Source organism: Acinetobacter sp. CIP 101966 (assembly GCF_000369725.1).
GTDB classification, from domain to species: domain Bacteria; phylum Pseudomonadota; class Gammaproteobacteria; order Pseudomonadales; family Moraxellaceae; genus Acinetobacter; species Acinetobacter lwoffii_Q.
Window position 1 is genome coordinate 414,676 of sequence record NZ_KB850158.1, and the last position, 57,671, is coordinate 472,346.

49 protein-coding genes (1 of these 49 running past the window's edge) are annotated in these 57,671 nt (G+C 43.3%); 31 read left to right on the plus strand and 18 right to left on the minus strand.

What is annotated here, in order from left to right:
- Window positions 1–274: 274 nt before the first annotated feature.
- A complete protein-coding gene (locus F891_RS02005; RefSeq protein WP_004729548.1) occupies window positions 275–514 on the plus strand; it encodes a DUF2171 domain-containing protein in 240 nt (79 codons plus the stop codon).
- 231 nt (window positions 515–745) lie between these two features.
- On the opposite strand, the gene pta is transcribed toward F891_RS02005, so the two are convergent.
- The 3 genes from pta to F891_RS02020 all read right to left on the minus strand — a co-directional run bounded on the left by pta (window position 746) and on the right by F891_RS02020 (window position 5,875).
- Entirely contained in the window at window positions 746–2,884 is a 2,139-nt protein-coding gene (gene pta, locus F891_RS02010) for a phosphate acetyltransferase (RefSeq protein ID WP_005261785.1), read from the minus strand.
- A gap of 54 nt (window positions 2,885–2,938) precedes the next feature.
- Window positions 2,939–4,159, minus strand: coding sequence for an acetate/propionate family kinase (locus F891_RS02015; protein ID WP_005261787.1), 1,221 nt, complete (start codon window positions 4,157–4,159; stop codon window positions 2,939–2,941).
- A 450-nt stretch (window positions 4,160–4,609) separates the two neighbouring features.
- On the minus strand, window positions 4,610–5,875 hold the full coding sequence (locus F891_RS02020; RefSeq protein WP_034439104.1) for a glutamate-5-semialdehyde dehydrogenase: 1,266 nt from the start codon (window positions 5,873–5,875) through the stop codon (window positions 4,610–4,612).
- Window positions 5,876–6,197: 322 nt separating this feature from the next.
- Here F891_RS02020 and F891_RS02025 point away from each other — a divergent pair, with 322 nt between their 5' ends.
- Window positions 6,198–7,535: an alpha/beta fold hydrolase gene (locus F891_RS02025; protein WP_005261790.1), complete on the plus strand. Its 1,338-nt coding sequence runs from the start codon at window positions 6,198–6,200 to the stop codon at window positions 7,533–7,535.
- Between the two features lie 27 nt (window positions 7,536–7,562).
- Here the strand turns inward: F891_RS02025 and F891_RS02030 are convergent, their stop codons facing one another.
- Window positions 7,563–8,426 carry a class I SAM-dependent methyltransferase gene (locus tag F891_RS02030; protein WP_005261792.1) on the minus strand — a complete coding sequence of 288 codons (864 nt, stop codon included), beginning with the start codon at window positions 8,424–8,426 and terminating at the stop codon, window positions 7,563–7,565.
- 145 nt (window positions 8,427–8,571) lie between these two features.
- Here F891_RS02030 and F891_RS17140 point away from each other — a divergent pair.
- Window positions 8,572–9,385, plus strand: a protein-coding gene (locus F891_RS17140) for an IS5 family transposase (RefSeq protein ID WP_100222412.1) whose coding sequence is annotated in 2 segments (ribosomal slippage) — window positions 8,572–8,958 and window positions 8,960–9,385 — 813 coding nt in all. Because the reading frame shifts where the segments join, the coding sequence is not laid out codon by codon here.
- A 37-nt stretch (window positions 9,386–9,422) separates the two neighbouring features.
- On the opposite strand, the gene nagZ is transcribed toward F891_RS17140, so the two are convergent.
- Window positions 9,423–10,445 carry a beta-N-acetylhexosaminidase gene (gene nagZ / locus F891_RS02045; RefSeq protein ID WP_005261793.1) on the minus strand — a complete coding sequence of 341 codons (1,023 nt, stop codon included), beginning with the start codon at window positions 10,443–10,445 and terminating at the stop codon, window positions 9,423–9,425.
- 200 nt (window positions 10,446–10,645) lie between these two features.
- Here nagZ and F891_RS02050 point away from each other — a divergent pair, with 200 nt between their 5' ends.
- The 7 genes from F891_RS02050 (at window position 10,646) to F891_RS02080 (ending at window position 20,556) form a co-directional block, all read left to right on the plus strand.
- Window positions 10,646–12,832 carry a carboxy terminal-processing peptidase gene (locus F891_RS02050; protein WP_005261794.1) on the plus strand — a complete coding sequence of 729 codons (2,187 nt, stop codon included), beginning with the start codon at window positions 10,646–10,648 and terminating at the stop codon, window positions 12,830–12,832.
- 435 nt (window positions 12,833–13,267) lie between these two features.
- Window positions 13,268–15,124, plus strand: a complete 1,857-nt coding sequence (locus F891_RS02055; RefSeq protein ID WP_005261795.1) for a putative bifunctional diguanylate cyclase/phosphodiesterase — start codon at window positions 13,268–13,270, stop codon at window positions 15,122–15,124.
- A 144-nt stretch (window positions 15,125–15,268) separates the two neighbouring features.
- Window positions 15,269–16,861, plus strand: a complete 1,593-nt coding sequence (locus tag F891_RS02060; RefSeq protein WP_004647433.1) for a peptide chain release factor 3 — start codon at window positions 15,269–15,271, stop codon at window positions 16,859–16,861.
- Window positions 16,862–16,972: 111 nt separating this feature from the next.
- The gene (locus F891_RS02065) at window positions 16,973–17,797 is read left to right on the plus strand and encodes a hypothetical protein (protein WP_005261797.1); all 825 of its coding nucleotides are present in this window, start codon (window positions 16,973–16,975) and stop codon (window positions 17,795–17,797) included.
- Window positions 17,798–17,841: 44 nt separating this feature from the next.
- A complete protein-coding gene (locus F891_RS02070; RefSeq protein ID WP_004647436.1) occupies window positions 17,842–18,804 on the plus strand; it encodes an RsiV family protein in 963 nt (320 codons plus the stop codon).
- The gene (locus tag F891_RS02075) at window positions 18,801–19,622 is read left to right on the plus strand and encodes a TatD family hydrolase (RefSeq protein ID WP_005261799.1); all 822 of its coding nucleotides are present in this window, start codon (window positions 18,801–18,803) and stop codon (window positions 19,620–19,622) included. The genes F891_RS02070 and F891_RS02075 overlap by 4 nt, the downstream gene beginning before the upstream one ends.
- Before the next feature lie 127 nt (window positions 19,623–19,749).
- A complete protein-coding gene (locus F891_RS02080; RefSeq protein WP_004647438.1) occupies window positions 19,750–20,556 on the plus strand; it encodes an enoyl-ACP reductase FabI in 807 nt (268 codons plus the stop codon).
- Between the two features lie 114 nt (window positions 20,557–20,670).
- Here the strand turns inward: F891_RS02080 and F891_RS02085 are convergent, their stop codons facing one another.
- The 5 genes from F891_RS02085 to rsgA form a co-directional block, all read right to left on the minus strand.
- On the minus strand, window positions 20,671–21,903 hold the full coding sequence (locus F891_RS02085; protein WP_004730312.1) for a transposase: 1,233 nt from the start codon (window positions 21,901–21,903) through the stop codon (window positions 20,671–20,673).
- A 193-nt stretch (window positions 21,904–22,096) separates the two neighbouring features.
- Entirely contained in the window at window positions 22,097–22,555 is a 459-nt protein-coding gene (secB, locus tag F891_RS02090) for a protein-export chaperone SecB (protein WP_004647439.1), read from the minus strand.
- Between the two features lie 39 nt (window positions 22,556–22,594).
- Entirely contained in the window at window positions 22,595–22,849 is a 255-nt protein-coding gene (gene grxC, locus F891_RS02095) for a glutaredoxin 3 (protein WP_005261807.1), read from the minus strand.
- A 21-nt stretch (window positions 22,850–22,870) separates the two neighbouring features.
- Window positions 22,871–23,278, minus strand: coding sequence for a rhodanese-like domain-containing protein (locus F891_RS02100; protein WP_004278386.1), 408 nt, complete (start codon window positions 23,276–23,278; stop codon window positions 22,871–22,873).
- Window positions 23,279–23,371: 93 nt separating this feature from the next.
- Window positions 23,372–24,430, minus strand: a complete 1,059-nt coding sequence (gene rsgA / locus F891_RS02105) for a ribosome small subunit-dependent GTPase A (protein ID WP_005103207.1) — start codon at window positions 24,428–24,430, stop codon at window positions 23,372–23,374.
- Window positions 24,431–24,555: 125 nt separating this feature from the next.
- On the opposite strand from rsgA, the gene orn reads away from it, so the two are divergent.
- Window positions 24,556–25,113, plus strand: a complete 558-nt coding sequence (gene orn, locus F891_RS02110) for an oligoribonuclease (RefSeq protein ID WP_005107901.1) — start codon at window positions 24,556–24,558, stop codon at window positions 25,111–25,113.
- A gap of 41 nt (window positions 25,114–25,154) precedes the next feature.
- Here orn and F891_RS02115 read toward each other — a convergent pair whose 3' ends face one another.
- On the minus strand, window positions 25,155–25,400 hold the full coding sequence (locus F891_RS02115; RefSeq protein WP_005103211.1) for a hypothetical protein: 246 nt from the start codon (window positions 25,398–25,400) through the stop codon (window positions 25,155–25,157).
- A gap of 182 nt (window positions 25,401–25,582) precedes the next feature.
- Between F891_RS02115 and F891_RS02120 the strand changes: the two genes are divergently transcribed.
- From F891_RS02120 to F891_RS02135, 3 genes are all read left to right on the plus strand, one after another.
- Window positions 25,583–26,353, plus strand: coding sequence for a tRNA threonylcarbamoyladenosine dehydratase (locus F891_RS02120; protein WP_005103214.1), 771 nt, complete (start codon window positions 25,583–25,585; stop codon window positions 26,351–26,353).
- 91 nt (window positions 26,354–26,444) lie between these two features.
- A protein-coding gene (locus F891_RS17145) for an IS3 family transposase (RefSeq protein WP_148335412.1) occupies window positions 26,445–27,667 on the plus strand; the annotation gives its coding sequence in 2 pieces (ribosomal slippage) (window positions 26,445–26,781 and window positions 26,781–27,667; 1,224 coding nt in all).
- Between the two features lie 98 nt (window positions 27,668–27,765).
- Window positions 27,766–29,598 carry a tetratricopeptide repeat protein gene (locus F891_RS02135; RefSeq protein ID WP_005261812.1) on the plus strand — a complete coding sequence of 611 codons (1,833 nt, stop codon included), beginning with the start codon at window positions 27,766–27,768 and terminating at the stop codon, window positions 29,596–29,598.
- Window positions 29,599–29,664: 66 nt separating this feature from the next.
- On the opposite strand, the gene F891_RS02140 is transcribed toward F891_RS02135, so the two are convergent.
- From F891_RS02140 to F891_RS02170, 7 genes are all read right to left on the minus strand, one after another.
- Window positions 29,665–31,080 (minus strand): efflux transporter outer membrane subunit, encoded by a 1,416-nt coding sequence (locus tag F891_RS02140; RefSeq protein WP_005261814.1) that lies wholly within the window; start codon window positions 31,078–31,080, stop codon window positions 29,665–29,667.
- Between the two features lie 10 nt (window positions 31,081–31,090).
- Complete coding sequence (locus F891_RS02145) at window positions 31,091–33,067, minus strand: MacB family efflux pump subunit (protein WP_005261816.1); 1,977 nt, start codon at window positions 33,065–33,067, stop codon at window positions 31,091–31,093.
- Between the two features lie 2 nt (window positions 33,068–33,069).
- Complete coding sequence (locus tag F891_RS02150; protein ID WP_005103219.1) at window positions 33,070–34,431, minus strand: MacA family efflux pump subunit; 1,362 nt, start codon at window positions 34,429–34,431, stop codon at window positions 33,070–33,072.
- A gap of 124 nt (window positions 34,432–34,555) precedes the next feature.
- Window positions 34,556–35,542 (minus strand): DNA polymerase III subunit delta, encoded by a 987-nt coding sequence (gene holA, locus F891_RS02155; protein WP_004733070.1) that lies wholly within the window; start codon window positions 35,540–35,542, stop codon window positions 34,556–34,558.
- A 9-nt stretch (window positions 35,543–35,551) separates the two neighbouring features.
- Window positions 35,552–36,085: an LPS-assembly lipoprotein LptE gene (locus tag F891_RS02160; RefSeq protein WP_005103222.1), complete on the minus strand. Its 534-nt coding sequence runs from the start codon at window positions 36,083–36,085 to the stop codon at window positions 35,552–35,554.
- A gap of 207 nt (window positions 36,086–36,292) precedes the next feature.
- Window positions 36,293–38,914 carry a leucine--tRNA ligase gene (leuS, locus tag F891_RS02165; protein ID WP_005103225.1) on the minus strand — a complete coding sequence of 874 codons (2,622 nt, stop codon included), beginning with the start codon at window positions 38,912–38,914 and terminating at the stop codon, window positions 36,293–36,295.
- 123 nt (window positions 38,915–39,037) lie between these two features.
- Window positions 39,038–39,391, minus strand: a complete 354-nt coding sequence (locus F891_RS02170; RefSeq protein ID WP_005103228.1) for a DUF4124 domain-containing protein — start codon at window positions 39,389–39,391, stop codon at window positions 39,038–39,040.
- 687 nt (window positions 39,392–40,078) lie between these two features.
- Here F891_RS02170 and F891_RS02175 point away from each other — a divergent pair.
- The 17 genes from F891_RS02175 to F891_RS02255 all read left to right on the plus strand — a co-directional run.
- Complete coding sequence (locus F891_RS02175) at window positions 40,079–41,806, plus strand: acetolactate synthase 3 large subunit (protein ID WP_004278370.1); 1,728 nt, start codon at window positions 40,079–40,081, stop codon at window positions 41,804–41,806.
- Complete coding sequence (ilvN, locus tag F891_RS02180) at window positions 41,803–42,294, plus strand: acetolactate synthase small subunit (RefSeq protein ID WP_004278369.1); 492 nt, start codon at window positions 41,803–41,805, stop codon at window positions 42,292–42,294. Before F891_RS02175 ends, ilvN begins: the two co-directional genes overlap by 4 nt.
- A 106-nt stretch (window positions 42,295–42,400) precedes the next feature.
- Window positions 42,401–43,417 (plus strand): ketol-acid reductoisomerase, encoded by a 1,017-nt coding sequence (gene ilvC / locus F891_RS02185; protein WP_004278368.1) that lies wholly within the window; start codon window positions 42,401–42,403, stop codon window positions 43,415–43,417.
- 1,140 nt (window positions 43,418–44,557) lie between these two features.
- Window positions 44,558–45,082: a hypothetical protein gene (locus F891_RS02190; RefSeq protein WP_005103231.1), complete on the plus strand. Its 525-nt coding sequence runs from the start codon at window positions 44,558–44,560 to the stop codon at window positions 45,080–45,082.
- 98 nt (window positions 45,083–45,180) lie between these two features.
- Complete coding sequence (locus tag F891_RS02195; protein WP_005261817.1) at window positions 45,181–45,882, plus strand: fimbrial biogenesis chaperone; 702 nt, start codon at window positions 45,181–45,183, stop codon at window positions 45,880–45,882.
- Between the two features lie 33 nt (window positions 45,883–45,915).
- Complete coding sequence (locus tag F891_RS02200; RefSeq protein WP_005261818.1) at window positions 45,916–48,243, plus strand: fimbria/pilus outer membrane usher protein; 2,328 nt, start codon at window positions 45,916–45,918, stop codon at window positions 48,241–48,243.
- Window positions 48,244–48,255: 12 nt separating this feature from the next.
- Entirely contained in the window at window positions 48,256–48,666 is a 411-nt protein-coding gene (locus F891_RS02205) for a hypothetical protein (RefSeq protein ID WP_005103244.1), read from the plus strand.
- A gap of 241 nt (window positions 48,667–48,907) precedes the next feature.
- On the plus strand, window positions 48,908–50,188 hold the full coding sequence (locus F891_RS02210) for a glycosyltransferase family 4 protein (RefSeq protein WP_005261819.1): 1,281 nt from the start codon (window positions 48,908–48,910) through the stop codon (window positions 50,186–50,188).
- 20 nt (window positions 50,189–50,208) lie between these two features.
- Window positions 50,209–50,760 carry a phosphatase PAP2 family protein gene (locus tag F891_RS02215; protein ID WP_004278361.1) on the plus strand — a complete coding sequence of 184 codons (552 nt, stop codon included), beginning with the start codon at window positions 50,209–50,211 and terminating at the stop codon, window positions 50,758–50,760.
- A gap of 87 nt (window positions 50,761–50,847) precedes the next feature.
- Window positions 50,848–51,048, plus strand: coding sequence for a Fe-S cluster assembly protein IscX (gene iscX, locus F891_RS02220; protein WP_004278360.1), 201 nt, complete (start codon window positions 50,848–50,850; stop codon window positions 51,046–51,048).
- A 110-nt stretch (window positions 51,049–51,158) separates the two neighbouring features.
- A complete protein-coding gene (ndk, locus tag F891_RS02225) occupies window positions 51,159–51,590 on the plus strand; it encodes a nucleoside-diphosphate kinase (protein WP_004647460.1) in 432 nt (143 codons plus the stop codon).
- Window positions 51,591–51,712: 122 nt separating this feature from the next.
- Window positions 51,713–52,948 (plus strand): dual-specificity RNA methyltransferase RlmN, encoded by a 1,236-nt coding sequence (rlmN, locus tag F891_RS02230; protein ID WP_004278358.1) that lies wholly within the window; start codon window positions 51,713–51,715, stop codon window positions 52,946–52,948.
- Between the two features lie 14 nt (window positions 52,949–52,962).
- Window positions 52,963–53,763: a type IV pilus biogenesis/stability protein PilW gene (gene pilW / locus F891_RS02235; protein ID WP_005261820.1), complete on the plus strand. Its 801-nt coding sequence runs from the start codon at window positions 52,963–52,965 to the stop codon at window positions 53,761–53,763.
- Window positions 53,754–54,545, plus strand: coding sequence for a helix-turn-helix domain-containing protein (locus tag F891_RS02240; RefSeq protein ID WP_005261821.1), 792 nt, complete (start codon window positions 53,754–53,756; stop codon window positions 54,543–54,545). Before pilW ends, F891_RS02240 begins: the two co-directional genes overlap by 10 nt.
- A gap of 23 nt (window positions 54,546–54,568) precedes the next feature.
- Window positions 54,569–55,690 (plus strand): flavodoxin-dependent (E)-4-hydroxy-3-methylbut-2-enyl-diphosphate synthase, encoded by a 1,122-nt coding sequence (gene ispG / locus F891_RS02245; protein WP_005261823.1) that lies wholly within the window; start codon window positions 54,569–54,571, stop codon window positions 55,688–55,690.
- Between the two features lie 3 nt (window positions 55,691–55,693).
- A complete protein-coding gene (gene hisS / locus F891_RS02250) occupies window positions 55,694–56,989 on the plus strand; it encodes a histidine--tRNA ligase (protein ID WP_005261825.1) in 1,296 nt (431 codons plus the stop codon).
- A gap of 30 nt (window positions 56,990–57,019) precedes the next feature.
- Window positions 57,020–57,671, plus strand: partial view of a YfgM family protein gene (locus F891_RS02255; protein WP_005261827.1) — the 5' portion only. 47 nt of this gene lie beyond the right edge of the window; 652 of the gene's 699 nt are visible here — the first part of the coding sequence; its start codon is at window positions 57,020–57,022; its stop codon lies beyond the right edge, outside the window.

Genomic DNA, 57,671 nt, shown 5'->3' on the forward strand with positions numbered 1-57,671 from the left:
TCAAATCTTCAAATCTTCAAATCTTCAAATCTTCAAATCTTCAAATCTTCAAATCTTCAAATCTTCAAATCTTCAAATCTTCAAATCTTCAAATCCAGTTATAAAAATATTTGAAAACTCAAATTTAAAAAGCATCTCTCCTATAGCTTACTCAAGCCATGTTGACCAATTACATTTTTAACCCAGAAAAACTCAAAGCCTGAAAACCCTTACACATGCGGCATTTTTTATTGCTTAGACTGTTTCTCTCAACTTCTAGAAACAGGCAAGTAGAATGAACAATTTTAATGCAAGTGATATTAAAGAACATGCTTCAGTCATTGCTTCATGTGGTACTCAAGTCGGGAAGGTGGACCATTTAGAAGGTCAGGATTCAATTAAATTAACAAGAAGTGATGATGAAAATAATGAGCATCATCTGATTCCCTTGAGTTGGGTAAGTGAAATCAAAGACGATAGCGTCGTGCTCAATAAAACTGCGGAAGAGGTACGTAAAGAGTGGACTACCTTATAAGAAATTAAAGTTAGTGGACTGAAAAGCAGGGCTGCTTCAGCTTAATTTTTTATGTCACAGACTTTATGAGTAACCGTTGAAAATGCCAGTTCGAAAGACTGGCATTTTTATTGTTTATTGAAACGAGATAATGATCGCGTGCTGAATTTATTGAAGCTATGAGTGTTTTTTTATAAAAAAACCACCTGATTTTTCAATCAGATGGTTTGGAAAACTTAAATTCAAGAAGTATTAAGCTTCTTGCTGCTCAGCCTGAATCGCAGTTAAGGCAATGGTAAACACGATGTCATCGACCAAGGCACCACGCGACAGGTCATTCACAGGCTTATTCAAGCCTTGCAGCATTGGCCCGACACTAACTACATTGGCAGCGCGTTGAACCGCTTTATAAGTAGTGTTACCGGTGTTCAGATCCGGGAAAATAAATACATTGGCACGTCCAGCCACTTGTGAATCAGGTGCCTTTTGGCGACCTACACTTTCTACAGATGCTGCATCATATTGTAATGGACCATCAATCAGCAGGTCAGGGCGGCGTTCTTTGGCAATCCGTGTGGCTTCAGCGACTTTTTCCACATCTGCGCCGGTACCGGAAGTTCCCGTCGAATAGGAAATCATGGCAATGCGTGGGTCTATACCAAAGGCTTTGGCAGAATCGGCGGACTGGATTGCAATTTCGGCCAGCTGTTCTGCATCAGGGTCCGGATTAATCGCACAGTCACCATACACATAGACTTCATCTGGCAATAGCATAAAGAATACGGAAGATACCAGAGAATAATCCGGAGCAGTCTTGATCAGCTGGAAGGCAGGGCGCACCGTATTTGCGGTGGTATGTACTGCGCCCGACACCAAACCGTCAACCTGATCCAGCGCCAGCATCATGGTGCCAAGTACTACCGTATCTTGCAGTTGTTCACGGGCTTGCAGTTCGTTGAGCTTGCCTTTACGCAGTTCGACCATCTTGTCGATGTAATTTTCATGTACCAGATCTGGGTCAAGAATTTCCAGATCTTCAGGCAATTCAATGCCGCGAGCTTTGGCTACTTCTAGCACAGCTTCAGGCTTGGCCAGCAAAATACATTGTGCAATGCCACGAGACTGACAGATCGCTGCTGCTTGTACAGTGCGCGGTTCATCACCCTCTGGCAGTACAATACGTTTTTTCGCGGCAATCGATTTTTGTACCAGTTCATGACGGAAAGCGGAAGGTGACAGACGTGGTTTATAAGAACCATTTAATATTTGATTCAGCCATTCCGGATTGATATGGCTTGAAACAAAACGCGTCACCTGATCTGCACGTTCGGTATCATCTACCGGAATTTCATTGCTGAGATTTGCCAGTTTTTGTGCGGTTTCAAAAGTGCTAAGTGGCGTATGTAAAATCGGTAAACCTTGCTTGATAGCAGCTTGACAGAATTCCAGTACATGATCATTTGGTTGTTGATGTTCAGTCAGCACCAGACCGGCCAAAGGAATCCCGTTACTGCTAGCCAGACTACTTGCCAGTAACACATCAATTCGGTCAGATGCACTGATGATCAGTTCACCCGCTACAAACTTATGCAATTCATGTTCAATATTGGCTGAAATCAGGCTGCTGTGTTGTACACGGCGCTGCTTGGCTTCGCCTTCATTAATCCAGTAAGCAGAAATATGGGCAGCCAGATCAGACATGCGTGGCACACTTAAGGTTTTACTGAAAGGCACCAAGCCAATCACTGGCAATTTTTCAGAACCAATATGCGGATGCGTCTGCCGAATGGCGGTGATAAATTCGGCGGTTTCAGCTTTAAGGCGTAAATCTGGATTCAGCGTGACAGGAATCTGCGCAGATTCTTCAGGCAGGCCTTTGGTGCGCATTAACATGATACCTGCCAGACGGGTAGAGCTAGCGCCACCAAAATTACGCAGCTGATGTTCAACTTTGTCTGCGGTTTGGCTTGGCTGTTGAATATTGGCATTGCTGACCACAATAACTTTGGCATCCAGTGCTTGTGCCAGTGAAGCATTCAAATCATCGGCAAAACTGTCCTGAGTATTTGGCAGCAGACCTTCGACAATAATCAGGTCATGCTGTTTGGCGATTTGACGATGCAGACGTACCGCTTCTTCAAGCAATTCATCCTGTTCACCCAGATTGATCTGCTGCAAGACTTTGCTATAACGGATGGGTTCAACAGTTTCACTTTGAGAAATATGACGATACAAAGCCGTGGTTCGGTCTTCGATTTCATTCAATTCCTGGGCAAAAGGTTTCAGGAAACCAGCTTTTACCCCTTGGCATTCCAGTGCATAAATCAGGCCCAAACATGCAGAAGTTAAGCCTACGCCTTCCCCAGTGGGAACCAATAAAATTGTTTTCATAAGTTATGTCAGTCGCAGAATAATAAAAATCAGTTAAAAAGTGGCTAAGCCTGCTTATGCAGGCGTTACCTCAGCTTTAGACTTTTTTGCAGTATTGCGCTCCCCCTCAAGTTCAACCACACTTTGAACTTCTTGTGCGATACGGCCTTCTTCATCTGTTGGCACTACCCAGATTTGTGGGCCTGTACCTGAATCGATCCGACCTTCAGTACCGCGTTTCAATTCATTGTTGGCGTTTTTATCCAGATTGAAGCCGAAGTGGGGCAGGTAAGTCATGGTCTTTTCGCGGATATAGGCTGAATTTTCGCCAATACCGCCAGTGAAGAACAGACCATTAAGACGTGGCAGACCACAGCTCAACGCTGCCAGAGATTTAGCTAAACGGTAGCAGAATACTTCAATCGCCAGTGCGGCATCTTCATTGCCTTGCTCTGAAGCTTCAATCAGGGTACGCATGTCATTCGACAGGTCAGACAGACCCAAAAGACCACTTTGGCTATTCAGCATCTTGTCAATTTTATAAATGTCCCAACCCAGGTTTTTCGCCAAGAAACTATGCAGGCTTGGATCGACATCACCACTGCGTGTGCCCATAACAATGCCTTCAAGCGGAGTTAAGCCCATTGAAGTATCTACACTTTGCCCATTCCAAACGGCACAGGTCGAGCTACCATTACCTAAATGCGCAGTTAACCAGCCACCTTGTTTGAAACTACCTGCCAGTTCAGAACCACGTTCTGAAACATAGGCATGACTAGTCCCGTGGAAGCCATAGCGACGCACACCATGAGCAGTATATAAAAATTTCGGCAGGGCATAACGATAAGCATGCGCTGGCATGGTTTGATGGAAGGCAGTATCAAATACTGCAACTTGTGGTAATTCCGGGAATAAGCGTTTGGTTGCTTCAATACCAATTAAGTGTGCCGGATTGTGTAATGGCGCAAGCGGCGTTGCTTCACGAATTTTTTCAATAATCTCGTCATTGATCAGTTCAGCCTTGGTCAGGCTGCCACCATGTACGACACGGTGACCGATCGCGTCCGGACGGTAATTGGCCAGACGTTCAAGACCCACTTCAAGTGCTTTTTTGTGGTCAGCAAATGGAATATGGATATCGACCGGCTCATTGCCAACCGTCACACCTTTAATGCGAGCATTCTCTGTGCCTAAGTTCTCAGCTAAACCATGAATACGGAAATTCTGCTCCTCAAGAAGTAATGCAAACTTGATTGAAGAAGAGCCACAATTAATAACTAATACTGATTTAGACACGATTGATTACCCAATTTTTAATTAAAATTCTCGTCCATTTGCTTGACCCAATTGCGGACAATGAAGCAGCAATCCAGATCAATGAATATGTTTTAACATTTGTTTTTTTTCTGTCCTAGATAGACTTTAGCAGATTAGACTTAAGCATTATCGACCGATTTAACAATAATAACTAAAATTTATCAGTTCATAGTTTTCATTTATAAATAAAATGATGCTGAAAATATAATCAATAAGAATACTCAATTCTGCTTAAAGTTTATTTTAGAACAGATTGGTTTTTTAGTTTAGCGCCTGAAAAGGCAAATATTGTTTCTACATACAATTCTATAAAGAGATTTATCAATAAAATGACCCGAAGGTTCTGATCCATCTATTTCAGTGTGAATTTATCTGCCCATAAAAAAACGCCTCATAAATGAGGCGGTTTTAAATGAGCGATCTGAATACTTATTGGCGAATCTGACCATCACCAAAGACAATCCATTTCTGCGAAGTCAGGCCTTCAAGTCCGACTGGGCCACGAGCATGGATTTTATCGGTCGAAATCCCGATTTCTGCGCCTAAGCCATATTCAAAACCATCTGCAAAACGAGTAGATGCATTGATCATGACCGAACTTGAATCTACACCCGCCAGAAATTCGCGAGCCAGACTGTAGTTTTCCGTAATGATGGAATCAGTATGATGCGAGCCATATTTGTTGATGTGCTCAATGGCTTCTTCTATACCAGAAACAACTTTGATCGCCAGAATCGGACCCAGATACTCGGTATACCAGTCTTCTTCAGTGGCCGTAATAACTGCATCTCCAAGAATACGCTGGGTTTCCCGGCAACCACGCAGTTCAACTTTTTTCTCTTGGTATAGCTCTGCAATGCGTGGCAAGAATTCTTCAGCGACTTTTTCATCGACCAGCAGGGTTTCCATGGCATTGCATACGCCATAGCGATGGGTTTTGGCATTGAGCGCAATCGGCAAGGCTTTCAACAAGTCCGCTTGAGCTTCCACATAGACATGACAGTTGCCATCTAAATGTTTGATGACCGGTACGCGTGCTTCCTCGGTAATCCGTTCGATCAGGCTCTTGCCACCACGAGGCACAATCACATCCACATATTCGGTCATGGTAATCAACTGGCCCACTGCAGCGCGGTCAGTCGTATTTACCACCTGTACGGCAGCTTCAGGCAAGCCTGCGACTTTCAGGCCATGCTGAATCGCGACTGCAATTGCCTGATTCGATTCCAGAGCTTCTGAGCCGCCACGTAAAATAATCGCATTGCCTGATTTTAGCGCGAGTGATGCCGCTTCCAACGTGACGTTAGGACGTGACTCGTAGATCATGCCGACTACACCCAAAGGTACACACATCTTGCCCAGTTGAATGCCGGATGGGCGATAAGCCATATCACTAATTTCACCGATTGGATCTTTCAGACCAATGACATCTTTTAGGCCCTGTAACATACTTTTAAAGCGTGCGGGGTTGAGTTCTAAGCGATCAAGCAGGGCAGGGTCCAGATTGTTGTTATGCGCCTTGGTCATATCTTTCTGGTTAGCAGCCAAAATAGCAGTTTGGCTATTTTCCAAAGCCGTATAAATAGCGGATAACGCATTATTTTTAGTTTGGGTGGACGCGCGAGCCAAAATGCGAGACGCTTGGCGTGCCTGCTGTCCTACCGTTTGCATGTATTGTTCAATAGACTCTTGCATAGCGGTTTGATCACTTAGAAATTTCATTTCGATATTAACAGCCTGCTGCTGCACAATGAAGCCCATCTGTTAAAAATCATCCGTTTTCGCTGACTTCTAAACATTTTGAAATTGTTTTCTGTTTAAAAGCAGATAAGTGGTCACTGAAGCGGTTGCTTGTGAAAAGCAGCTCTGTATAGAATGAAACACGCGACATTGATGTCATTTATAATTATTAAAGAGCAGGATGCGTGTTCAGGCACACCGGAATGCGCCTGAAATATAAGATCTGTTAAGCATGACTTGCACAATAAAAATAAGGCAAGGACGGAGGAAAAGGAATATGAATTCCATTATCCACATGGACGCCCATGTATTGGAACAACATAGCCACGATGGTTTTTTTGATCTTTATGATAAGCACAGTTTTAAGCAGCCGCCACGTACCACCTGGATGGATGGCTGGAAAATCGAATATATGGCGATCGCCCGTCCGGATACCTTGCATTTAAGACCCATGGTGATTGTTGGGGGAGCTTTCCAGAATTTTAACTCCTACAAATATTGTGTAGAACAGCTTTTTGATGCAGGTCCCATCATTCTGATTGACCTGCCGTCCATGGGGGCCAACCAGCAGATTAGTAATGTCGACACAGGTCTGTCTGCCGGAACACTGGAGCTTGAAGACCTTGCTGCGATGCTAGGGCGCTGGCTGGAACATATGCAGCTGCCGCAAGTGGCAATTTTAGGCATGTCCTTAGGGTCAGTAGTAGCTTCCTGTCTGGCAGATCAGCGTCCTGAACTGGTCGATCGGATGATTCTGATGGGCGTGATGCAGAAAACCCGTAAAAGCTGGCGAATGCTGCTGGAAGAATCCCTACACCTGATGAAAGAACAGCGTATGGATGAATTTGGTCAGGCCGTCATTTTGTACTTGGTGAATCATGCACGTTTGACAGAAACCCGAATGTCACCGACTGCAAAACGTTTGTTCTTTAAACAGATGGCGGAATTTACGGCCACCGAACAGGATCGTTATGATATTAACTGCAACCGTTTATTGCGTCTGACCAATGTCCCGATCCCGCAGTGCAAAGTACTGGTGGCATGTGGGCAATATGACAGTTTTACCTTGCCACATGAAAATGCGAATTTTGCCCTACAATGCCCGGATATGCAGTATGTGCAAATTGCAGGTGCTGATCATGTGCCGCAGTTACAACGTCGTAAAGAAACCATGCATCTGTTTGCAACCTTCTTACGTGATGAACCGGTCGATCAGTTGCCGGGAATTATTCCGTTTAGCCCTGAGCAGATACAGCAGCTTGAACGTCGCGGTGAAGAGCGGATTCAGGTGCAAGATTCACAGCGTTTCCTCAGTCATCGTCATTCTGATCTCATTTTAAAAGCAGAGATCGTGGACATGAATTTCTTCGGAGTATTGCTGGAGTTAGATGCAGAACAGGCTGCGCATGCAACAACTTATCCACGTGATTTGGCCTTGCATCTGGAAGATGAAACAGGGGAATTTCAGATTGAATGCCTAATCTTTGAACAGGATGATACTCAGCTGCGTGCCTTATTCAAACATGGCAGTTTTGAAGTCGCAGAACGCTTATTACGCTTTGTACAAATGCAAAAAGTACTGTCACAAACTGAAGTATTTGATGCGGCAATTTAAAAACATCATCTTTAAAAAACAGCGTACTTAAACGCTGTTTTTTTTCACGGCATGAATCATCCAGACCAGATCACCCAAATGTTCATCCTGTTCATGAGTCGGGTTTTGCTGACGAGGCTCGGCAAAATAACGTTGTGGTTGTTGTACCTCAACCTGGTCAAATCCTGCATCTTGAAAAAAGTGCTGCAGTTCTTGGGGGGATTTAAAATGAAAGGTAAACGCACTGCGAGACATGAATTTAAGCAGGCGGCTACAGCTCCAGATAAAGTTCGCCAGTTTATTTTTCACCGGTTCAGGATAAATATCGCTGAGATAGTGAACTGCCGGGAAATACTGCGCATTTTCTGTAATACCCTGCATCAGAATGCGTAACATATGTTGATCAAAATAATTAATCAGCCCTTCACTAATGATGACCAAGGGCTGGTTTCGGTCAAACATCTGAAAAATACAGTCCAGCTCTTCACTAAAAATATCGGCAGTCAGGACTTCAGGGGCATGCTTATCAATCTGCTGTAAAGCCTGCGTCTTGATCTCGGCCATATCGGGCAGATCCAGTTCACGATAATTAATCTCGGGAAATTTCTGTCTGAAATTCCAGCTGCGTGGAGATAGTCCGCAGGCAATTTCAAGAACCTGAAGTTGTGGGTGTTGCTCAATTAGTTGACACAGATGCTCATCAATCATCTGATGGCGCTGCTTAAGTGTAGTCCGCATGCTACCGCCGACATGACGTTCTGCCCAGGATTCAAGTGGATGAAGCAGTTTGGCCAGAAACTTGCCTTTGGATGTAGCAAAGGCTGGATGTGAGATTCCCATTTGATACCAGATATAGCCGGTATAGTGCGCCGTAAAAGAAATATGGCGATGTTGCGAAAGTGAGTCTGTCATATTTGTTCTGACCTTATTGTTATTTTTAAGTTGATTAAATAATAGTGTGACCTTTTCATTACTATAATTAAAAAGGAACACCTTGTCGTGTCCCTTTTTTATATTAGATCTCTTGCGAAAGTAAAAAATTGTTTATACTAGCCCCATGAAATATGAAAATTTAACTCGATTTAATGATGGGGAATTTAAACGACTCGTTGGAGTTCCTCGTCCATTATTCTTAAAAATGGTATCGGTGTTACAACACGCTGAACTTGCCAAGAAAAAATCTGGAAGACCTCATTCGTTGTGTTTAGAGGATCAATTGTTGTTAACTTTAAATTACTTACGCTGTTATAGAACTCAAATTGAGTTATCCGCTGACTATAACCTAGCTGAAAGCAATGTGAATCGTACTATTCATAAAGTTGAAAATGCTCTGATTCAATCACGGATTTTCGCATTGCCTAAAAGGAATCAAAAGTTTAGTGAGGGGGATTATGTGATCGTTGATGTCACTGAGTCACAGATTGAGCATCCCAAAAAAACAAAGAAAATTCTATAGTGGTAAAAAGAAGAAACATACGCTAAAAACACAGGTCATTTTTAACCCAAGACTAAAGCAAATTGTAAGTATACAGGTCGAAAGTGGCAGAAAACATGATCTGACGATTGCGCGTAAGTATTTTAAGGAGATGATCATTTATCCTTGTATTATGGCAGATTTAGCCTATAAAGGATTTCATCAGATTAAGAGTAAGTTACTCATTCCAATCAAGAAACCTAAGAATTTATCATTACCCAAAATAGCAAAACAGATCAACCAAGAAATCAGTCGGCGTAGGATCACAATTGAACATATCAACGGCAAACTTAAATATTTTCGGATATTAACAGAACGCTATAGAAATAGACGGAAACGATTTGGTCTAAGAATGAATTTAATTGCTGGAATGGTGAACTGGACGCTCTTAAATTAACTTTCGCAAGAGATCTATTGATTGGATTTAAAAAGTTTTAGCTGGATTGCTGTTTAAATGCCAGTATTTCATTACGGATCTCGCGCCATTCTTCACCCAGATCCAGTTCATCACCAATCTGGATGTTCGGGATGTTGCCGCGCATGCGTTCCAGGCGTTGCTGGTTCGGGAGGGGCAGATCTTCAATTCCTTCCAGTGCAATACATTGTGCTGCACGATCATTGCAGACCAGACCCATATCACAACCAGCTTTGAGTGCGGCCTGAATTCGGACATCGGCACCGCCTGCGACACATGCGGCCTGCATGCTTAAATCATCCGAGAACAAGACGCCGTCAAAGCCCAGCTCCTGACGTAAAACTTTCTGAATCCAGAATTCTGAGAATCCGGCTGGATTGGGATCCACCTGGCTATAGATGACATGAGCCGGCATTAAAGCATCCAGCTGTGGTTGTAACTGGATAAAGGTCTGCATGTCTTTTTGCTGGATCTCTGCATAGGAGCGCGTATCAATTGCTGCAGCAACATGTGAATCTGCTTTGACTGAGCCATGACCTGGGAAATGTTTACCAGTTGAAGCCATGCCGGCACGTTTCATGCCGTGCAGAAATGCACCAGCCAGCGGAATAATATCCTGAATATTTTGCGCGAAACTGCGATCGCCGATCACATCACTGATGTCATTCAAGTCCAGTACCGGTGCAAAGCTGAAATCAATGCCGACAGCCAACACTTCAGTCGCCATCAGCCAGCCGCATTTTTCAGCCAGTTCTAGGGCGCGTTGTGGATCGCTCGTATAAAGTTCGCCAAATTTTCCCATGGCAGGCAGTAGGGTAAAGCCTTGTCTTAAACGCTGAACACGACCGCCTTCCTGATCGACCGCAATTAAAATATCAGGACGCACCTGACGCATATGATCGGTCAAAGCACGGACTTGGGCCGGAGATTCGATATTGCGACCAAATAAAATCACTCCACCGACTTGCGGCGCACTTAATAGTTCAATATCTTCTTGAGTGAGGGTTGTGCCTGCGATGTCGAGCATCAATGCGCCAATCATATGCGGAATCCGTTTTAGAGTTTTTCGGAGAAAACAATACCTGAATTCTGCAATGATTTGCTACACTTTGTCAGCACAGAATATGATAAAACTACACGACATAAACATATTAAGTTGTTTAAGATGCTGAATACGTTAAATTCTGGTCGAAAAGCAACACGGTCACATTGGTCTCTAGGCCAAGGAAGTACGAATTATTTATGAAATTTCAAACTATAGCTTGCGCAGTTGCGATTGCGACAGGTGGATTCTTTTTTACCCATGTAGTGAATGATGCGATTGCGGCCAATAGTAATGAAGTGGTCAGTAAAGCAATTCAGCCATCTCAAGAGCAGGCGCTGGTGTCACGTCAGCTGGCAACCCTGGTTGACCGTCAGCATTATTTAAATATGCGTCTGGATGCCCAGACTTCGCAGCGTATTTTTGATTTCTATATTGATAATCTTGATCCGGAACACAGTCTGTTTCTGGCCCCAGAAGTTGAAAACTATAAGAAACGCTATGGTGCCAATTTTGGTGCCAATCTGAAAGCCGGCAACTTGTCTGGTCCTTATGAAATGCATGCGCAATATCAACAGCGCTTGCACCAGTTCTACACCTATATGTTGAATGAGCTGAAAAAACCGCAGAATCTGAATCAGCCAAATGTTTATATCGAAACGGATCGTGAGAAAGCGCCATTCTTTAAAACTGAGGCTGAACAGCGTGCGCACTGGTCAAAAATGCTGGTGTCTCAGCTGATCAATCTGACCATCAGTAAAGAAGAGGAATTGGCCAAGCAGAAAGCGCTGAAAGCCAATCCGGAATTGGCCAATGGACAAGACCTGACTGGTCCTGAAGATCTAACGCCTGCGCAAACCTTGACCAAGCGTTATACCCGTCAACTGGAACGTCTCAGCCGCGTCAAAAGTGATGATGTGCTCGACAAGACACTGAACGCGATGATGCTGACTTATGATCCCCACAGTAATTACTTCCCGCCTGTGGATGCGATGGAGCTGAATCGTCAGACCACTTTACAGCTGGAAGGCGTCGGCGTATCGATTCGTCCGGAGCGTGGCAATGAAGATTATACCAAGATTGAAACCATCGTTGAAGGTGGTCCGGCCAGCAAATCCGGTCAAGTTAAATCAGGTGATCGTATCATTGGTGTAGCCCAAGACGGCGAGCAAATGGTCGATGTCATTGGCTGGCCAAGTAATGAAATTGTCGGTCTGATTCGTGGTAAACGTGGCACGAAAGTCACTCTACGCTTGCTCGGTGCGGGTGCTGCCATGGGGCAGGCACGTAATGTGACCATTACCCGTGACGTGATTCAGGAAGAAGATGCCGGTGTGCGTACACGTGTGGTCGACATTCAACGCGATGGCAAGAAATATCAATATGGTGTGATCGAAATTCCATCGTTCTACCTGAACTATCGCGCACGCCGTGCTGGTACCGATTATCGCTCGGTATCTGAAGATACCAACAAGGCCTTGAAAGAGCTGGCAGCGAAGAATGTTGCTGGGATTATTATCGATTTACGGAATAACCCAGGTGGTTCACTGGAAGAAGTGGCACGTATGTTGGGGCAGGTGATCAAGTCTGGCCCAGTGGTGCAGATCCGTGATGGCAATGGTAATGTCAGCGTCTTTGAAGATGATGATGGCGGTGCACAAACTTATGCAGGTCCACTGGCAGTGATGGTGAATCTGGCCTCTGCATCGGCCAGTGAAATTTACTCTGCTGCGATTCAGGATTATGAACGCGGGATTGTGATTGGCAGTACCACCACCGGTAAAGGTACAGCACAGGTGCAACTGGATAGTCTGGCGCATGGTCAGGCGACATTGACGCAGCGTAAATTCTACCGTGTGACCGGTGGCAGTACCCAGAATAAAGGGGTCGTTCCAGACATTAAACTGGTCGATATTTATAACGAAGAGTTTGGTGAGCGTAAGGCTAAAAATGCCTTGCAGTGGGATACCATTCCAACGGCACCATTTAAACGTGAAGGGGCTGTACAGAAATACGTCCCTGAATTGGCCAAACTTTCTCAGCAACGGGTCACACTGGATTCTCAGTTCAAGTATTTAGAACAGCGTAAAGCCGTGATGAAGAAAGCCGAAGAAGAGAAACGTCAGGTACTGGACTTGCAACAGCGTAAAGCTGAGTTGATTGCCATGGAGCAAAAAACGCTGGACGCAGAAAACACTCGTCGTGCTGCAACAGGTCTGAAACCTTATCCAAACTGGGAAAGTTATCAGGCTTCACTGGATGCCTTGATTGAAACGCGTGCCAAGATGAAGGCCAAAGAACGTCCGGCTCTGCCTGAAGAAGAAGCGTTTGTGATTGAAGCGGCAAATGTGTTACTGGACTATGCCAAATTACAAGCAAAACCCTAAGTTTTAGCCTCATTGGTCGTTGATAAAAGTAGCCTGTTTCGACAGGCTATTTTTTTATTTTGCAAATCTGCACGAAAGAACAAATAAAATTTTGCTATGAAGTGCCATCTGTCTAAATAAAAAGAAAAAAATTGTGATGGTGATCGAATAAATGAGCTAAAAAAATGAAGCTAAATATTTGCTTAAATTTGAAACACTTCTAATATATAAGTTGTATTTTATTTTTCTGTTGAGTCTTATTTTTGAGGCAATTCTCAACTTCAAAAGAAAGAAATATAAATTCTAAATTTTAGTTAAGACTGATGTTGTTGCAGACCAATTGGCTTGCATAGATGGTCAGTCTTGAGATTTTACTGAGCTCAAATTTGACCGGGTGAAAATGGAAATATCAGTGCAGAGCATAATAAAAATGATCACCGCTGGGGAACATTTTATATGATTGACATTCAGCATGATATTGGTCTGGTCATCAGCTCCGTTCTTTCTGCATTGGTCGCTTGCTCTCTCATCGCACGGATTAAAAAAATTGCTTCAGGCGCTTCACAGCCAAACTTTAAAATCTTCAGTTTAATGCTAACCGCCATACTATTGGGCCTACTCATCTGGTTGATCCATTTTATCGGGCTGACAGCAGGTTTTGTGCTGAATAAATACGAGCTGGATTGGGGGGCGCTGCTTCTATCTGTTCTGGTGATATGTATTGCCGCTATGTTTACCCTCTGGTTAAGTACCAGAAGTACCTGGTCATTTTTCCGGGCAGTTCTCGTAGCAGGTGTGATCGCACTCGGCATCTTTGGCATGCACTCTATTAGCATGATGTCATTCAATTTTACTGCTGCCCATGTGCAACAGTCACCGGAATTAGTTCAGGCACATGATCAGCTATTTCTGGCCATGATACTGATGAGTGGATTGCTGCTGGTGACGCTGATGTGTATCGTCGTATCCGAACTGCGTGTGGGATTACGCAACCGTCAGCTTGCATGGGCCAATCAACAAATTGAAAATCAGACCATTCAGGACAATCTGACCAAATTACCTAACCGTTTGTATCTGGCTGAATATGCAAATCTGCTGTTTTCAGGTCAGTCCGAACAGCAGCATGAAATTGCTTTTTTATATATCGATCTGGATCGTTTTAAAGCAGTCAATGATGTGTTTGGCCATCTGGTCGGTGATCAGTTGCTGATTCAATTGACCACGCGGATTCATCTGTTATTAGGCCATCATTCCAAGCTGCTCAGAATTGGTGGGGATGAATTTCTGCTGGTACTGGAAAACACATCTGTCGCCAAAGCTGCAAAAATGTCAGAACAGATTCTTGAACTAATTCAGGAAAGTTTCCTGATTGAAGGCAAGAGTATTCATATCTCGGGGAGTATTGGCATTGCCATGTATCCGGAACACGGCAAGAATTTACAGGATCTGCTGGTCAATGCTGATGCCGCCATGCTGAGTTCCAAGTATCAGGGGCGCAATACCTATTCAGTCTTTAATTATTCTACCGACCAGGATGAAAGCAAGAGCCAGAGTACCCTGATTAATGACCTATATAAAGCCGTGGAAGAGCAGCAGTTTGTGCTGTTTTATCAGCCCAAGTTTCGGACCAAAGACCGTAGCTTGTGTGGGGTAGAGGCATTAATTCGCTGGAACCATCCCCAGTTTGGTTTGCTCGGCCCGAATCTGTTTATCAATGCGGCTGAAAAAACTGGATTGATTATTCAAATGGGCTATTGGGCATTGGAACTGGCTTGTCAGCAGATTCAAAAATGGCAACGGACACATACTGAATTTTTCCCTATCGCGGTCAATTTGTCTGCGGTACAATTTGAACATAAGCATCTGTTTAGTACTTTAGAAAAGTTATTTGCACAATATAAAATCAGTCCTCAGCATTTAATGATCGAGATTACTGAATCGACTGCCATGCATCATATTGATGTGAGTATGCGCAGCTTTAAGCGCTTAAGACAAATGGGCATCCGTCTAGCCATTGATGATTTTGGTACAGGGCATTCCAGTTTTCTCTATTTAAAGAATTTCGCCGTAGATGAGTTAAAAATTGACCGGGAATTTATCAAAAATCTGGCAGTCGGCTCCAAAGAAGAAATGATTCTGGAAAGCATTATTCAGCTGGCCATAAAACTGGGCTTGGTGGTGACCGCCGAAGGTGTTGAAACAGAAGCGCAAGCAGAAATTTTAACCCGGCTCGGTTGTGAACAGTTACAAGGCTTTTTGCTGGGCTTGCCGGGAGATGAACAACGACTAGAAAACTTACAATTCCATGAATAGCGCTCTAATTCATTGAGCGTCAGGATAGATAGACAACATGGCTCACGGAACTCCACCCTGAAACTCTGCTACAATATCGCCAATTTTTTTCATATTGATCGAATTTGATCTCGAATGCTGTGCATTGAGCAGTAGGTGTATTTCATGAGCTTTAAGCAAGAACTGGCGGCACAAGTCGCCCAGCGACGTACGTTCGCTATTATTTCCCACCCCGATGCCGGTAAAACCACCATGACAGAAAAATTGCTGTTATGGGGTCAGGCTATTCAGGTGGCCGGGATGGTAAAAAGCCGTAAATCTGACCGGGCCGCAACATCTGACTGGATGGAAATGGAAAAAGAGCGTGGTATCTCGATTACCACCTCGGTGATGCAATTTCCTTTTAAAGACAAGATGATCAATCTTCTGGACACCCCGGGACATGAAGACTTCTCGGAAGATACCTACCGTACCCTAACCGCGGTAGACTCGGCGCTGATGGTGATTGATGGTGCAAAAGGTGTCGAAGACCGAACCATTAAATTGATGGAAGTGTGTCGTATGCGCGATACCCCGATCATCTCATTCGTCAACAAAATGGACCGTGAAATCCGTGAACCGCTTGAGCTTCTGGATGAAATCGAAAACGTTCTGAAAATTAAATGTGTTCCGATCACCTGGCCGCTCGGTACTGGCCGTGATTTTGCCGGTGTATTCAATTTAATCGAAGAAAAATTCTACGTGTATAAAGCCGGTTTCGGTTCAGTCATTACCGAGATCGAAGTGCGAGATGGTTATGACTATCCTGATCTTCGTGAGAAAGTGGGTGAACTGGCTTGGGCGGCATTTGAAGAATCGCTGGAACTGGTACAAATGGCCAATGAGCCATTGGATCGTGAAGAATTTCTGGCAGGCCGTCAAACGCCTGTGTTGTTCGGTACAGCCTTGGGTAACTTTGGTGTCGACCATGTTCTGGATGCCTTCAGTCAATATGCACCATCTCCTAAAGCCCATCCGACCCAAGATCGTGTTGTAGAAGCGGATGAAGAAGGCTTTACCGGTTTTGTCTTCAAGATTCAGGCCAATATGGATCCGAAACACCGTGACCGTATTGCCTTCATGCGGATCTGTTCAGGCAAGTATGAAAAAGGCTTGAAGATGAAGCATGTACGTTTGGATAAAGATGTGCGCATCAGCGATGCCTTAACTTTCTTGGCCGGTGATCGTCAGCATCTGGAAGAAGCTTGGCCGGGTGATATTATTGGTCTGCATAACCATGGCACCATCCAGATTGGCGATACATTTACCTCGGGTGAGAAACTTCAGTTCACCGGTATTCCACACTTTGCGCCTGAAATGTTCCGTCGTGTCCGCTTGAAGGATCCATTAAAATCCAAGCAGCTGCAAAAAGGTCTGAAAGAGCTTTCAGAAGAAGGGGCAACCCAGGTATTCATGCCGCAGAATAACAACGATCTGATCGTTGGTGCTGTAGGTGTGCTACAATTTGAAGTGGTGGCTTACCGTCTGAAAGAAGAATACAAAGTTGATTGTGTTTACGAACCGGTCAGCATCAACACAGTACGTTGGGTGTCTTGCGATGATGAGAAGAAATTCAACGAATTCAAGAAAAAAGCTCATGACCAGTTGTCTGTCGATGGTGGTGGTCATTTGACATATCTCGCACCAAGCCGCGTGAATTTGCAGCTGATGCAAGAACGTTATCCGGACATCGTGTTCCACAATACGCGTGAACACTAAACTTTAACGTTCCGCAGCTAAAGTTTAAAAATATCAAACAGCTTCTCCGGAAGCTGTTTTATTTTATGCTACATTTAAGCAATTAATAACTCGATAGATATAGCAAAGAGAATGAAGCTCAGCAAGGAAGTCGTCCTCGGTTCTGTGATTGGTTTAAGTCTTGTCCTGAGTGGCTGTGATCAAAGCGAAAAAGAGCCTGTTAATACTCCGCAAAATGAGAAAATGACCGCAGCTCAGCAGACCGCAGATGTTTTGCCTTATCTGAATATTCAAGAGCAGCCGGCTAAAATTGCCTTGCCATTTTGTGAAAATAAAAACTGTATCAATCTGGATATTCAGACCTTGCATACGGTTGATCCATGGATGAACCAATGGATTGGAAAGCAGCAGGCCAAAGTGATCCAGGATCAAATTGGGTTGAAACAGGACATGAATTTACAGCAGGCGATCAATGCCTATGTAAAAAAATCGGATGCCTGGCAGGCGCAGCTCAATCTGAACAAGGCTTATGAGTTATCGCTATATACCCGCATTCCCTACCAGCGCAATCAATATGTATTGATGCAGATTGGGGTCGATACCAAACAGGAAAATGTCAGCGTGCATGAGCGCTATTATTTTTTTGTGGCTGATCGTCGCCAGCAGAAAATGCTGACTCCACTGGATATTATTGATCCTAAGCAACAGTTATTAATGGATCAGATTATTCAACAAGCTTATGAGACATGGCTCAAAGAAAACGATCAGCAAGTGCAGCAGAAAGCACCGAAAAAACTGTATTGGGGACAGGCTGACTGGTTCTTTGATCAGGAAGGCATTGGTCTGCATTTTCGCAGCCATGAAATTAGCAAAGATGCCAAACAACTGGATATTTATTTAACAAAACAACAAACACAACAGGTCTTGAAAGCTGATATCTATCAGCATATGTTTTAAAGCTCATGATCCTGCGAGATTACAGGTTCCAAAAAGGTGAATGAATGCCAAAATACAAGAATATCTTTTGTCTATCGATACTGGCATCAGCGATCTTGCTGAGTGCGTGCCAGCCGAAGAGTAATGAGCCGGAAGAATCAAGTGCTTCCGAGGTGCTACAAGCCGAAGCTGAAGCACTTAAACTCAGCGGCGATACCGAAAAGCTCAAGCTGGCGATTCCAGAATGTGAAGACAAAAGCTGTCCGGAAATCTCGATCGAACGTCTGAACAGTAATCAGAGCTTTATTGATGAATGGATCGACCAGCAGATTCTGCAACAGTTGAAAAATATCCTGTCTCTTGATGCGATTGAACCGGCAAAAGTGAGCGCTGCCAGCGAAGCGGACGTTGCCGCCTCTGAACCCAAAGCTGCTTTAGCAACAGTGGTGACACCAAAACAGCAGCTTGAGCAGCAAACTCAACCTTATATGCAGACTTTCTTGAATCTGGATAAAGAGCTCAAGGCCCTGAGTGCCAGTCATAGTATTAGCCTGATGATTAAGCCCAAGATTCTGCATTCGGGTGATCCTCTAGCGACAGTAGTTTTGAACAGCAGTTATTATCTGGGAGGCGCACACGGGGCATCTGCACAGACTTATTATAATTTTGATCTGGAACAGAAAAAGCTGATCAAGCTGGATGACATTATTGCGGTCAAACAGAAAGCCCAACTGGAAGCGCGTGCTTATGATGCGTTTAAAACCTGGGTGGTAGAGTCCAAGCTGGCCAAAGATGTCGCCGAATATGAACAGGCCTGGAAGTTCAAGCTTACCGATAACTTCTATCTGGGCAAAGACGGCTTGATATTGCAGTATGCCGAATATGAAATTGGGCCATATGTTGTTGGCTTGCCACGTCTGATGATTCCTTATGAGCAGTTACAAGGTGTGCTGAAACCCGAATATCTGCCTCAAACTGAAAAAGCTGCCTCCGAGGCACAGCCAGCATCTGCTGCAAAAGCCAAATGACCTTAAAACTGTTTGATACGCATACCCATTTTGATGTTCCCGATTTTGATCCTGATCGGGAACAGTTGGCGTATGCGGCCAAAGCGGCAGGTGTCGAGCATCTGGTTCTAATTGGTTTTTTACAAAACCGTTTTGCTGATCTGTTAGGAACTCACGACTTTATCAATGACCTGGAAAATGCACCACAAAGTCATTTAGCGCCGGGCTTGCATCCGTTTTATATTGAACAGCATCAGACTGAGCATTTACAGGAGCTGGAACAGCTGCTTAAAAATGAGCATTGTATTGCCATTGGTGAAATCGGTCTGGATACCTTTTTAAAACAGCACAAACAGGCTGAAATTTTTCAGAAGCAAAAAGATTTTTTTGCTGCACAGCTTGAACTGGCACAGCAATTTGATAAGCCGGTTTTGCTGCATATCCGCAAATCGCATGCGGAGGTTTTGCAGATTTTAAAACAGCAGCAGTTTAAACAGGGCGGCATTGCGCATGCCTTTGGTGGTGGGATTGAGGAAGCCAAGGCTTTTATCAAGCTGGGATTCAAACTGGGCATCACCGGGCAAATCACCAATCTAAATGCCAAAAAACTTCATCAAGTGGTGCAGTATGTCGGACCAGAACATTTGGTATTGGAAACTGACTGTCCGGATATGACGCCACTCTGTTGTCAAAGCTCGACCGAGCAACGTACCCGAAATACACCTGCAAATTTACCTTATGTGCTGCAAGGACTGGCAAAGAGCCTGCATATGCACAAAGAGGAACTGGCTGAACAGCTCTGGCAAAATACTCATCAGGCCCTGCATCTGACCATTTAAGTTAATACTCTTAACTCAGTCTTAAATTCCCAGTTCATCATAAATCGAAAAAAAGGTGCATTATGCAATTTCTAAAATGCTTCAGACTTGGCATCATGCCATATACATTCTTTTAGGTGAGATTCACATGGCACAAGGACTTTTGGCGGGTAAGCGCTTCTTGATCGCGGGCATTGCGAGTAAATTATCGATTGCTTTTGGTATTGCTCAAGCATTGCATCGTGAAGGTGCTGAATTGGCTTTTACTTATCCAAATGAAAAGCTGAAAAAGCGGGTAGATGACTTTGCTGAACAGTTTGGTTCGAAACTGGTTTTTCCTTGTGATGTGGCAGTCGATGCTGAAATTGACCATGCATTTGCCGAACTGGCTAAACATTGGGATGGTCTGGACGGCGTAGTGCATTCTATCGGTTTTGCACCGGCACATACGCTAGATGGTGACTTCACCGAGATCACGGATCGTGAAGGCTTTAATATTGCACATGACATCAGTGCTTATAGCTTTATTGCAATGGCACGTGCGGCAAAACCTTTGCTACAAGTCCGTCAAGGTTGTTTGCTGACATTGACCTATCAAGGTTCTGAGCGCGTTATGCCGAACTATAACGTGATGGGTATGGCCAAAGCCTCTTTAGAAGCAGGCGTACGTTATTTGGCGTCTAGCTTGGGTCAGGAAGGTATTCGTGTGAATGCGATCTCTGCGGGTCCAATCCGTACTCTGGCAGCTTCAGGTATTAAATCGTTCCGTAAAATGCTTGACCTGAATGAGAAAGTTGCTCCATTAAAACGTAATGTGACGATTGAAGATGTCGGTAATGCCGCATTATTCCTGTGCTCGCCATGGGCTAACGGAATTACTGGTGAAATTCTGTATGTTGATGCCGGCTTTAACACTGTTGGGATGAGCGCTGATTTGATGGCGGATGCAGAATAAATCTTATAAGTTCTCTCTCCCTCAGGGAGAGAGTTAGAGAGAGGGGTTCTAGAATTTAACTAATTAATTTACCTCTCCCTAACCCTCTCCTAAAAGGCATAGGTATCTACACATCTATGAGATACCTAATGCCATTGTGGCTATCTCATTGAGTTCATCTATTGAATATTCCGAGAGCAGTTGAAGAGTGTTCAGTAAAATCGAAAGCCCTGCCAATAAGGCAGGTGCACTTTCCAACCTACCTCTTTTCTGCTGCCGACCTGAAAGACGGGTGAGAAATACACGAATTTTCTGATGGTGTTCATCTTCAGAACGCTGGATTCGCCAAGTTAAAACACAAGCCATACAGCTAATCAGTAACCGCCTTAAAATGGCTTCAGGTCTGGTCTGAAGCCATGCTTCAATATCATGACCTGCCTGCTTGAGCAGCTTGAAATAGCATTCAATTGTCCAGCGCCAGTAATACCAGGTCGTCATCTCTACCGTAGTAATCTCTGATGGAACATTGCTGATTAGTGACCATCTTGCGACGGTCTTATCCTGATCATCTTTCACTACGGCAACAATTAATCTGGCTTCAATCGCACTCCCTGGCTGGGGAGCAACCCGTTGGCCTGAATCGTCATTTCTCTTCGGTTTTGCTGCACGTGTTATCCGGATAGCAGTTTCTCCCACATGCAACATATGCCGGTTTCCTTTATAGGCAATCGGCTGGACCTGCTGCGTTTCTACTCGTTCTGCGGCTTCTGCAACTTTGCATGTTTTGCCCTGATGCTCAATTCGATGGCCTTCTTTCGCCCGAATCAGCCATTTAAAACCCTGGCTGCTCATTTCCCTTAGGTGGGCAATGGAGTCACCTTCACGATCAATGATATGAACACATGTTTTCTCAATGGGATATTGTTCAATCACTTTGATTTGTTCGGTAAGTGAATCTAGATGAGATTTGCGCCCAGCAGAGTGTTGACTGAATGTGGAATAGCAGCCTGAGGCATCTGATAGTGTCTGCGCCAGTGGCGCAATAGGTAGTCCCGAGGCTGCATCAACCAGCAGACTGCTTTGCAATTCATAGCCTGAATCATATTGATGGGTTCTTTGCAGGCGCTGAATTTTATGATGGTGTTTCACATACTGTAGCTGAGACCAGTCATGAACAATCAATGCATATTGATGCGGTGATGCCTTGATCTGTTCACATGCAAGATGTTCAATTGGCTGGTTTAACTGACTAAAAGAGATTTTGTCATTATTCAGGAATCGCCAGACCGCTTGTGTGGTTGCGAAACTCGACTTTTGGGCAGAAGCCAGGTCTTTGATTGCCGGAGCAAGTGAAGCAAGAGGGTTCATATTGAGCTTTACAAGGCTGTTATAGCGCTTGACAAGACGCTGATCCAGGCCAGAGATGTTAAATTGAAGAGCATGCTCTTCAATTTAACGCAAAGTTCAGGAATTGTGTAGATACCTATGCCTAAAAGGAGAGGGAAAAAAAGAAATAAAAAAGACCGCATAAGCGGTCTTTTTTATATTTGAAGGATAGCGATTAAGCTTGACCATCCACAGCAGCAGCTTGCGCACGTTGCATATTGGCTTCAAATTCAGCATCAAAGTTGATTGGAGTCAATAGCAATTGTGGGAAGCTGCCTTTAGTCACCATATCATTCACTGCTTCACGTAGGAACGGGAACAGGATGTTCGGGCAGTATGCACCCAAGATATATGGAAGACGCTCTTCTTCAACGCCATCGACCAGGAAAATACCGGCTTGAGTTACATCAACGATAAACGCGGTATCACCTTCGTTGGTTGCTTGAACCACGACTTTCAAAGCCACTTCAAAATGAGTTTCATCAATTTTTTCTGCAGAAGAAGAAAGGTTGATGTTTAACTCAGGTTGCCATTGCTTAGTAAAAACTTGCGCCCCAGGAACTTCAAAAGAAATATCTTTGGTATAAATACGCTCTAATGCCAATTGTGGTTGAGCTTGTTGTTCTTCACTCATTTTTTGATCCTTAATATGAAGTGATAATTTTAATAAAAGTTAAGCCAGCAATTCATCAAGCTTGCCTTCACGCTCTAAAGCATAAAGTTGGTCAAAACCACCCATGAACTGATCATTGATAAAAATTTGTGGCACGGTACGGTGATTAGTACGCTGCATCAATTCAAGACGGACTTCTGGTGCTTCTTGAGACAAGTTAATCTCTTTATATGCCACACCTTTACGTTCCAGTAGCTGTTTTGCACGCACGCAATAAGGACACACTGTGGTCGAATAAATAGTAACTTCAGCCATGATCAATCTCCTGTTCGTGGATTATTTGCTTTTCACCAAAGGTAAACCTTGAGCTTTCCAGTTGCTGACGCCGCCATCAAGACGGTAGGCATCGGCATGACCGACCTGCTGTAACGCAGTACCAGCCACCTGTCCAAGGTTACAAATGAACACCAAAGGGCGATCAGATGCTTTCAGCTCTTCAACATGTTTTGTAATCTGGCTATATGGAATATTACGGCTGCCGCTGATATGACCTTCACGAAAGTCTTTGGCATCACGTAAATCAATCAGCATGGCATTTTTTGCTTTGACTAAAATTCCCAGCGATTGCGGAGAAATTTTGCGACCGTTACGTTGACCTTCGATAATGAAGAACAAAACCACTAATACCGCGAGTGTTCCAAATAAGAAGGGGTGATTCCCCATAAACTCGAACCAACGTTCCACAATTCACCTAATTACAATTTTAAAATTGCCAAGAGTATAGCTCATAAATATGGTGATCAAAATCACCGCTTCAAGGGCCAAGGGTTAAGAAAATTAATTTTTTTGCTGTGCTTCAGTGATTTCGTCGATTAAACGTAAATAGCTGTCCAGTCGGCGCGGTAAAATTTCACCTGCGGCAGCAGCCTGACGCAAAGCACATTGTTTTTCATGCTTATGGGTACAGTTACGGAACTGACAATGGCCGAGCAGGTTTTCAATTTCAGGAAAGCCGCTTTGTACCTTATCTAAAGTCAGATGCCACAGGCCAAATTCACGAATTCCCGGAGAGTCAATCAGGGCGGCACCTTCACCAAAACCGATCAAGCGCGTTGATGTCGTAGTGTGCTGACCAAGTGCCGAGTTTTCCGAAATAATATTGGTTTTCTGTGCGGCATCCGGCACGATCGCATTAATCAGCGTGCTTTTACCCACACCAGATTGACCGACGAAAGCCACCGTTTCATTTTCCAGACGATTAGACAGTGCAGTCAGGTCGCCATCGGATTGGGTCTGCATCACTTCATAACCGAGATCTTGATATTCTTGCAGCAGAGTCAGAATCGGATCGTTTTCTTTTAACAAATCGGCTTTATTCATCACCAGCAATGCAGGAATATCGGCATCGGCACAGGCCACCAGATAACGGTCGATCAGGCCCGGCGCTGGCTCAGGCAATGGTGCAAACACGATCACAATCAGTGAAATGTTGGCCGCTACCGGTTTAACCTTGTGATAGCGGTCGGGGCGTGTCAATAAGGATTTTCGGGGATGAATCGCGGTGATAATTCCTAAACCGGTATTCGGATCGGCTTGCCATTTGACCCGGTCACCCGTGACCAATAAATCCAGATTGGTTCGAGTATGACAGCGCCAGACGCTGTCCAGTTCAATCTCTTTCCAGAAAGGTTCAGGCTCACCATCGGCGACCACAGGTTTTTCAGGGTGAATGTCAGGGCGAGACAAAGCTTGCACTTCAAGTTGGCGGCCATAATGTTGCACCACTAAACCTTCAAGATCACTGGAGGTATCGAGATCTTCTTGACGTGTTTTCTGTTGTTTCTGAATGCGGCGCTGTTGTTGCTCTGTCAGACGACGCTTACGTATTAAGGCCATTCATATCCTAAAAAAACCGGGTAAATCAGATGGCAAAAATAGCATGAAGCAGCCCCCGAATGACACCCAAGATGTAATTAATTTGCTACTATAGTTGTTTTTAAACCCAATAAGATTGCACATTTATGAGCAGCACCGCTGATACCCGCCTGATTTGGATTGACCTTGAAATGACAGGTCTAGACACAGACAATGATCAAATTATTGAAATTGCAACAATTGTAACCGATGACAATTTGAATATTTTGGCAGAAGGTCCTGTGCTTGCGGTACATCAGCCTGCACGTCTGTTAAATGCCATGGATGAGTGGAACACTCGCCAGCATGGCCAGTCTGGTCTGATTGAACGTGTACGTCGCAGTAAACTGACCGCTCAGGATGCCGAACAGCAAACTATTGAATTCCTGAAAAAATGGGTCAATCCAAAATCTTCACCGATGTGTGGTAACTCGATCTGTCAGGATCGCCGTTTCTTGCACCGCCTGATGCCTGAACTGGAGCAGTATTTCCATTACCGTAATCTGGATGTATCTTCAGTGAAAGAACTGGCCAAACGCTGGCGCCCGGAAATCATGAGCGGTCTCAAGAAAAATGCCTCGCATCTGGCGATGGATGACATTCGTGATTCGATTGCGGAATTGAAATACTATCGTGAATATTTTTTCATCATGAATAAAGATTAATTCCGATACATGAAAAAGAGGCGAAAGCCTCTTTTTTTATTTTACTGAACTGGATTTTTTCTAGTGTAAAACTGCTCCATGCTTTCAAAGCCTACCCACAAGAGTAATAACACAATCAGATGATTCTGTGTTTCATAACGATCGAAAATAACTAAGCCAAATAATCCTAAAGTCATTAAACGAATGAGAATGCTGAGATAATAATTTTTGTTCTTTTGGCTGATCACAACATAAAAATAAAGCCCGATACAAACAATGTTCAAACCCAAAAGGGTGTTAAATAGCATGACATTCCACTCCTTTTGGCCAAATGACATAGAATTAATTTGTTGATATTTTAATCAATCGCGAGTCGGTTGTCGCTCTCATCCAATCTGAATGTCATTTAAATCGATCAAAAATTTAGTGGCGGTAAAGAAAAGCGGATTTTGCTAAAATGATCCGGTATTTTTATTGCTATAGATGACCTATGACTGACCTGCTTCAAGATGATGAATATGACCGCCGTTTTGCTGGTGTTGCCAAAATTTATGGAGAAGACAGCTTTAACCATTATGAAAAAAGTCATGTGATGGTGATTGGTATCGGTGGTGTCGGTTCATGGGCGGTAGAAGCACTGGCACGTAGCGGTGTGGGCGAGCTGACCTTGGTCGATATGGATGTGGTGGCCGCGTCTAATATTAACCGTCAATTGCCTGCCATGAGTACGACATTAGGTCACGAAAAAATTGAAGTTATGGCCGAGCGTTGCCGTGCAATTAATCCACGGATTAAAATCAATCTAATTGATGATTATCTGACGCCTGAGAATATCAAAGAAATTTTAGCTCCGACACCGGATCTGATTTTAGATTGCATCGATGATGTCAAAGCCAAATTTGCCCTGATGCTACATTGTCGCTTTAACAAGATTCCTTTAATTGTATCGGGCGGGGCAGGTGGCAAACTGGATCCACTGAAAATTCGTGTTGCAGATTTATCTAAAACCGAACAGGACCCGATGCTGGCCAAATTGCGTGCCCAGTTACGTGCTAAAGGCATCTGTAAAAAGCCCAAAGAAAAATTCGGCATTACCTGTGTCTATTCAATTGATAATCCATTCTCCAGTGCCGATGTCTGCGCCAGTGCCGGCTTGCGCTGTGGGGGGTATGGCTCTGCCGTGGTGGTGACTTCGAGCTTTGCCATGGTTGCCGTGGCAGAAGGTTTGAAAAAGCTCGATAGTAAAAGAGCAAAAGCCTGATTTAAAAAATAAAAAGCACAATCTATGTGCTTTTTTTAAACTGGCGTTTGTCCCGTCCTGAAATAAGTTTACACCTTAAGAGACTTATTTTATGGAACATAAACGAGAACAACGAGTTAAACGTACACAACGTGACTATAGCTTTGCCTTTAAAATGATGGTGGTACATGAAGTAGAAAAAGGGCAAATTACTTATAAGCAAGCTCAGGCAAAATATGGTATTCAAGGAAGATCAACTGTGCTGGTATGGTTACGCAAGCACGGACAACAGGACTGGACTTCGAATATGCCGACTTCTTCTAAACGCCAATTGACACCCCAACAACGAATCCGCCAATTAGAAAAGCAGTTAGCCGCAGAAAAGCTTAAAACTGAATTTATTCAGGATGTGATTTATCACATTGATAAAGAATGTGGGACTGATCTTGGAAAAAAGTATACCGAGCACGTTTCAAAGATTGGCAAAGCCAAAGAAGACTAAGCGTTTCACGTTATTGTCAGTGGTTGGGAATCACCCGACAAGCTTATTATCAAGCAGAAAAACGTGCTCAAATGACTGCACAAGCAACTGAACAAATACTTGAGTTGGTTATGGAATATCGCTGTCTCATGCCAAGTATCGGAACACGTAAGCTGTATTGGCTTATTAAAGGCAAATTGTTGCAACGTGGTTTAAAGTGTGGACGGGATCAGTTATTTAAAATATTGAAAGAAAATAACTTATTGATTCGCCCTAAGCGTCGCTATACAAAAACTACGGATAGCAAGCATTGGATGAAGAAGCATCCAAATTTATTAAAGGATTATTCAGCGGTGCAAGCCAATGAAGTCTTTGTTAGTGATATTACCTATGTTGAGAGTGCTGAAGGTGTGCATTATTTATCCTTGGTGACAGATGCTTATACCCGACAGATTAAAGGTTATAAGTTATCGAATGATATGCGTGCAGAGAATGTTGTGCAGGCACTACATATGGCGATGCAGCATGTGACAGATCGGGCAGCCAGGATGATTCACCATTCAGACAGAGGCTCTCAGTATTGCTCTGAGCTATATCAATCGGCATTGCGCCATTATGGGATATGTCCTTCCATGACAGATGGCAAGGACTGTTATCAGAATGCATTAGCAGAGCGAATTAATGGAATATTAAAGCAGGAGTTTTTAACCACGCGATGTCAAACCATGAAGGAGTTAGATCACTTAATTGCGGAATCTATCATGATTTACAATTGTTATAGACCGCATTTAAGTTTAAATATGAACACCCCGAATCAGATGTATGAGCAAACAAAAACCGAGCTAATTGCTTAACTCGGTTTGAAGTGGAATACTGTCAATCTATTTCAGGACAAGACAGTTTAGAATGAAAGGATTCATTCGCAGAACAAAAATAATGTTTTGGAGCAGCTATGTGGTTCTTGCTGGTACTGATTTTGGGGATAGGGGCGTTAGCGATCTGGATGTGGAAACGTCCCGATCCGGTGAAACGTGATCAGGCGAAGGCTGTACAACATGATTTATGGATTGAGCAGATTGATGCTCAACTGAAACATGCAGCACGTTTGAGTTCAGATCCAGAACATCCGAATTATGAACGTGCCTATCAGATTTATCAGGGGCTGGCCCAGCAACAGGAAATTCCACAAGCTTATGTAGGCATGGGCCTGATGCATCTGCAAGGTCTGGGACATGAGCAGAATACCGAAAAGGCGATTAGTTATCTAGAAAAAGCCTTTCGTCTGGGCAGTGATGATGCAGCCTATCATTTGGGGCAGATTCATGAAGGGGAGGCGTATCAACAGGCTGACCCGGAAAAAGCTTTGTATTGGTACCGACATGCGGTAGCACGTGGCAATCTGGATGCCCAGTACCGCATCACTGAACTTTCTTCGACCGAAGACCATCAAAATGAGACCGCTGCAGAGACACAGCGTCTGGCCTTGTTAATACAAAATGCCGGGCAGGGTCATGCCAATTCGCAGTATCAGCTGGCTCAATATTATTTAACAGATTCAGCGACCCAGGATTTAGTGCAAGGAATTCATTATCTGTTTCTGGCGGCGCAACAAGATCATTTGGCTGCCAATCAGCAGATTGCGAACTCTTATGCGCGTGGCCAGATTCTGCCTCAAGACCTGAAGCAATCGCTGCAATTTATTAAACGCTGTATCAGTCTCGGTGACCAGAAAGGTCTCTATGATTATTATGCCGGTGTGCTACAGGGCCGTATCGATACCGACCAGCGTCAGCGCGTGTTCCAGCATTTATTACAGCAGTCCAAAGAACACGCCGATGCACACGCTAAGACCTTAATCGGGCTGGCCTATTTTCATGGCTGGTATGTTGATAAAAATGAAACCATGGCATTTCGTTACTGGGCGGAAGCGGCCAACAGTCAGCATGCGCCTGCCTTATGTATGATTGCTGCGCTGTATTTTGAACAGCACCTGGTGGCCAACGAACCGCAAAAAGCATTTGAGTTATATCAGGCTGCCTATCAGCTTAGTCCTGACGATGTGTCTGCACGGATGGGGCTGGCACTGTGTTATTTAAATGGTGTCGGTACAGTAAAAGACATTGCCAAAGCCACACAAATGATTCAGAACGCGGCACAGCAGTATTGGCAGATTGAAGCTCAATCTGAAGCGGATTTAATTTATAGCGTTGGCCGGTTTTATAGTCTGGTTGAATACCCTTTACCGACACGCGACAAAGCTATCCAGTACCTGAATCAGGCGGTTGCAAAAGGTTCGAAAGAGGCGGCATGGTTCCTGTACCAAGCTCTGTCAGGCATTTATCCTGTGTTTATCAATAATGCAGAGCTGGCCAATCGCTATCTGCATCAGGCTGCGCAATTGGGTCATGCCCAGGCACAAGCAGAATTGGGCTTGAAGTATCTTCAAGGGCAACAGATTGCGCAGGATATTGCCTTAGGCTTGAGCTATCTGCAAAAAGCAGCCGCTCAGCAGAATGGTGTGGCGCTAAATGCTCTGGGTGAATCCTATGAGCAAGGTCAAGGTGTTGAGAGTAATATTGAGCAAGCCGTACAGTATTATCAGCAGGCGGCAGCGCAGGTGAATGCAGATGCCTATAGTCATCTTGGACGTTTATATACCAAAGGCATTGGCGTGGCGCGTGATATCGGGATTGCACGGGACTGGCTGGAAAAAGGCAGTTTGCTCGGACATGAGCGATCGATTGAATTATTGAAAAATGTGAATGCATATTTGCAAATGAAATAAACTGACCCAAATAATATGAACTAAAAAACCGCTGTCTGTCAGCGGTTTTTTATGGATTAAGCTTTGTTAAGGCAATTCACGGATAGGACTACCACCCAATGCCTGCATCAAGGTGACATAGGCATTGTACTGGTTCTGTCGGGTTTGCACCAAAGACAGTCGTGCATTGCGCGTAGTTTCCTGTGCATCCAGCAGGTTCTTTAAAGCGACTGCACCATTACGATAACGCACTTCAGTCAAGCGTTCAGTTCTTTCGGCCAACTCAACATTGCGTTGCTGCAAAGCCACCTGCTTAGTGAGCTCAGTCCGATTCGACAAGGCATTTTCCACATCGGCAAAGGCTTCATACATGGTCTGGCGATACTGGATAATGGCTTTTTCATATTCCAGCTCATTGACTTGTAGATCACGTTTCATGTCATTCCATTGCAGGAAAGGCAAAGTCAGACCAGCACCTAAAGTTGCAACCGGATTTTTCAGGGCATTCGAGAGGGAAGTACTGCTGCCAATACCGGTGGTCAGATTACCGGTCAAACTAATGGATGGATAGTAGCTGGCTTTGTTGGCATCTTTATTGGCTAGTGCCTTACGCAAGCGCAGTTCAGTCGCTCGAAGGTCAGGGCGACGTGACAACAAACTCGCCGGTAAGTCAGCCTGAATACTCGGCAATTGAATATTCGGTAAACGGCTTGGCTCTTGAATCGCGAGCTGTTGAACCGGCATGTGCAGCAATACCGCGAGTCCGGTACGTGTTTCCACACGTTGCTGTTCAATCTGGCTTAAAGTCGCCTGTTGACTTTGAATTGCCTGTTCCGCCTGGGTTAAATCCAGACCGGATACTGCGCCGGCACGATATTGCACCCGCACCAGATCATAGGTTTTTTGCGCGGTCGCCAGATTTTGCTGTACCACACTATAACGTTCATTCAGATAAGCCAGTTGCCAGTACAATTGTGCCGTGGTGCCAATCAGGCTTTGTGCGGTTGCCTGCAAGTCTTCTTCAGAGGCCAGTGCTTCCCAGCGTGCCGCTTCAGTCTGATTGGCCAGTTTGCCAAACAGATCCAGTTCATAGCTTAAACCCGGATAATTAATCCCAAAACTCGATGAACTATCACCATCTTCTAAATCAAAACTTCTACGTGTTGTCAGTCCGGCATCACCGACACGAACGCCTTGCTGACTTTGAGCTTGTCTGGCTTGAATGCGGGCCTGTTGTAAACTGATGCCGGCCACTGCCAGATCGGTATTCTGCGCCAATACTTCATTCACCAAATTATTTAATTGCGGATCTTTAAATAAAGTCCACCATTGATCTGCCAAAATATCGGCATGAATCTGCTGACTAAGCACCTTATTGTTTTGAAAGCTACCCGGCATATTGATCGCAGGCTGTTGATAGGGGGTTTTCACCACTGCGGCACAACCGACCAGCGAGCTTCCCAGCAACAGGGCACTGGCAAGCTTGGTTAAATTCATTTGCATATCAGATTCCTTATTCGCGAGAGAGCGCATCGACTGGATTCAGACGAGCAGCGTTACGTGCCGGGATAAAGCCAAACACAATCCCGATCAGGCTTGAGCAGACAAAGGCCGCTACAATCGAAGTGGTTGAATACGCCATCTGGAAAGTACCGCCGGCAAAATGGGTAATTAATTGGCCAATCCCGAGAGAAAGCAGCACACCCAAAATACCACCCAAGATACAGACCAGAACGGCTTCAATCAGGAATTGCTGCAAAATATCACTTTGACGGGCACCCACCGCCATACGCACACCAATTTCCTGAGTACGTTCGGTTACCGATACCAGCATGATATTCATTACGCCAATCCCGCCGACCACCAGTGAAATTACCGCAATTGCTGAAATCAGCAGAGTCATGGTCGCCGTGGTTTGCTGAATGGTTTCACGAATACTGTCGGCATTCTGGGTAAACACATCCTGCGCGCCATGTCGCTGTACCAGCAGATTCAGAATCGCATTTTCAGCCGCCGCACTTGGGTATTCATCCTTAATCCGCACAATGATGCTGCGAACATTGGATTGACCCAGCATACGGCTCATCACGGTGGAATACGGCAGATAGACATTCAGGCTGTCATTATTGCCCATCATGCCTTTTTGCGCGTCAATCACCCCGATAATCCGGCTCGGTACGCTCCCGAGTAAAATCACCTGACCCACCGGATTGGTGCCATCCTTAAAGAAGGTATTTTTGGTATTGGTGTCAATGACGACATCTTGCGCCTGTTGCATGACACTACTGCGGTCAAAAGGCTGACCGGACTGGAACGTCATGCCACGTACATAGAAGAAATCCTCACTGACGCCGTTGACCGTGGTTGAAGCTTCGATTTCTTTATAACGGCCGGTGACACTGCTATTCACCGATGGGCTAACGCCATCGACATACGGTTGTTCAGCCAGCGCATCGGCATCGGCCGGAATCAGGGTTTTGGACTGTGAAGATCTGGAATTATCCCCAAAGCCTCGACCCTGAAATACGGTAATGGTATTGGTCCCCAGACTGCTGATATTTTCCAGAATCTGCTTTTGTGAGCCATTACCGAGTGCCACCACCGAGACCACCGAAGCAATACCGATAATGATTCCGAGCATGGTCAAGAAAGTCCGCATGCGATGTGCATTCATGGCCAGCAAGGCCATCCGGAAGGCTTCACCCAGACGGTCAACTGCAGAACGCCATGAAGAAATCTTCTTTTGTTCACTGCGGATTAGCGGCTGTTTTTCCAGATGCTCTTCGACTTCAGGAACATTGGGCTGATCAGAAATAATATTGCCGTCCGAGATCTCGATAATCCGCGTCGCATTTTTCGCTACATTATGATCATGCGTGACCAGAATGATGGTATGACCTTTAGCATTCAGTTCACGCAAAATGCGCATCACTTCAATACCGCTGTTCTTGTCCAATGCACCGGTCGGTTCATCGGCCAGAATCACGTCACCGCCATTCATTAACGCACGGGCAATCGAAACACGTTGCTGCTGACCACCAGAGAGCTGGCTCGGACGATTCTGGGTTTTTTCACCCAGACCCAGATCGGTCAGAATCTTGACGGCTCGCGCATGTCGTTCAGATGAATCTGCACCGGCATAAATCGCAGGGACTTCGACATTGCCTGCTGCATTTAAATCGCCCAGCAGATGATAACGCTGAAAAATAAAGCCGAAATATTCACGGCGTAATTGCGCCAGTTCATCCGCTTCCAGTTCCCGGGTTTCACGGCCTTTGACCTTGTAGCTACCCGTGGTCGGTTTGTCCAGACAACCCAGAATGTTCATCAGGGTCGATTTACCGGAACCGGACTGACCGACAATCGCCACCAGTTCACCCGGATAAATCTCCAGATTCACCCCTTTTAAAATCTGGACCGTACTTTCACCCGTAGGGAATTCACGAACCAGATTTTTCACCTCGAGGAGAGGCTGTTGTTGTGAATTCATGCTTACATTCTCATTGGGCCACGGCTATTGCCACCGCGTTTTGCTGCATCATTGGAGGTATCAGAACCATCGGCAATCACCACCTGATCACCACGTTCTAAACCTTTCAGCACTTGCGCAGTCGCGCGGTTATTCAAACCGATTAATACAGGGGTTGGTTTTGCAGTACCATCGGCTTGCAAGACACGAACCATGCCACGTTGTGCTTTACCTTGCTCAATCAATGCAAGTTCTGCTTCAGACAGGTTTAGACGCGCTGGACGTTCACCGGCAGGACGATTGCCTTGAGCCGATTCAGCTTCAGGACGTGATGCCGGACTGCCTTCACCGCGAGAACCCTCACCACGCGCTTCACCACGATTGGCACGTGGCGGACGGTTTGAACCTTGAATGGCCGCAGCAGGAATGGTCAGCACATTTTTGGCTTCATCCAGTACGATATAAACTTGTGCAGTCATATCAATACGTAATTTTCCATCTTCATTCGGTACATCGAACAATGCATTGTAATAAACCGCAGAACTTGACGATGAGCTTGATGTATTGCTATCGGTATTAATTGAATTGGGTGCAGGCTCAACTTGACGCAGTTTGGCGTAAATCTTTTTCTCGTTATTGCCTAAGGTAGTGAAATAAACCGTTTGACCTTCTTCAACTTTCATGACATCTGCTTCAGAAATTTCAGCTTTAATGGTCATGGTGTCCAGTTTTGCCAGTTTCACAATAGTCGGCGCACTCTGGTTGGCGTTTACAGTCTGACCTTCTTCGGTCACAATCGCCACAATCGTGCCATCCATCGGCGCCACAATCTGGGTGTAACCAAGATCTTCTTTGGCAGTCGCCAGCGTCAAACGCGACTGTTCAATCTGTGCATTGATGGCGGTGATATCCGCTTGCGCCGTTTTATAGTTCGCAAATGCCGATTCCAGCTCTGAGCGAGAAGTGGCATCCTGTGCATACATGGCTTTCTGACGGTTGTATTCAGCTTCAACTTTAGCCAAATTCGCCTGTCTTACTGCAAGTTGTGCCATCTGATTTTTAATGCTGGCTTCAGCGGTTTTTAAATCATTTTCCTGACGAACGGAGTCAATCCGCGCAATCAGCTGACCTTGCTTGACCTGATCGCCCAGTTCTACATACATTTTTCTGACCTGACCCGAAACCTGCGCCCCCACGCTGACCATCTTGGTCGCTTCCAGAATACCAGTCGCCAGTACAGAGCTTTCGATATCGCCCTGGGTGACTTCAGCCGTAATATATTGCGGAGGCTGTTCTTTGGGTTTGAGGAAGTACCACCCCGCAGCGATGAGCGCAATGGCAATCACGGCGGCCATAATCAATTTCGTCGGTTTTATTTTTGGCATGATCAATATCGGTTCAAAATCAGAGAATTGTGAACGATTATAAAAGCGAAATTAGGATAAATCGTGTATTTTTTTAAACTAATAGGAATGATTATTATTTTATTTTTCGAATTTTGACAAAGACTTAGTGAAATAGGGGCTTGCCACAGATACTGGAAATCGCCTGTAGTACCAAATGCTCCGGATTTTCATGTCCGAGTCCTTTAATTGAGGCATCAATTCTTAATAATAACCCCGGCCAGGCCAGAAAAGTCTGTGGGCTGAGACGGCGCAAGGCTTGTTGATATAAGCCGACTTTGGTTTTCCAGATCCCGATTTGCAAGGCATTTTGCGGTTGTTCAAACAGCTGCATCAACAGACGCATTTCCTTGCTGAGACTCCATAAAATCAGGCTCATCGGTTCACCTGAAACGACTAGATACTGAAAAATTTTGATCGACTGGGAAAGATTACCTTGTAGCAGGGCATCGCTCAAATCATAGGTGCTATAACGTGACTGATCTTGTAAACATGCATATAAATGATCAACCTGAATGATATCGACTTCAGCAAAGGTATCGCTAACCCGCATCAGGCTGTTCTTTGCTGCAAGCAGGTTGTGCTCATGATGTTGTTCCAGCCATTGCCAGGCATCATTGGCTAAACGAATGCCGAGTTTTTCAGCTTCAATACCCAGAATCTGCTGCCGGTCTTTTGGATAATTGGCCACCAGCGAAACATTCACACCATTGGCATCAATCAGCTGAAAGAAACTGGATTTCAGGCTATTACTATCCTGTTTGGGCATCACCACCAACAGCAGGTTTTGTTCATTATGCTGCAAATAGTTTTTCAGTAACTTGATTGCGCTGGCATCCGGTTTGATATTGCCATGTACTTCAATCGCCAACTGGGTTGAAAACAGCGACAAGCTGTTCAAGGCATTAAAGACGGTTTTCCAGTCGGCGACCGAACTAATGTCATAGCGTTGACGTTCAATGTCCTGCTTTTGCCAGCTGGCCCGAAAGGCATCAATTAAATTCTGTTCCAGCAAAGGCTCTTGACCATGCAAGACCCAAGCACCGCGAGCTTCATCGACACGTTTCAGGGCTTGCAGATAATCAAGTTTCATAAAGAGGTCTTATTGAGCAGGTTGCGCTGAGGTATTTTGTTTGGCTAAGGGTAAGCGGTTCGATGAAATCTGACGCGCGATCTGCTGCGCCACATCATCAATAATGACCTGATTCAGATATTTTTGTTCCTGGTCATCGGTGTTGACCGTTTCAATATCATATTGATACGTACGTGTTGCCACGACAGTGCGTGGTTCAGTGATCGGATTGCCTTGTGCATCTTCAATCCGGAAAGTCACGTTTAAACGTAACAAGGTTTCAACTAGTTTACCGTTCAGTTCCAGACGGCGAGGGGTGTAATCCAGGACACGTAACACATAAGCATTGGGTGCATTACTCAGCTGTACGCCTGCAGCACCGAGGTAAACTGCCAGTTTCTCTTGCAGTTCTTCAGTATTGGGCGGTAAAGACAGGCTCATGACAGAGTAAGCAACAGGGGCGGAGCTCGGATTGGTTCCTTTCAGATGAAAGCCACAGCCGACTAAGCCTGCACTCAGACCACAAGTTAAAACAATTGCTGCTAAATGTTTGCCCAAATGCATGTGTTGCCCTCTATGCTTCCCGAAGGGGAATATTTGAAATCCTGAACTGGATTGTAAAGTCAAAGCCCGTTGGCTGGCAACGGGCTTTGTTTGGGAATTGTGAAATCCTTCAGAAAGTTCCTTCTCCCTCTGGGAGAAGGTTAGGATGAGGGGTTATATATTTACCTCTCCCTAGCCCTCTCCTGAGAGGAGAGGGAACTTAAGGATTTAAACCACCAAATTCACTAATTTATTCGGTACCACAATTTCTTTCTTGGTTGGACCCGTCAAGAATTGCTGAACTTCAGGCAATGCTTTGGCTTGAGCCAAGATGTCATCTTTAGAGGCATCTACAGATACTTCTAACTTGCCACGAAGCTTACCGTTGACTTGAACCACGATGGTTTGCGTATTACGTGTCAGCGCAGATTCATCTACCGCAGGGAATAAAGTTGAATTCAATTCAATCCCAAATTCAGCCAATAAAGTCTGGCTTAAATGCGGTGCAAATGGTGCAAGTAAAGTTAACAGCGTGGTAATCGATTCACGTGCGACAGCAACGTCATTGTCATCTTGAGCTTCAAATTTGTTGTTAGCATTTAAAAGTTCCATCAATGCAGCAATGGCAGTGTTAAATGCATGACGACGTTCAATATCATCACCGACTTTCTGGATGGTTTCATGAGTTTTACGACGTAGGTCTTGTGCAGCCGTAGACAGTGCCGCTTTGTCGATGTTTGATGCACCGTTACCTTTTTCAAGGAAGCCTGTTGCTAAACGCCATACACGTTTCAGGAAGCGGTTTGCACCCTCAACACCGGCGTCAGACCATTCTAGTGATTGATCTGGTGGTGCAGCAAACATCATGAACACACGTGCCGTATCTGCGCCGTACTGGTCAATAATTGATTGCGGGTCGATACCGTTATTTTTCGATTTCGACATTTTTTCCTGACCACCAACCACAACTTCCTGGCCATCTTCTTTATATTTGGCAGAAAGCACACGGCCTTTTTCGTCTTTTTCAAGTTCGATATCCGCCGGGTTAAACCAGGTTTTTTTGCCAGATTCAGCTTCACGATAGAAGGTATCTGCTAGCACCATCCCTTGCGTTAACAAGTTAGTGAATGGTTCATTGCCTTGTACCACGCCTTCATCACGCATCAATTTGTGGAAGAAGCGTGCATAAAGTAAGTGCAGAATCGCGTGTTCAACACCACCGATGTATTGGTTGACAGGTAACCAGGTTTGACCCGCTTCAGGTTTCACCATGCCACCCGTAAAGTCGGGAGATGCATAACGTGCATAGTACCAAGATGATTCCACGAAGGTATCCAGCGTATCTGTTTCACGACGAGCATCGCCACCACAGCTAGGACAAGTCGTTTCATAGAATTCAGGCATTTTGTTCAGCGGGTTACCTGAACCATCTGGAACAACGTCAGTCGGAAGAACCACAGGAAGTTGATCTTCAGGTACTGGCACTTGACCACATGATGGACAGTTAATCATTGGAATTGGACAACCCCAATAACGCTGACGAGATACACCCCAGTCACGTAAACGGAATTGAACTTTAGAAATCGCCAGGCCTGTTGGTTCTAATTTAGCAAGGAATGCATCGTATGCACCTTGGAAATTTAAACCGTCAAATTCACCTGAATTAACCAGTTTGCCTTCTTTCGAGCCGTACCATTCTTGCCATTGAGTTGCATCAAAGTCGCTATCATCAGCGCCTTTGGCATCAATCACTTGCTTGATGGTCAAGCCATATTTATTGGCAAATTCGAAGTCACGTTCATCGTGTGATGGAACCGCCATCACCGCACCTGAACCATAAGACATCAATACATAGTTGGCGATCCAGACCGGAACTTTCTCGCCAGTCACAGGATGCTTCACAGAAAGACCGGTTGCCATGCCTTTCTTCTCGGCAGTCGCAAGATCCGCTTCTGCCACAGAACCCATACGGCATTCTTCAATGAATGCAGCCAATTCTGGGTTTGTTTCAGCCGCTTTCAGCGCCATCGGGTGTTCTGCTGCAACTGCAACATACGTTACGCCCATCAGCGTGTCGGCACGGGTAGTAAATACCGTTAAACCATCTGCATACACGTCAGGATTTGCTGAAGGGAAAGTGATGTCCATCCCTTGTGAGCGGCCAATCCAGTTACGCTGCATGGTCAACACTTGTTGTGGCCAGCCATCTTTAAGCGTGTCTAAATCGTCAAGTAACTCTTGCGCATAATCAGTGATGCGGAAGTAGTACATTGGAATATCACGCTTTTCTACCAATGCACCTGAACGCCAGCCACGACCATTTTCAACCTGTTCGTTGGCAAGAACAGTCTGATCGACCGGATCCCAATTCACGGTTGAAAGCTTACGGTAGATCAAGCCTTTTTTATAAAGCTGAACAAATAGCCATTGTTCCCAACGATAGTATTCAGGGGTACAGGTCGCAAATTCACGATCCCAATCCACTGCAAGACCGAGTTTTTTCAACTGGTCACGCATGTAAGCAATATTTTCAAATGTCCATTTTGCCGGTGCAACCTGGTGTGCAATCGCTGCGTTTTCAGCAGGCAGACCGAAAGCATCCCAACCCATCGGTTGCAGGACAGTTTCACCTTTTAAGCGATGGAAACGGCTGATCACGTCACCAATCGTATAGTTACGCACATGACCCATATGTAGCTTGCCACTTGGGTAAGGGAACATCGAGAGAATATAACGACGTGGACCTTCTACTTTGTCGGCAACTTTAAAGGCTTTGCGATATTCCCAATCCTGTTGGACTTGAGGCTCAATCGCACTAGCTTGATATTCGGAATCAATGTGAGTAGTCATAAACGTATCAGTGAATTACGGTGAAAAAAGTCTGTTGCACAGCATAGCGCAAAATGCACCTAAAAGTGAATTTTGCGCCGGCATTTCCCGAAGAAAAAACACGCTGTTCTATATAGAGGTGTCTTATAAAGCAACTGCACGATTTTTAGATTGCTGCAAGGCTTCGTTGGCTTCACGTTGTTGCTGGTCCTGATTCGCAGGAACTTGAGGGGCTTGTTGCTGTTGTTCTTGAGGTGTGTTCTCGGTTTGAACTTCAGTTTCAGCTGTTCTTGGAGATGCCGGTGCTGAATTTTTCCAGCCATAAGTATCCACTGTGGTGGCTTTTTTCGCAGATTTTGGTGGTGGCGTCTTGGTATAATGCGTGACACCTTTCGCATCGACCCATTTATGATACTGGATCGCGGAAGCGCTGGTGCTACAGATGCTCAAAACAACTGCGCAACTCAAACTGAAGGCGGTTAAAAAAGATATTTTCATTGTTCTTGGGCCTCGGCTTGCTAGGCATGGAATACTGCAATTATTGTAGTGATATTTTCAGTAAAAATGATGGATTTTTATCTGCTTTATTCAAAGCTAACTGCTTAAATAAGCTCAATCTAGCGTATAAGAAATCAGAGACAAATCTTCGTATACAAAATTTATTGATAAACAATTTCCTTTCATTTAATAAAAATTCATTCATTTTTTTTATATAAGACATATTAAAAATTTATAAAATTAAACCATTAACTCTATGAATTTTATTGGATTAGATGAATAGACAAGACAGTCAATGCATGGCTATGAGCTGATATTGCTGTTAAAAACAGCAGATCTAGGCACTAGTAAGTATGGATTGTCTGTTTTTTAAACTTGACTTTAAAGCCTGAAAACACAAGAATGCTGCAATAGTTTTATATGCCTTAGATCGATCACCCTTCGACTAAGTGTCATTTCATGCAGTGGGCGATTTTTCTAGCCGAGAAATTGAACAAAGCTAAGCAAAATATGTTTATCCCAACATGTTTTAGATCCCGTATTGCTCGAACAGTGAAGAGATCAGATTTTTTTCCTATTGCTTTGAAAACTATGAAATTTGTGTGCTATAACAGTGCAGACAGTTAACAAACGAAACACTGCAAATGCCTCCCATTTGTGTAGTGAATAATATTAGGGTGAATCACGTTGGAACTTCTATCTGGTGGTGAAATGCTTGTTCGCGCATTAGCGGACGAAGGCGTTGAACATGTTTTTGGATACCCAGGCGGCGCAGTTCTTCATATTTATGATGCGCTATTTCAACAAGACAGAATCAATCATTATCTCGTACGTCACGAACAGGCTGCTGGTCACATGGCCGATGCTTACTCACGCGTGACAGGCAAGACCGGTGTTGTGCTGGTGACTTCAGGTCCGGGCGCAACCAACACGGTGACCCCAATTGCAACGGCCTATATGGACTCAATCCCGATGGTGATTTTGTCAGGTCAGGTTGCGAGTCATCTGATTGGTGAAGATGCATTTCAGGAAACCGATATGGTCGGTATTTCACGTCCTATCGTGAAACATAGCTTCCAGGTGCGTCATGCCAGCGAAATTCCTGCGATTATCAAGAAAGCCTTCTATATTGCGTCTTCAGGTCGTCCAGGTCCTGTAGTGATTGATATTCCAAAGGATGCGACCAATCCTGCAGAGAAATTTGCTTACGAATACCCAGAAAAAGTGAAGATGCGTTCGTATCAGCCACCGTTCCGTGGTCACTCAGGTCAAATTCGTAAAGCGATTGAAGAACTGATCCATGCTAAACGCCCAGTTATTTACTCAGGCGGTGGTGTGGTTCAAGGCAATGCTTCAGCACAGTTGACAGAGCTTGCGCATCTATTGGGTTATCCAGTGACCAATACCTTGATGGGTCTTGGCGCATTCCCGGGTGATGATGAACAGTTCATCGGTATGTTGGGTATGCACGGTACTTATGAAGCTAACATGACCATGCACAATGCAGATGTAATTCTGTGTGTGGGTGCGCGTTTCGATGACCGTGTGACCAACAATCCTGCAAAATTCTGTCCAAATGCTAAAGTCATTCATATAGATATCGACCCAGCGACAATCTCAAAAACCATTATGGCGCACATTCCAATTGTCGGTGCTGTAGAGCCTGTACTGAATGAGATGTTGAACCAGTTGAAACAGCTTAATGTTTCTAAGCCAAATCCTGAAGCGATTGCGGCATGGTGGAAACAGATCAATGAATGGCGCAAGGTTCATGGTGGTCGTTTTGAAGCAGGTGTTGATGGCGTAATGAAGCCACAACAAGTGGTTCAGGCATTGGACAAAGTGACCAATGGTGAAGCGATCATTACTTCTGACGTCGGTCAGCATCAGATGTTTGGTGCGATGTATTACAAATACAAACGTCCACGTCAATGGATCAACTCAGGTGGTCTAGGCACTATGGGTGTGGGCTTGCCGTATGCAATGGCTGCGAAGCTTGCATACCCGGAACAGCAAGTAGTATGTATCACCGGTGAAGCATCGATTCAGATGTGTATCCAGGAGCTTTCGACCTGTAAGCAATATGGCCTGAATGTAAAAATCCTGTGCTTGAATAACCAGTCTTTAGGCATGGTAAAACAATGGCAAGATATGAACTATGAAGGACGTCATTCAAGTTCTTATGTAGATTCATTGCCTGACTTTGCCAAACTGATGGAAGCTTATGGTCATGTCGGCATTCAGATTAATCATGCCGATGAGCTAGAGTCTAAGCTTGCAGAAGCGATGGCAATTAACGACAAGTGCGTATTTATTAACGTTATGGTAGATCGTACCGAACACGTTTATCCGATGTTGATTGCGGGTCAATCGATGCAGGATATGTGGTTGGCTAAAGGGGAGCGCACGAAATGAGACATATTATCTCTGTACTCGTAGAAAACGAATCAGGCGCGCTTTCTCGTTTAGTGGGTTTGTTCTCACAGCGTGGCTACAACATCGAAACATTGAACGTTGCCCCGACTGAAGATCCAACACTTTCACGTTTGACATTGACCACTTATGGTGATGATCACAAGATTGAGCAAATTACCAAACAGCTTAACAAGCTGGTTGAAGTGGTGAAAGTGGTTGACCTGTCTGAAGGTGCACATATTGAGCGTGAATTGATGCTGATTAAAGTCAAAGCATTGGGTTCATCGCGTGACGAAATCAAACGTACGGCAGATATTTTCCGTGGTCAGATTGTCGATGTAACACCAACGACCTATACCATTCAAATCGCGGGTACCACTGAAAAAGTGGATGCGTTTATTGATGCACTTGCAGAACACACGATTTTAGAAGTGGTTCGTTCAGGTGTATCAGGTATCGCACGCGGCGAAAAAGTACTCACCATCTAAATTTTAAGTATTTCCTCATCTGAATAAGAAGAGGGTATCAGGCAATGTAAATTTAAGGGTCATTGCCTGATTTAACGGACAAACAAGCATTTAAGCGGAGACAGCAATGCAAATTTTTTACGATAAAGACTGTGACTTATCTATCATCCAATCTAAGAAAGTAGCGATCATTGGTTACGGTTCACAAGGCCACGCGCATGCGCTTAACCTGAAAGATTCTGGTGTTGACGTAACTGTAGGTTTACGTGCGAACTCTGCTTCTTGGAAGAAAGCTGAAAATTCAGGTCTTAAAGTTGCTGAAGTTCCTGCTGCTGTAGCACAAGCTGACGTAGTGATGATTTTGACTCCAGATGAGTTCCAATCTCAACTTTACCGTGACGTAATTGAGCCAAACATCAAGCAAGGCGCTACTTTAGCATTTGCTCATGGTTTCTCGATTCTTTATAACCAAGTTGTTCCACGTGCTGACTTAGACGTAATCATGGTTGCACCTAAAGCTCCTGGTCACACCGTACGTTCTGAATACCAACGTGGTTCAGGTGTTCCTGACCTTATCGCGATTCACCAAGATGCTTCTGGTAATGCGCGTAACGTTGCTCTTTCTTACGCTTCAGGCGTAGGTGGCGGCCGTACAGGTATCATCGAAACTTCATTCCGTGAAGAAACTGAAACTGACCTTTTCGGTGAGCAAGCAGTTCTTTGTGGTGGTGCTGTTGAATTGGTTAAAATGGGCTTCGAAACTTTGGTTGAAGCTGGTTATGCACCAGAAATGGCGTATTTCGAATGTCTACACGAACTTAAATTGATCGTTGACTTAATGTTCGAAGGCGGTATCGCGGACATGAACTACTCAGTGTCAAACAACGCTGAATACGGCGAATATGTAACGGGTACTGAAGTAATCAACGAACAGTCTCGTGAAGCAATGCGTAATGCGCTTAAACGTATTCAATCTGGCGAATACGCGAAGATGTTTATTCAAGAAGGTGCGTTGAACTACCCATCTATGACTGCCCGTCGTCGTCAAAATGCTGCTCATGGTATCGAAGTTACTGGTAACAAGTTACGTGCGATGATGCCTTGGATTCAAGCGAACAAAATCGTAGATAAAGAGAAAAACTAATTTCTCGAATCAATTGATTTGAATGCGAAAACCCACTTAATTTGAGTGGGTTTTTTATTTCTATGTTTACGTGGCTCAAAAATGGAAGCACTGCTTCCATTTTTTTCGTATGTCTTAGATTCAAGTGAACAAAACTGTAAATAAGGAAAAGAACTAAAGTTACGTGCCTTGCAAAAAAAACAGGAAAGCAGTTTTTTCCTCTTTTTTTGTAGCTTGTATTCAAGCAGAATAATTCTAATCAAGAATCAAGTTGATTTTTTTAATTTAAAAATATTAATAATGAATAAATAGTTTATCAGAAGAAGGATTTCTTATTTATTAAATATGATTTCTATATAAAGAGTTATTAAGCCTAAATTCTACTAATAATCTTTGTGAAAAATTCAAGTGAAAATATCTAAATTATTTTGAGTCTTTAATTTTTAAAAATTTAAAATTTAAACTGAACTAAATAGTTGAAATGAAATAATTTATTTATTAATTAAGTATTTATAAAGCTTATTTGAATAATAAAGTTATTTATTCGGTTATATTTAAATTAATAACTATATTTAATTTTACTAAGGAAATAATGTGAATAATTTTTTAATAAAATTGCAAAATAAGTTTTTAAATATTTATTTTTATTTAAAAATATACAAGCCATTGTTTTAAATATTTTATTTAGAAAAAATTTAATGGTCAAAATTGAATATAATTATCGCTATGTAGTAAAAATAACGAAAAAAAACGGAATAAATCACATTTTTTTATGCACTGATAAGGAAATTGTAAGACTTTGTGAAAATTATTGTTTTAATAAAATAGATTTTAATAATTTTATTTTAATCAGTAACTTAATGTTTTTATTTTTTTAGTAAAAAATGGTAAGAATAGAGAGAACTCTAAGATGTTCGGATTTGTAATGTTATGTGATTTTATATAAGTATTTATTATATAAATAAAAAAATTAAAAAAAATCTTATTTGAAACAAAAAAAATATATTGTGAATAATAACATTTTTGATTTTTTTTTAAATAATGATAATAGAATTGCCTCAGCGCTTATAACTTAAGTGCTCATAATAATAAAGAGAACTTTAATATAAGCGTAAAACTAATAGATAGACATCTTCTTTAAAAAAAGAAATGGAGAAAGACATGAAAAAAATGACTCAAGCAGCATTGGCAGCATTAGTGATGAGCTTTGGCTGTGGTTCAACATTAGTTTATGCAGATGCAGAAATTGCAGGCAAGCCAGGTCCCAAACCAACAAAACCACATAAGCCAGGAAAGCATGGATGTGGGGATAAATGTGATGGGAAAATTAAAATTAATTTGAAAGTCGATAAACATTGTGATGTAGATATGGGTGATACCGTATTAAACCTTGCTCGTTCTACAGCAGGCGGTGGTGAAGTATGGACGGATTCAACATCATTTAGTGTAGATACCAATTCATTCTTTAGAGTGAATTATGTAGCACCTACACAATTAAATGGTGCTGGAGGTTCTGTTCCAGTAACAGTCGCAACTTTGGCAAATGGTGCAAGTTATTCAACTGGAGATCTATTGGAAACTACTTCAGCTACATTTGATGTTACTGCTACTGTAGCGGGTAGTGATTATCGTGATGCACGTGCCGGTGACTATAGTAACGTATATACTTTTGCAGTAGCATTCTAAAAATTATAAATGACTTAATAGTAGGAGATGTTTAATACATCTCCTATTTTAATATTATTTTTTAATAAAAATATTAAGCTAAAATATGGGATTTTGTTATGAATGGGAAGATTTTAAGCTTTTTTATATTATTTCTTTGTGGTTTTTATGCATCAGCAGGAATAAAATTTACACCTGTCCAGATGAATATAGATGATTTCAAAAAGCAGAAAAGTACAACTGTAAATATTGAAAGTACGGGGATATCTACTTCCAAAATATATGAAATTAATGCATTTAAGTGGGAACAAAATGATAAAGGGGAAGATATTCTAGTAAAGGATGATACATTGTTATTTAACCCAAAAATTTTTGAATTAAAACCAGAGAGTAAACAATTGGTTCGGATAGGTTTTAGTCAATCCCCAGCAAACTTAAAAAAAGAACAAGCATGGCGAATTATTTTTGAAGAAATTACGCCTGTTGTAGATAAATCTAACTTAACTTTTCTATTTAATTTTTCTTTACCATTATTTGCTGGTAAACAAGTATCTCCTAAGCTGGATGTAAATATTCAAAAAACGAGTAATACATCTTATTTAAACATTAATAATGTGGCTGATTCTCATGCAAAGCTTATAGAAATAATTGTTTTAGATCAGAATAATAAAGAAATAGTTAAAAAAAATATAGTTCAATATATTTTAAGTGGTAAAAAGGTTGTGGTTGATCTGGGTGATATTAATGTAAATGGGAAGTTGAAGCTTAAAATAAAATTAGAGGACCAAGCAGAATATCTTGAATTTCCTATTAAAGTATAGTTATTAAATAATAAAAAGTAAAAGGATAATACTATGAGATCCACAAAAGTCCTTCTTATGATTGTATGTGGGATGGGATTGTCAAATATCAATGCAGAAATAATTCAAGGAATAACAAAGCCAGAAAACCCAGAAATACTTATCGTTAATATTTGGGTGAATGGCTTAGATTATAACACGGAAACAGTAACTTTTTTTGAGGGGGATAAGAGGTTTGTTGAATGTAAGGCTTTGGAAAATATTGGAATTCGTGTAGAGAAAACACCTCGGCATACAATTAAGAAGGATTTTTGTCTTATTACTCAACCGGGAATTAAAGTCGAAGATGATTATAGTTTGCAAGCAATAAAAATATTTTTCCCTGTCGATTATTTTGTGGGAACTGACTATGATCTGCAAATAGAAATTCCTGAAAAAGCAAACTTTGGAGGTTTTGTTAATTATAATTTATTTTATAATAGAGATGATGAAGACCAAGATTTTAATACGTTTTCAGAATTTGGCATATTTAAAGATTATTGGTTATTTAAAAATGCTTTTTTATATCGAAAAGAGCCTGATGAGTTTGAAGAAAATTTGTTAAGAGTAAATAGCACTCTAGATATTGAATTTCCAGAAAAGTATTTAAGATTAACTATAGGAGATACTACAAGTACTTATAATTCATTAAATAGTTCTTTTCGTTTCGGAGGATTAAGTTTTGGAACAAATTATACAGATCGACCAGATTTTATCTACTGGAACACTCCTAACTTAACAGGAAGTGCAAGCCTACCTTCAACTGTAGACTTATTCATTAATGGTGTAAGACTTTATAGGGACTCAGTTGCTCCGGGATATTATAACCTTCCAGCTGGAGGTGTTTTAAGTCAAGCTGGGAATGCTCAAATAGTAGTTGAAGATATTTTAGGTAATCGTACTGTAAGAAGTTTTCCTGTTTTTATTAATAGTCGATTACTTAAACCAAAACTAAATGAATATAATATCTCATTCGGTAAGCTGCGTTATAGTTATGATTCTGTAGATGATGATTACCGTGACTTTTTTTCTAAGTTTTATTTCCGTCGTGGTATTAACTCTTTTACTACTTTAGGTGTCGATCTTTTGTATAACCAGGATGTTAGTAATCTTGATTTATTGTGGACGCAAGGTATAAGTAAATATTTTTTAATTGATAGTGCTTTTTCAGCTAGTCAAATTAAAGATGGAGATCAAGGTTATGCTGCTAAAATTAGCCTGACTCGAAATTTAAGAAATTGGTCTGTAGGATTAAATGGTAAGTATTTCTCTGAAGAATACGAATATCTGGGAAATAATTTATATGAATCTAATGTAAAATATTCGGGGATGTTCTATTTTAATTTTTCTAATCTAAAATTTATTGATAATTTGGGTTTCAATTATATATATCAATCTTACTACAATAATAATGGATTATTAAGCGAAGACCGTAAATTTTTTGATATTAGAGCATCTAAGGCTTTAACAAATAATTTATATACTAATTTTGGTTTTTATAAGGACTATAGTGATGAGGATGATCAAGGATTTAATATTGCTCTTTATTATAATTGGGGAGCAAATAAACGAATTTCCCTAGACCATGATACGGCCGATAATGAAACAGCTTTAAGTTTTAGTCGAACCACCTCAACCCAAAATGGTTTCGATTATGTAATAGGCGTAAACCAAGCTGATGATGAACTTCATTACAATGCTTATGGTTTATGGAAAACCAGTGTTGGCAATTTGCAGCTTTCTCATGATGAATATGAGGATCGTCGCAATTCACAGCTTAGTTTTGATGGTGCTTTAGTCTGGCTAGGGAGTAAAGTAGCGCTGACTAAATATGCAGATAATGCGTTTGCACTTGTGCACGTGGATCAGCACCCAGACTTAGATATTTACCGTTCGGCTGGACTGGTGGGGAGTACCAATAAAAATGGTTATATGTTCGTTCATAATCTGATTCCTTATATTCATTATGATATTTCTTTTGATCATAATCAGTTAGGCTTAGATGAAACTTTCGAACAATCTTCAAAAAAAATAATTGGACTTGAACAGCGAGGATATCGGTTAAATTTTCCTGTTCACAAAACTAAGCGTATAGCCCTTAGACTCAAAGATATTAAACAAAATAATTTATCACCAGGCTCTGAAGTGGTAGTAGAAGGCATAACTGCAGAACCTTTTTTTGTGGATAGTCAGGGAATGGTTTATTTATACCTCTTCAAAGCCGGTTCATATAGCCTCAAAGTCCAGACTCAAGGAGGCCAACAGTGCCAAGTTCAGTTCACACTTAATGAAAATCAATTCCAGAACTTAGATAAACAAATGCTAGAAGCAATATGCAGATAGGAGTACAAAAAAATGAAAAAACTCTTCATATTTATAACTACCTTACTAATGAGTGGAATCGCGGCAGCTCAGTATTGTTCTATTGATGGATTTACTGATTCAGAATTGCGTCTGGCAAGTTATCAACGTAGCCAAGCTGCAACCTCTTTTAATGTTTCTTGTGATAAAGGTTACTCTATCTTATTCAGTAGCCAAAACTTGATAAATCCGGATGGTACAAGTTATGTATCGAATGGTCCTTATAAATTACGAACCAAATTAAATTTAAGTGGGGCTAACAGTAATCTATGGGGGGTAAAACTTGATCAAAATTCTGGAAAAAGACAAAAATATATTATTTCTGTTCAACTAGTTGATAATCCTTATAGTGGTGTGCCTGCAGGAGACTATCAGGACCAGATCTCAGTCGATATCGATTTTTAAAAATAAAATTTTAAATATCAAAAAGCCTATAATGATAATAAATAATTGAAAATATTTGAAAGTATTGAAGGGGAGTGTGTAGTAAGTGAATATCTGTTAAACAAGCAGATATTCACTTACTTTTAAGTCGAATGGAGAAGTGGTAAGCATTGTTGTGGAGTTGTATTTAAGCTTCATGATTCATCAAATAGTCATGAGATCTTTCTATACTGGGTGAAAAATATAAGCGAATAGGTGCGAGATGCAACAAATTTCCATCTCAGAATTATTAGAGCAAAGACCTGTTATTCACAAAATCCAGTTTGATTTAAAAGAACAACGTAAACAGGCCATTCATGACAAAATAGTCCTAGAAGATCTGACACGGTCCCGTTTAAAAATTGCCATCGTTACCGAAACCTGGCCTCCTGAAATCAATGGTGTTGCCCATGCTTTATTGCAACTTTGTAAAGGATTGCAAAAACAGGGACATAAGATTTTATTAATACGTCCAGAACAACGACAAGCCTGTAACGATTTTAAACCACATAGTGAATGTCTGGTTAAAGCGCATTGCCTTCCTAAATATAGCAATTTGCAGTTTGGTAGACCGCAATTTCTAAAAATCCATCAAGCTGTTGAAATTTTTACACCTGATATTATTCACATTGTGACCGAAGGCCCTTTGGGTCTGGTAGCTCAACAGCTTGCAAAATTCCATAAAATTCCAGTCTCTAGCGGTTTCCATTCGTCATTTCAAGAATTTAGTCGGTTTTTTGATTTGGCTTTTTTACTGAAGCCGATTCAAGGCTATTTAAGGTGGTTTCATAACAATACTGATTTGACCTGTGTCCCCAGTCGAGGTACGGCTCAAGCCTTAAATCAGTTTGGTGTAACTTGTCCCTTGGCAGTTGTGGGCAGAGGCGTCGATCCAGATACATTTTCACCAAAGTGGCGATCACCAGATTTGCGCTATGCTTGGGGAGTTTCAAACGAGACCCGGGTGATGTTGTATGTCGGACGGCTTTCTCCTGAAAAGGAAATTGACGTGCTGATCAAAACCTATTTTGTGCTGCGCCAAGTTCGTCAGCAAGATATACGTTTGGTAGTGGTTGGAGATGGGCCGGATCGCACTCGACTGCAACAACTGAATCAGGATGGCAGTATTGTTTTTACCGGTAGCTTGACAGGAGAAAAACTGTCAGCGGCGTATGCCAGTGCAGATGTATTCTGTTTTGCCAGTCAGGTTGAAACCTTTGGAAATGTGGTATTGGAAGCGATGGCCAGTGGCTTGCCAGTGATTGCTTATGATTATGCTTGTGCAAACTTGCATGTGCAGCATGGTGAAACGGGATGGTTGAGCAGACTTGGACATCAGCGGGGTTTGATTCAGCAGATGCTCGGACTGCCTGATCTGCAAAGATTACAGCAGATGGGCGCGCAAGCACGTAAAAAAGCCGAAAAAGTAGGCTGGCAATATCCGGTCCGGCAATTTGAACAGGCACTGTATTCACTGGTACAGCATCAGGAATACAGGATATAAAACAAGAAAGGAGCACCAGTGTGAAACTCCAGAATGTAAAGATTAAATTTTTAGAAATCGATTTGAAAGGCTGTGTTTATCTGAATCATTTTTCGCATTCAGTCCGTATTGCCACTTTTTTTAAAATGATTAGCCGCTTAGGAAATGGTGCATTTTGGTATTTCATGCTGATACTGGTTTGGATCATGCAAGGCTTGATCTATACCGTGCAGATTGTTTATCTGATTTTGGGAAGTACTATAGGTACTATGATTTACAAGGTGCTTAAAATCAAAACTGTACGACCACGTCCTTATCAGGTACATCAAGTGATCCGTTTGGGTGAGCATCCACTGGATCATTTCAGTTTTCCTTCCGGGCATACCTTGCATGCCGTGATGGCAACCACCGTTTTAGGTTATGTCGCACCTTTATTACTGATGCTGATGTTGCCTTTTACGGTTCTGGTCGCAGTGTCCCGAATGGTGCTGGGATTGCATTATCCAAGTGATGTGGCAGTTGGCGCAATTCTGGGTGGCATGATGGCAATTGCCATTGTCCTGACCGCGCCTTATCTGAATATTGTGCTGTAAAAATAAGTGAAAGCCGGAGCAAAGGCTCGCAGATTTTCACAGATTTGTTAAAGTACAGCATCAAAGCAATTATGGTGAGAAATAGAGATGGGTTTACGTTGGACTGACACGCTCGATATCGCGATTGAACTCTATGAAGCGCATCCAGATGTGGACCCGCAGTGGATTCGTTTTACTGATTTACATGCCTGGGTGTGTGCTTTGCCTGAGTTTGAAGATGATCCAACCAAGTCGACTGAAGGTTTGCTTGAAGCCATTCAAATGGCATGGATTGACGAGGCACGCTAAGGCCTCATCTTAAAAAAGCATTTTTTTACAGATGAAAAGCAGAAAAATGCGCATTATCTCGGTATAATGCGCCAAATTTTCATGTCAACAATTGACTTAAGGAGCCTATCATGGCTATCGAACGTACTTTATCTATCGTTAAACCAGACGCAGTTGCTAAAAACCACATCGGCGACATCTTTGCTCGTTTCGAGAAAGCTGGTCTTCAAATTGTTGCAACTAAAATGAAACATTTGACTCAAGCTGAAGCTGAAGGCTTCTATGCTGAGCACAAAGAACGTGGTTTCTTTGCTGACCTAGTTGCATTTATGACTTCTGGTCCAGTGGTTGTTTCAGTTCTTGAAGGCGAAAACGCTGTTCTTGCTCACCGTGACATCCTTGGTGCGACGAATCCTAAAGAAGCTGCTCCTGGTACTATCCGTGCAGATTTCGCTGTAAGCATCGATGAAAACGCTGCTCACGGTTCTGACTCTGTAGCATCTGCTGATCGTGAAGTTAACTACTTCTTCGCTCAAACTGAGATTGCTCCACGTACTCGTTAATTCGCAGTATTCAAGCCAGATAAGTGTTATTATACTTATCTGGTTTTTTTATTCTCTGAATAATTCTTTGCTCACATATTGAGCTTCTCCTTTCATCTTTAGACATGGTTTAGGTAATACACATGAGTACTGAAGCAGTCGCTGTATCAGCAGTTTCTGAGCCACAGCAACACACTCCATCCGCTCCAGCACAGGCAAATACTGTCGAGAAAGTGAATTTACTTGGCATGTCACGTCCGCAAATGGAAAAATTCTTTGAGGACATGGGTGAGAAGAAGTTTCGTGCCGGGCAGGTGATGAAATGGATTCACCAGTTCTTTGTGACTGATTTTGCTGAAATGACCAATATTTCCGGCAAACTGCGTGAAAAACTGGAAAAGATTTGTGAAATTAAAGCGCCTGAAGTGGTGCATAAAAACTATTCCAAAGATGGAACCCGTAAATGGGTATTCCGTGTTGGCGATGGCGAAGGTTCTCTTGTTGAAACGGTACTGATTCCTGCTGAACATCGCAGTGGTTTACGTCGCACTTTGTGTATTTCTTCACAAGTGGGCTGTGCACTGGACTGTTCATTCTGTTCGACCGGTAAACAGGGTTTTCAGCGCGATTTGACCCAGGCTGAAATTATCGGTCAGCTCTGGATGGCGAATTATTCCTATATGGAAGATGTGCCTGTACTTGAGCGTGAACGTTCAGTCACGAACGTGGTGATGATGGGTATGGGCGAGCCATTGCTCAACTACGATGCAGTATTGAATTCAATGCGCATTATGCTGGATGACTTTGCATACGGCATGTCAAAACGTCGTGTGACTTTATCGACTTCTGGTGTGGTACCGAAAATCGATCAGATGGTCAAAGATATTGACGTGGCGCTGGCAATTTCATTGCATGCGCCAAATGATGAACTGCGTAACGAGCTGGTGCCGATCAATAAAAAATATCCGCTTGAGCAGCTGATTGCTGCATGTCAGCGTTATATTGCCAAAGATGGGAATGAAAGTTCACGTAAACATGTAACGATTGAATATGTGATGTTAGATGGCGTGAATGACCATCCTGAACATGCGCAGCAAATGATTAAGCTGTTGAAGAATTTGCCAAGCAAGATTAATTTGATTCCTTTTAATCCGTTCCCGCATGCGCCATATGGCCGCTCAAGCCGCAACCGGATTATTTCTTTCCAAAAAACTTTGTCTGATGCCGGTTTTGTGTGTACGATTCGTCAGACACGCGGTGATGACATTGATGCCGCGTGCGGACAGTTAGTCGGACAAGTTGCTGACCGTACCCGTCGTGCGGAACAGTGGAAAAAGAAAATTGCGCAATCGAATGAGATCATGCGCTCACAAGGATAATAAGAGGTCGCCAGTTGAGAAATCTAACATCAAAGTTTGCTTTGATTTCAACAGTATGTGTGTCTTTGGTTTTAGTCGCGTGTCAGACGCCAGATCTGGGTCAGAAAGACCCTGAAAAGGCCACCAAAGTCCGTACCCAATTGGCGGTAGAATATCTGAGAACAGGTGACCTGGATGCAGCCAAACGTGCGCTGGATCAGGCACTTGAGACTACTCCGCGTGATTCTCAAGCAAATATGATGATGGGTGTGCTACTGCAACAGGAAGGTAGTAAGCTTAATCTCGAAAAAGCAGATCATTATTTCAAGCGCGCGATTTCGGCCGATCCGAAAAATGCGCAGGCGCGAAATAATTACGGCACCTATTTATATCAGCTTGAACGCTATAATGATGCGATCGAGCAGTTTCAAATTGCTGGTGCCACGTTGGGTTATGATCAGCGATTCCGCGCACTGGAAAATATGGGGCGGATTTACCTGAAACTGGGTGATACAGCAAATGCTGAAAAATCATTCAAACAGGCGCTGCAAGCCAATCGCGATTCTTATATTTCAATGTTAGAGTTGGCAGAAATATTTTATTTAAACCAGCAGTTCCCGGCGGCGACACAAATGTATCAACAGTTTGTGCGTGGTGTGGGGCAGAAAAATCAGGGTGCCCGTGCACTCTGGATTGGCATTCGCACTGCGCGTGCCGGAGGTGATCAGTTGGGTATGCAGGTATTGGTCAACCAGTTACGTGCACTCTTTCCTGAAAGCCAGGAATACCAACGTTATTTGCAATTACAGTACAGTACTGAGGCCGTATGGAAGTAAATCCTAATTCACCATCGAATCATTCGAGCGTAGCTCCAAATGCGTTAGGAAATATTCAACGTCCGGGCGAGTACTTGCGCCAGATTCGTATCAATCAGCAACGCAATCTGGAAGATGTAGCGAAAGAGCTGAATATTCCGCTCAAAACCCTGACTGCACTGGAACAGGACGAATATAAGTCTTTGCCTGAAGCGACCTTTATTAAAGGTTATTACCGGACTTATGCCAAATTTCTGGGTGTAGATGCGTCTAGTATTATTCAGCGATTTGATGAAATTTATACCAATGATACCGGGTTGCTGCCGAATCATGCCTTGAACAATTCTCCTATTAAAATTATGGGGAAATTGCCAGGTTCCAAACGTGACCGCAATCGTAAATGGTTAAAGCGCATTTTTATTACGCTGGTACTGCTGCTGATTTTGGGCGCACTGTTTGCCATGATTCAGAACTGGTCGAGCAGTAATTCACAAAATAGCAGTGAAGTCTCTGGAGTAGGCGCTTCTAATGTCGAGATTCTGAATCTGGATACAGGTGCCGCACTTTCCGGTGATCAGCTGAAGCTTGATTTTAACCGTCCGACTTCGGTGCATATTGTCGACTCGGCGGGTAATGTTCTGGCAACTGGCCGTCAGGCATCGAGCTTGCAACTGAATGGTGAAGCGCCATTCCAGATTCGTCTGGATGATGCATCGGCTGTATCACTCAGTTTAAATAATGAAAATATTTCATTGTCACCCTACACTGTGAACGGAAAAGCAGAATTCCGTTTATCACCTTAACAGATCAAGAGTAGAGCAGAACGATGATCGTAAATCCAATTAAACGTCGTCCAACACGTAAAATTCGTGTGGGTTCAGTTTATGTGGGTGGTGATGCACCAATCAGTATCCAGTCGATGACCAATACTGAAACCTGTGATGTAGCAGCTACGGTTGCTCAGATCCATCGCTGCGTCGATGCAGGCGCGGACATCATGCGGGTTTCTGTGCCTACCATGGAAGCGGCGGCGGCATTTGGTGAAATTCGCAAGCAGGTCAATGTACCTTTGGTGGCGGATATTCACTTCGATTATAAAATTGCTTTGGCAGTTGCCGATTTGGGTGCAGACTGCCTGCGGATTAACCCGGGCAATATCGGTTCGGAAGCGAAAATCCGTGAAGTGGTGGCCGCGGCACGTCATAACGACATTTCCATGCGGATCGGGGTGAATGCCGGCTCACTGGAAAAAGATATTCAAAAGAAATATGGCGAGCCGACTGGTCAGGCTTTGCTTGAATCTGCGATGCGTCATATCGATATTCTAGACCGTCTGGATTTCCAGGAATTCAAAATTTCAGTCAAAGCCTCGAATGTGTTCCTGACCATGGATGCGTATCGTTTGCTGTCACAGCAAATTGATAATCCGCTCCATCTGGGTGTCACAGAAGCGGGTATTTACCGTACCGGTTCGGTTAAATCTGCGATCGCTTTGGGTGGTCTGCTGATGGAAGGCATCGGGGATACCATGCGTATTTCACTGGCTGCCGAGCCTGAAGAAGAAATTAAAATTGGTTTTGATATTCTGAAATCGTTGGGTCTGCGCTCAAACGGGATTAACTTCATTGCCTGCCCAAGCTGTTCACGTCAGGAATTTAATGTGATTTCCGTGATGCAGCAACTTGAAGAGCGTTTAGAAGATATTCGTACCCCAATGGATGTCTCGGTCATTGGCTGTAAGGTCAATGGTCCGGGTGAAGCCAAAGAAGCGGATATTGGTGTCGTAGGTGCAGCACCACGTTCACTGGTGTACCGTAATGGTGAAAAGAGCCATTTAATTGATACGAATCAATTGGTTGATGAAATCGAAACCATGGTTCGTCAACGTGTTACCGAGCTTGAAGAAGCTAAATCTAAAGAAATTATTCGTACAAGTTTTCCTGAGTAGATCATGAGTTCAATCGTCGCAATCAAAGGTTTTAATGACATTCTCCCAACGCAAACCCCAGCTTGGAGACGTCTTGAACAGCATCTATCCGGTTTGATGGATGCCTATGGCTATCAACAAATCCGTTTGCCTATCGTTGAACAGACTAATTTGTTTAAACGTTCGATCGGTGATGCAACCGATATCGTTGAAAAAGAGATGTATACCTTCCTCGACAAGGGTAATCCACCTGAGTCTTTGACACTACGTCCTGAAGGAACGGCAGGTTGTGTACGTGCCATGCTGGAGCATAACCTGCTGCGTGGTGCGACGCCTCGTGTTTGGTATATCGGACCCATGTTCCGTTATGAAAAACCGCAAAAAGGCCGTTACCGTCAGTTCCACCAGTTTGGTGTGGAAACCTTTGGTGTGGCAACACCGGATATGGACGCAGAACTGATTCTGATGACGGCGCGTCTGTGGAAACGTATGGGTGTGGCAGACAAGGTTCAGCTTGAGTTAAATACACTCGGTGAGTCGGATGAGCGTGCAGCATATCGTGCGGCACTGGTTGAATTCCTGGAGTCGCATAAAGCGGATCTGGATGAAGATTCTCAGCGCCGTCTGACCACGAATCCATTGCGTATTCTGGATTCTAAAGATGCCAAAACACAAAGCATCTTGGAAAATGCACCGAAACTTCATGATTTTATGGGTGAAGAAACGCTGGCGCATTTTGCCCAGTTACAGCAGTATTTGACTGATGCAGGCGTAAGCTTCGTGATCAATCAAAAACTGGTACGTGGTCTGGATTACTACAACAAAACTGTTTTTGAATGGACCACAACTCACTTGGGTTCACAAGGTACAGTGTGTGCCGGTGGCCGTTATGACGGTCTAGTGGGTCAACTTAAAGGAAAGGCAGATCAGTCTGTCCCTGCGGTCGGTTTTGCTATGGGGATCGAGCGTTTATTGCTTCTGCTTGAACAGGTTGAAGACAATACCCGGGCACGTGATTGTGAAGTATTCCTGGTGGCTGAACCGGCTTCTCAAGGTAAAGCTTTGGTCATTGCGGAGCAGATTCGTGATCAGCTTGAAGCAACAGACAGTCAGGTTCGTCTGAAAGTAGGCTCACAAGGTTCAATGAAATCGCAAATGAAAAAGGCCGATCAAGCCGGTGCTTTGTATGCGGCGATTTTGGGTGAACGTGAACTGGAAGCTCAGGCGTTTACTGTGAAAGAGCTGGCAACCGCAGAGCAATCGAATGTACCATTTACGGACTTCGTTGCATTTTTTAGTACTAAAATTTCTTCAAAATAATCGATAAAACATTAGGAAAAGGGTAATCTCATGAGCGCAATGAGTGGTGATGAACAGTTTGAAAGCTTAAAATCCTTTACGAAGAAATATGGTTCTTCGATGATTACCGGGATTTTAATTGCGCTGATTGCCTTTTTTGGATGGGAATATTGGCAGAAGAAAAACCTGGCAGAGTCGCAAATGCACACTGCCAAGGTTCAGCAGTTGATGGATGATGCACAGGCATCGAAAGGTGATGGTTTTGCCAAGTTGTCTGAAGCTGCGGACAAGATTGTCAAGGAAGCACCTGATTCAGCTCAGGCGATTCAGACCCAGTTGGTGATGGCTAAACTGGCTTATGACAAAGAAGATTATGCTGCGGCCGAGAAAGCACTACAGAAAGTTGAAAACTCGAAAGTAGATGATAAAGGCCTGGTTCAGGTGGTTAAACTTCGTCTGGCCTATGCGCAACTGGCACAGAAAAAATATGATGCTGCATTGAAAACTTTAGAAGCAGTGACTGAACCTGCATTTAAAGCAACTGCCGATGAAGCACGTGGCGATATCTATGTTGCCAAAAATGATATTGAAAATGCGAAAAAAGTATATCAAAGTGCATGGGATGCTTTGATTGAACGTAAAGAAGAACGTCAGATTTTACAAATTAAGCTCGAAAGCGTAGGCGTGTTAGTCGATGATCCAG

Coding starts and splice junctions, on each gene's coding strand:
- F891_RS02060 (WP_004647433.1), top strand. CDS start 15,269: ATGAGCTTTAAGCAAGAACTGGCGGCACAAGTCGCCCAGCGACGTACG.
- ndk (WP_004647460.1), top strand. CDS start 51,159: ATGGCTATCGAACGTACTTTATCTATCGTTAAACCAGACGCAGTTGCT.
- F891_RS02120 (WP_005103214.1), top strand. CDS start 25,583: ATGACTGACCTGCTTCAAGATGATGAATATGACCGCCGTTTTGCTGGT.
- holA (WP_004733070.1), bottom strand. CDS start 35,542: ATGAAACTTGATTATCTGCAAGCCCTGAAACGTGTCGATGAAGCTCGC.
- ilvC (WP_004278368.1), top strand. CDS start 42,401: ATGCAAATTTTTTACGATAAAGACTGTGACTTATCTATCATCCAATCT.
- F891_RS02140 (WP_005261814.1), bottom strand. CDS start 31,080: ATGCAAATGAATTTAACCAAGCTTGCCAGTGCCCTGTTGCTGGGAAGC.
- secB (WP_004647439.1), bottom strand. CDS start 22,555: ATGAGTGAAGAACAACAAGCTCAACCACAATTGGCATTAGAGCGTATT.
- ilvN (WP_004278369.1), top strand. CDS start 41,803: ATGAGACATATTATCTCTGTACTCGTAGAAAACGAATCAGGCGCGCTT.
- ispG (WP_005261823.1), top strand. CDS start 54,569: ATGATCGTAAATCCAATTAAACGTCGTCCAACACGTAAAATTCGTGTG.
- F891_RS02135 (WP_005261812.1), top strand. CDS start 27,766: ATGTGGTTCTTGCTGGTACTGATTTTGGGGATAGGGGCGTTAGCGATC.
- F891_RS02050 (WP_005261794.1), top strand. CDS start 10,646: ATGAAATTTCAAACTATAGCTTGCGCAGTTGCGATTGCGACAGGTGGA.
- F891_RS02115 (WP_005103211.1), bottom strand. CDS start 25,400: ATGCTATTTAACACCCTTTTGGGTTTGAACATTGTTTGTATCGGGCTT.
- F891_RS02055 (WP_005261795.1), top strand. CDS start 13,268: ATGATTGACATTCAGCATGATATTGGTCTGGTCATCAGCTCCGTTCTT.
- F891_RS02025 (WP_005261790.1), top strand. CDS start 6,198: ATGAATTCCATTATCCACATGGACGCCCATGTATTGGAACAACATAGC.
- rsgA (WP_005103207.1), bottom strand. CDS start 24,430: ATGGCCTTAATACGTAAGCGTCGTCTGACAGAGCAACAACAGCGCCGC.
- F891_RS02200 (WP_005261818.1), top strand. CDS start 45,916: ATGAGATCCACAAAAGTCCTTCTTATGATTGTATGTGGGATGGGATTG.
- iscX (WP_004278360.1), top strand. CDS start 50,848: ATGGGTTTACGTTGGACTGACACGCTCGATATCGCGATTGAACTCTAT.
- F891_RS02070 (WP_004647436.1), top strand. CDS start 17,842: ATGCCAAAATACAAGAATATCTTTTGTCTATCGATACTGGCATCAGCG.
- hisS (WP_005261825.1), top strand. CDS start 55,694: ATGAGTTCAATCGTCGCAATCAAAGGTTTTAATGACATTCTCCCAACG.
- F891_RS02195 (WP_005261817.1), top strand. CDS start 45,181: ATGAATGGGAAGATTTTAAGCTTTTTTATATTATTTCTTTGTGGTTTT.
- F891_RS02075 (WP_005261799.1), top strand. CDS start 18,801: ATGACCTTAAAACTGTTTGATACGCATACCCATTTTGATGTTCCCGAT.
- F891_RS02005 (WP_004729548.1), top strand. CDS start 275: ATGAACAATTTTAATGCAAGTGATATTAAAGAACATGCTTCAGTCATT.
- F891_RS02030 (WP_005261792.1), bottom strand. CDS start 8,426: ATGACAGACTCACTTTCGCAACATCGCCATATTTCTTTTACGGCGCAC.
- F891_RS02020 (WP_034439104.1), bottom strand. CDS start 5,875: ATGCAAGAGTCTATTGAACAATACATGCAAACGGTAGGACAGCAGGCA.
- pta (WP_005261785.1), bottom strand. CDS start 2,884: ATGAAAACAATTTTATTGGTTCCCACTGGGGAAGGCGTAGGCTTAACT.
- F891_RS02210 (WP_005261819.1), top strand. CDS start 48,908: ATGCAACAAATTTCCATCTCAGAATTATTAGAGCAAAGACCTGTTATT.
- leuS (WP_005103225.1), bottom strand. CDS start 38,914: ATGACTACTCACATTGATTCCGAATATCAAGCTAGTGCGATTGAGCCT.
- F891_RS02205 (WP_005103244.1), top strand. CDS start 48,256: ATGAAAAAACTCTTCATATTTATAACTACCTTACTAATGAGTGGAATC.
- rlmN (WP_004278358.1), top strand. CDS start 51,713: ATGAGTACTGAAGCAGTCGCTGTATCAGCAGTTTCTGAGCCACAGCAA.
- F891_RS02080 (WP_004647438.1), top strand. CDS start 19,750: ATGGCACAAGGACTTTTGGCGGGTAAGCGCTTCTTGATCGCGGGCATT.
- F891_RS02085 (WP_004730312.1), bottom strand. CDS start 21,903: ATGAACCCTCTTGCTTCACTTGCTCCGGCAATCAAAGACCTGGCTTCT.
- nagZ (WP_005261793.1), bottom strand. CDS start 10,445: ATGATTGGCGCATTGATGCTCGACATCGCAGGCACAACCCTCACTCAA.
- F891_RS02150 (WP_005103219.1), bottom strand. CDS start 34,431: ATGCCAAAAATAAAACCGACGAAATTGATTATGGCCGCCGTGATTGCC.
- grxC (WP_005261807.1), bottom strand. CDS start 22,849: ATGGCTGAAGTTACTATTTATTCGACCACAGTGTGTCCTTATTGCGTG.
- F891_RS02160 (WP_005103222.1), bottom strand. CDS start 36,085: ATGCATTTGGGCAAACATTTAGCAGCAATTGTTTTAACTTGTGGTCTG.
- F891_RS02170 (WP_005103228.1), bottom strand. CDS start 39,391: ATGAAAATATCTTTTTTAACCGCCTTCAGTTTGAGTTGCGCAGTTGTT.
- F891_RS02240 (WP_005261821.1), top strand. CDS start 53,754: ATGGAAGTAAATCCTAATTCACCATCGAATCATTCGAGCGTAGCTCCA.
- F891_RS02190 (WP_005103231.1), top strand. CDS start 44,558: ATGAAAAAAATGACTCAAGCAGCATTGGCAGCATTAGTGATGAGCTTT.
- F891_RS02145 (WP_005261816.1), bottom strand. CDS start 33,067: ATGAATTCACAACAACAGCCTCTCCTCGAGGTGAAAAATCTGGTTCGT.
- F891_RS02065 (WP_005261797.1), top strand. CDS start 16,973: ATGAAGCTCAGCAAGGAAGTCGTCCTCGGTTCTGTGATTGGTTTAAGT.
- orn (WP_005107901.1), top strand. CDS start 24,556: ATGAGCAGCACCGCTGATACCCGCCTGATTTGGATTGACCTTGAAATG.